This window comes from Candidatus Stoquefichus massiliensis AP9, assembly GCF_000455285.1.
In the GTDB taxonomy this organism is placed as follows: Bacteria; Bacillota_I; Bacilli_A; order Erysipelotrichales; family Coprobacillaceae; genus Stoquefichus; species Stoquefichus massiliensis.
This window is the reverse complement of record NZ_HG005289.1, coordinates 207120-252487: the sequence shown is the minus strand read 5'-3', so window position 1 is coordinate 252487 and position 45368 is coordinate 207120. Positions and strand designations below refer to the sequence as shown.

41 protein-coding genes and 1 pseudogene are annotated in these 45368 nt (G+C 27.9%); 36 read left to right on the top strand and 6 right to left on the bottom strand.

Annotated elements, in window-relative coordinates:
- Positions 1 to 82 precede the first annotated feature (82 nt).
- From rfbA to BN350_RS10790, 20 genes and pseudogenes are all read left to right on the top strand, one after another.
- Positions 83 to 961: a glucose-1-phosphate thymidylyltransferase RfbA gene (rfbA, locus tag BN350_RS10880; RefSeq protein ID WP_028043622.1), complete on the top strand. Its 879-nt coding sequence runs from the start codon at positions 83 to 85 to the stop codon at positions 959 to 961.
- Between the two features lies 1 nt (position 962).
- Positions 963 to 1535: a dTDP-4-dehydrorhamnose 3,5-epimerase gene (rfbC, locus tag BN350_RS10875; protein WP_028043621.1), complete on the top strand. Its 573-nt coding sequence runs from the start codon at positions 963 to 965 to the stop codon at positions 1533 to 1535.
- Positions 1536 to 1539: 4 nt separating this feature from the next.
- Positions 1540 to 2568, top strand: coding sequence for a dTDP-glucose 4,6-dehydratase (gene rfbB / locus BN350_RS10870; RefSeq protein WP_028043620.1), 1029 nt, complete (start codon positions 1540 to 1542; stop codon positions 2566 to 2568).
- Positions 2569 to 2635: 67 nt separating this feature from the next.
- Positions 2636 to 4423, top strand: coding sequence for a GH25 family lysozyme (locus BN350_RS20020; RefSeq protein WP_049945560.1), 1788 nt, complete (start codon positions 2636 to 2638; stop codon positions 4421 to 4423).
- Between the two features lie 16 nt (positions 4424 to 4439).
- Positions 4440 to 5282: a dTDP-4-dehydrorhamnose reductase gene (gene rfbD / locus BN350_RS10860; RefSeq protein WP_028043619.1), complete on the top strand. Its 843-nt coding sequence runs from the start codon at positions 4440 to 4442 to the stop codon at positions 5280 to 5282.
- A gap of 287 nt (positions 5283 to 5569) precedes the next feature.
- Positions 5570 to 6919 carry an exopolysaccharide biosynthesis polyprenyl glycosylphosphotransferase gene (locus BN350_RS10855; RefSeq protein ID WP_028043618.1) on the top strand — a complete coding sequence of 450 codons (1350 nt, stop codon included), beginning with the start codon at positions 5570 to 5572 and terminating at the stop codon, positions 6917 to 6919.
- Between the two features lie 41 nt (positions 6920 to 6960).
- Positions 6961 to 8124 carry a beta 1-4 rhamnosyltransferase Cps2T gene (gene cps2T / locus BN350_RS10850; RefSeq protein WP_028043617.1) on the top strand — a complete coding sequence of 388 codons (1164 nt, stop codon included), beginning with the start codon at positions 6961 to 6963 and terminating at the stop codon, positions 8122 to 8124.
- Positions 8108 to 8935, top strand: a complete 828-nt coding sequence (locus BN350_RS10845; RefSeq protein ID WP_028043616.1) for a LicD family protein — start codon at positions 8108 to 8110, stop codon at positions 8933 to 8935. Before cps2T ends, BN350_RS10845 begins: the two co-directional genes overlap by 17 nt.
- Before the next feature lie 45 nt (positions 8936 to 8980).
- On the top strand, positions 8981 to 9925 hold the full coding sequence (locus tag BN350_RS10840) for a capsular polysaccharide synthesis protein (RefSeq protein ID WP_028043615.1): 945 nt from the start codon (positions 8981 to 8983) through the stop codon (positions 9923 to 9925).
- Positions 9912 to 11156 carry a hypothetical protein gene (locus BN350_RS10835; RefSeq protein WP_028043614.1) on the top strand — a complete coding sequence of 415 codons (1245 nt, stop codon included), beginning with the start codon at positions 9912 to 9914 and terminating at the stop codon, positions 11154 to 11156. The genes BN350_RS10840 and BN350_RS10835 overlap by 14 nt, the downstream gene beginning before the upstream one ends.
- A 13-nt stretch (positions 11157 to 11169) precedes the next feature.
- Positions 11170 to 12195 carry a glycosyltransferase family 2 protein gene (locus BN350_RS19045; RefSeq protein WP_049945559.1) on the top strand — a complete coding sequence of 342 codons (1026 nt, stop codon included), beginning with the start codon at positions 11170 to 11172 and terminating at the stop codon, positions 12193 to 12195.
- Between the two features lie 11 nt (positions 12196 to 12206).
- A complete protein-coding gene (locus tag BN350_RS20015; protein ID WP_187117131.1) occupies positions 12207 to 13190 on the top strand; it encodes a glycosyltransferase family 2 protein in 984 nt (327 codons plus the stop codon).
- Positions 13183 to 13701 carry an oligosaccharide flippase family protein gene (locus BN350_RS20010; RefSeq protein WP_049945557.1) on the top strand — a complete coding sequence of 173 codons (519 nt, stop codon included), beginning with the start codon at positions 13183 to 13185 and terminating at the stop codon, positions 13699 to 13701. The genes BN350_RS20015 and BN350_RS20010 overlap by 8 nt, the downstream gene beginning before the upstream one ends.
- Positions 13685 to 14620, top strand: coding sequence for an oligosaccharide flippase family protein (locus BN350_RS20005; RefSeq protein ID WP_315968802.1), 936 nt, complete (start codon positions 13685 to 13687; stop codon positions 14618 to 14620). The genes BN350_RS20010 and BN350_RS20005 overlap by 17 nt, the downstream gene beginning before the upstream one ends.
- A gap of 1072 nt (positions 14621 to 15692) precedes the next feature.
- On the top strand, positions 15693 to 16688 hold the full coding sequence (locus tag BN350_RS10815; RefSeq protein ID WP_028043613.1) for a WaaS/CpsH family glycosyltransferase: 996 nt from the start codon (positions 15693 to 15695) through the stop codon (positions 16686 to 16688).
- A complete protein-coding gene (locus BN350_RS10810; RefSeq protein ID WP_028043612.1) occupies positions 16681 to 17685 on the top strand; it encodes a WaaS/CpsH family glycosyltransferase in 1005 nt (334 codons plus the stop codon). Before BN350_RS10815 ends, BN350_RS10810 begins: the two co-directional genes overlap by 8 nt.
- A 123-nt stretch (positions 17686 to 17808) precedes the next feature.
- A pseudogene (gene tnpA, locus BN350_RS19030) lies at positions 17809 to 18206 on the top strand (IS200/IS605 family transposase); the annotation flags it as partial.
- 297 nt (positions 18207 to 18503) lie between these two features.
- Positions 18504 to 20264, top strand: a complete 1761-nt coding sequence (locus BN350_RS10800) for an NTP transferase domain-containing protein (protein WP_028043611.1) — start codon at positions 18504 to 18506, stop codon at positions 20262 to 20264.
- Entirely contained in the window at positions 20261 to 20971 is a 711-nt protein-coding gene (locus tag BN350_RS10795; RefSeq protein WP_028043610.1) for a sugar phosphate nucleotidyltransferase, read from the top strand. The genes BN350_RS10800 and BN350_RS10795 overlap by 4 nt, the downstream gene beginning before the upstream one ends.
- Before the next feature lie 4 nt (positions 20972 to 20975).
- Positions 20976 to 22526, top strand: coding sequence for a BCCT family transporter (locus BN350_RS10790; RefSeq protein WP_028043609.1), 1551 nt, complete (start codon positions 20976 to 20978; stop codon positions 22524 to 22526).
- Between the two features lie 617 nt (positions 22527 to 23143).
- Here the strand turns inward: BN350_RS10790 and BN350_RS20290 are convergent.
- Complete coding sequence (locus tag BN350_RS20290; protein WP_231385269.1) at positions 23144 to 23320, bottom strand: hypothetical protein; 177 nt, start codon at positions 23318 to 23320, stop codon at positions 23144 to 23146.
- 142 nt (positions 23321 to 23462) lie between these two features.
- Here BN350_RS20290 and BN350_RS10775 point away from each other — a divergent pair, with 142 nt between their 5' ends.
- From BN350_RS10775 to BN350_RS10760, 4 genes are all read left to right on the top strand, one after another.
- Positions 23463 to 24290 carry a tyrosine-type recombinase/integrase gene (locus tag BN350_RS10775; RefSeq protein WP_222704652.1) on the top strand — a complete coding sequence of 276 codons (828 nt, stop codon included), beginning with the start codon at positions 23463 to 23465 and terminating at the stop codon, positions 24288 to 24290.
- 75 nt (positions 24291 to 24365) lie between these two features.
- Positions 24366 to 25850 carry an LCP family protein gene (locus BN350_RS10770; protein WP_028043607.1) on the top strand — a complete coding sequence of 495 codons (1485 nt, stop codon included), beginning with the start codon at positions 24366 to 24368 and terminating at the stop codon, positions 25848 to 25850.
- 129 nt (positions 25851 to 25979) lie between these two features.
- A complete protein-coding gene (locus tag BN350_RS10765) occupies positions 25980 to 27419 on the top strand; it encodes an LCP family glycopolymer transferase (RefSeq protein ID WP_028043606.1) in 1440 nt (479 codons plus the stop codon).
- Between the two features lie 359 nt (positions 27420 to 27778).
- Positions 27779 to 28678 carry a nucleotidyltransferase family protein gene (locus BN350_RS10760; RefSeq protein WP_028043605.1) on the top strand — a complete coding sequence of 300 codons (900 nt, stop codon included), beginning with the start codon at positions 27779 to 27781 and terminating at the stop codon, positions 28676 to 28678.
- Between the two features lie 524 nt (positions 28679 to 29202).
- On the opposite strand, the gene BN350_RS10755 is transcribed toward BN350_RS10760, so the two are convergent.
- Positions 29203 to 29460 (bottom strand): helix-turn-helix domain-containing protein, encoded by a 258-nt coding sequence (locus BN350_RS10755; protein ID WP_028043604.1) that lies wholly within the window; start codon positions 29458 to 29460, stop codon positions 29203 to 29205.
- A gap of 222 nt (positions 29461 to 29682) precedes the next feature.
- Between BN350_RS10755 and BN350_RS19025 the strand changes: the two genes are divergently transcribed.
- Complete coding sequence (locus BN350_RS19025; protein WP_044600266.1) at positions 29683 to 30444, top strand: LytR/AlgR family response regulator transcription factor; 762 nt, start codon at positions 29683 to 29685, stop codon at positions 30442 to 30444.
- Entirely contained in the window at positions 30425 to 31132 is a 708-nt protein-coding gene (locus tag BN350_RS10745) for a LytR/AlgR family response regulator transcription factor (RefSeq protein WP_028043603.1), read from the top strand. The genes BN350_RS19025 and BN350_RS10745 overlap by 20 nt, the downstream gene beginning before the upstream one ends.
- Before the next feature lie 15 nt (positions 31133 to 31147).
- Here the strand turns inward: BN350_RS10745 and BN350_RS10740 are convergent, their stop codons facing one another.
- Together BN350_RS10740 and BN350_RS10735 are read right to left on the bottom strand one after the other, a co-directional pair.
- Positions 31148 to 32455, bottom strand: coding sequence for a sensor histidine kinase (locus BN350_RS10740; RefSeq protein ID WP_028043602.1), 1308 nt, complete (start codon positions 32453 to 32455; stop codon positions 31148 to 31150).
- 1 nt (position 32456) lies between these two features.
- The gene (locus BN350_RS10735) at positions 32457 to 33167 is read right to left on the bottom strand and encodes a LytR/AlgR family response regulator transcription factor (RefSeq protein ID WP_028043601.1); all 711 of its coding nucleotides are present in this window, start codon (positions 33165 to 33167) and stop codon (positions 32457 to 32459) included.
- A gap of 180 nt (positions 33168 to 33347) precedes the next feature.
- On the opposite strand from BN350_RS10735, the gene BN350_RS10730 reads away from it, so the two are divergent.
- Positions 33348 to 33779, top strand: coding sequence for a hypothetical protein (locus BN350_RS10730; RefSeq protein ID WP_028043600.1), 432 nt, complete (start codon positions 33348 to 33350; stop codon positions 33777 to 33779).
- A 16-nt stretch (positions 33780 to 33795) separates the two neighbouring features.
- Here BN350_RS10730 and BN350_RS10725 read toward each other — a convergent pair whose 3' ends face one another.
- Positions 33796 to 35121 carry a hemolysin family protein gene (locus BN350_RS10725; RefSeq protein ID WP_028043599.1) on the bottom strand — a complete coding sequence of 442 codons (1326 nt, stop codon included), beginning with the start codon at positions 35119 to 35121 and terminating at the stop codon, positions 33796 to 33798.
- Positions 35122 to 35351: 230 nt separating this feature from the next.
- Between BN350_RS10725 and BN350_RS10720 the strand changes: the two genes are divergently transcribed.
- The 4 genes from BN350_RS10720 to proS all read left to right on the top strand — a co-directional run bounded on the left by BN350_RS10720 (position 35352) and on the right by proS (position 41551).
- Complete coding sequence (locus tag BN350_RS10720; protein ID WP_028043598.1) at positions 35352 to 35744, top strand: GNAT family N-acetyltransferase; 393 nt, start codon at positions 35352 to 35354, stop codon at positions 35742 to 35744.
- A 94-nt stretch (positions 35745 to 35838) separates the two neighbouring features.
- Entirely contained in the window at positions 35839 to 36966 is a 1128-nt protein-coding gene (locus BN350_RS10715) for an exonuclease SbcCD subunit D (protein WP_028043597.1), read from the top strand.
- Entirely contained in the window at positions 36953 to 40027 is a 3075-nt protein-coding gene (locus BN350_RS10710; RefSeq protein ID WP_028043596.1) for an AAA family ATPase, read from the top strand. The genes BN350_RS10715 and BN350_RS10710 overlap by 14 nt, the downstream gene beginning before the upstream one ends.
- 84 nt (positions 40028 to 40111) lie before the next feature.
- Complete coding sequence (gene proS, locus BN350_RS10705; RefSeq protein ID WP_028043595.1) at positions 40112 to 41551, top strand: proline--tRNA ligase; 1440 nt, start codon at positions 40112 to 40114, stop codon at positions 41549 to 41551.
- Between the two features lie 63 nt (positions 41552 to 41614).
- On the opposite strand, the gene BN350_RS10700 is transcribed toward proS, so the two are convergent.
- A complete protein-coding gene (locus tag BN350_RS10700) occupies positions 41615 to 42235 on the bottom strand; it encodes a pentapeptide repeat-containing protein (RefSeq protein ID WP_028043594.1) in 621 nt (206 codons plus the stop codon).
- 87 nt (positions 42236 to 42322) lie between these two features.
- Between BN350_RS10700 and BN350_RS10695 the strand changes: the two genes are divergently transcribed.
- The 5 genes from BN350_RS10695 to BN350_RS21355 form a co-directional block, all read left to right on the top strand.
- Positions 42323 to 43162, top strand: a complete 840-nt coding sequence (locus BN350_RS10695) for a pyridoxamine kinase (protein ID WP_028043593.1) — start codon at positions 42323 to 42325, stop codon at positions 43160 to 43162.
- Positions 43159 to 43800: a TIGR04100 family radical SAM protein gene (locus tag BN350_RS10690; RefSeq protein ID WP_028043592.1), complete on the top strand. Its 642-nt coding sequence runs from the start codon at positions 43159 to 43161 to the stop codon at positions 43798 to 43800. Before BN350_RS10695 ends, BN350_RS10690 begins: the two co-directional genes overlap by 4 nt.
- A 20-nt stretch (positions 43801 to 43820) precedes the next feature.
- Positions 43821 to 44549, top strand: a complete 729-nt coding sequence (locus tag BN350_RS10685) for a tyrosine-protein phosphatase (protein WP_315968801.1) — start codon at positions 43821 to 43823, stop codon at positions 44547 to 44549.
- Between the two features lie 51 nt (positions 44550 to 44600).
- Positions 44601 to 45032 (top strand): MG284/MPN403 family protein, encoded by a 432-nt coding sequence (locus BN350_RS10680; protein ID WP_028043590.1) that lies wholly within the window; start codon positions 44601 to 44603, stop codon positions 45030 to 45032.
- A gap of 63 nt (positions 45033 to 45095) precedes the next feature.
- Positions 45096 to 45368: undecaprenyl phosphate translocase family protein (locus tag BN350_RS21355; RefSeq protein WP_044600265.1), on the top strand; the 273-nt coding region annotated here is incomplete at its 3' end.

Here is a 45368-nt window from a genome sequence, read left to right as displayed (position 1 = left end):
CCAAAAATAACAAAACTAATTGACCATGACGTTACGTCATGGTTTATTATTTAAATATAGAAAATATTTGGAGGACATTAATATGAAGGGAATTATTTTAGCTGGTGGTAGTGGAACACGTTTATATCCTTTGACTCAAGTAACAAGTAAACAATTGTTACCAATTTATGATAAACCTATGATTTATTATCCATTGAGTATTTTAATGAATGCGGGAATCAAAGACATATTAATTATTTCTACACCTGATGATACACCGAGATTTCAAGAGTTATTGAAAGATGGACATCAATTTGGAGTGAATTTACAATATAAAGTACAGCCATCACCTGATGGATTAGCACAAGCTTTTATTTTAGGTGAAGAGTTTATTAACGGTGATAGTTGTGCAATGATACTTGGAGATAATATTTTCCATGGTCATGGTTTAACAAAGCGTTTAAGAGATGCTGCCAAAAAAGAAAAAGGAGCGACTGTATTTGGATATTATGTAGATGATCCAGAGAGATTTGGAGTTGTTGAATTTGATGAAACAGGGAGAGCTATTTCTATTGAAGAGAAACCTGAAAATCCTAAATCTAATTATGCAGTGACTGGATTGTATTTCTATGATAATAAGGTTGTAGAATATGCAAAGAGTATTAAACCTAGTGATAGAGGAGAACTTGAGATTACTGATTTAAATAGAATCTATTTAGAAAATAATGATTTAGAAGTGACTTTACTAGGTCAAGGATTTACTTGGTTAGATACAGGAACACATGAGTCTTTAGTAGATGCAACAAACTTTGTGAAAACTGTAGAGACACATTCTAATAGAAAGATTGCTTGTTTAGAAGAAATTGCTTATGATAATCAGTGGATTTCTAAAGAAGAACTATTAGAAGCTTGTGAACTATATAAGAAGAACCAATATGGTAAATATTTAAAGGATGTTTTAGAAGGGAAGTATATTGATTAATATGAAAGTAACTGAAACAAAGATACCAGGTGTATTGATTATTGATATTGATGTGAATGGAGATCATAGAGGATATTTCTGTGAAACATATTCTAAACCTAAATATGAAAAAATAGGTGTAACTGTTGATTTTGTACAAGACAATATGTCGTTTAGTGCACAAAAAGGAACATTGAGAGGTTTGCATTGGCAAAATCCCCCATATGCGCAATCTAAACTTGTCTCTTGTACAAAAGGGAAAGTGATTGATGTAGCAGTGGATATCAGAAAAGGTAGTCCTACATATGGTGATTGGGTTTCTGTAGAATTAAGTGCAGAAAATCATAGACAATTCTTTATTCCTCAAGGGTTTGCTCATGGGTTCTTAACATTGACTGATGATGTAGAATTTAGATATAAAGTTGATAATGTTTATAACAAAGAATCTGAAGGTGGTATGCGTTATGACGATCCTACTGTGAATGTAGACTGGGGAGGATTATTAAATGGAATAGAGCCTGTTCTAAGTGAAAAAGATAAAACAGGACCAACCTTAGAAGAATCAGATAATCAATTTGTATATGAAGGAGAATAGATAAATGAAGATATTAGTGACAGGTGGAGCAGGGTTTATTGGTGGTAACTTTGTTCATTATATGGTAGAGAAGTATCCAGATGATATGATTGTAAATTTAGATTTATTAACTTATGCTGGAAATTTAGAAACATGTAAACCAGTAGAAGGGAAACCAAATTATAAATTTGTAAAAGGTGATATTGCTGATAGAAAGTTTATTTTTGATTTGTTTGAAAAAGAAAAATTTGATGTTGTTGTGAATTTTGCAGCAGAATCACATGTAGATAGAAGTATTGAAGATCCTGAAAGTTTTGTCAGAACAAACGTCATGGGAACAACAACTTTGTTAGATGCATGTAATAAATATGGCATTACAAGATATCATCAAGTATCTACTGACGAAGTTTATGGTGATTTACCATTAGATAGACCAGATTTATTCTTTACAGAAGAAACACCATTACATACATCTAGTCCATATAGTTCATCTAAAGCTTCAGCAGATTTATTTGTCTTAGCTTATCATAGAACTTATGGGTTACCAGTAACAATTAGTAGATGTTCTAATAATTATGGACCATATCATTTCCCTGAAAAATTAATTCCTTTAATGATTTCAAGAGCATTAGCTGATGAATCATTACCTGTATATGGAAAAGGTGATAATGTAAGAGATTGGTTACATGTTTATGATCATTGTGTAGCTATAGACTTGATTGTCAGAAATGGTAAAGTTGGTGAAGTTTATAATGTTGGCGGACATAATGAACGTACAAACTTAGAAGTTGTACAAACTATCTTAAAGGCATTAGATAAACCAGAATCATTAATTAAATTTGTAGAAGATCGTAAAGGTCATGATAGAAGATATGCTATTGATCCTCACAAGTTAGAAACAGAATTAGGATGGAAACCAAAATATAACTTTGATACAGGTATACAACAAACAATTCAATGGTATTTAGATAATAAAGAATGGTGGCAAAACATTCTTTCGGGTGAATATCAGAATTACTTTGATAAAATGTATAAAGAAAAAGGAAGAGTATAATTTCAAAAAGTTATTTTCATAATAACTTTTTGTCTTTGAGATGTTTCTAAAAGGGGAAATGAATATAATGAAAAAATATTTAATAGCATCTGTTATCATTAGTTTTATAATCCTTCTTGTTAATCCAGTTAAAAATGTGTTGGCGGATGATATAGTTAATCAAGAACAACATGAAGGAATAGCAAATGCAGAACAACAAAAATATGATGATTGGATTAATGGAACTGATGAAAAATCTAGATTGTTTAATCAAGTAAGTATGTTTAGAACAAGTTCTTCTCCGTATTGGAAAGGAAGAAATTTTTATGATGCAAATGATAATTTATTTGGTATAAGTAATTCAAAAAAAATTATTGATATATCAAAGCATAATGGTAAAATTGATTGGCAAAAAGTAAAGAATTCTAAGGAAATTGATGGAGTTATTGTAAGATTAGGATATGGTTGGTATAGTGATCAAATTGATGAGCAAGCTAAAAATAATATTGATGCATTAAATAGATTAAACATCCCATATGGAGTATATCTTTATAGTTATGCTGCTAATGCAGATGAAGCAAAAAAAGAAGCTGATTTCTTTGCTTCACTTATAAAAAAGTTAAATGTAAAAAACACATATCCAATATATTATGATTTAGAAAATTGGTCTTATAAAGAGAATGGAGTAAAATTAACAGCTCCTAAGTCCACAAAAGTTTATGAACAAATTGTATCATCTTTTATGGATACAATGAAGAATCATGGATACACTGCTGATGTCTATAGCTATAGAAGCTATTTACAGGGAGTATTAAATAGTCCTAAAATTTTAAAGTATGTATCTTGGGTGGCTGCTTATACTAAAACATTAGGATATGTAAATCATGATTATACTAACGACTTATATGGATGGCAATATACTTCAAGTGGAAATGTGTCAGGCATTAATGGGCGTGTTGATATTAGTGCATTTAATAGTGAGGCAAGACTTTCATATACTGCACATTCTGAAAAATATGGGTGGCTAGATTCAGTAAATAAAAAAGAAGTTGCTGGAATTACTGGGGAATCCTTAAGATTAGAAGGACTAAAAATTAATATTGAAAATAAAAATATTAATGGAAGTATAAAGTACAGTACACACATTCAAGATATTGGATGGACTGCATGGAAACAGGATGGACAAATAAGCGGAACTACAGGAAAAGCATTACAGATTGAGGGCATAAAAATTAAGCTTGATGGAGATATATCAAATAAATATGATATTTATTATCGCTTACATATTCAAAATGAGGGTTGGCTAGAGTGGTCAAAAAATGGTGCTATCTCTGGTTCTGTGGGAAAGAAACTTCGTGCTGAAGCTATCCAAATTGAAATGGTGAAAAAAGGAGATGAGGCACCTGGAAAAACTATAAAGACGTCTTTTTATGGTGGATCAAAATTGAAATATTCTTCTCATGTACAAACATATGGGGACACTCCCTATGTATCTGAAGGAGCAATTAGTGGAACTGTTGGTAAAGCATTGAGGATGGAAAACATAAAAATAGATATAGAATCTTTATTGCAGAAAACAGGTATGTCAGGGAATATTTCCTATATAACACATGTACAAAATGATGGCTGGTTAAATTGGTCTAGTAATAATTCAGTGAACGGAACAAGTGGTAATGCTCTTCGGCTTGAAGCAATTAAGATAAAACTTACAGGAGAAATTTCAAATTATTATGATATATACTACAGACTCCATATTCAAAATAAAGGCTGGCTAAATTGGTCAAAAAATGGAGAGGTTTCTGGGACTATTGGTCAGTCACTAAGAGCAGAAGCAATTCAAATACAAATAGTTAATAAAGGAGCATATCCAATATAAGGTAGGTGAACATAAAATGAAAATATTGGTGACAGGTGTAAAAGGTCAATTAGGCTATGATATAGTTAATGAATGTCAAAAAAGAAATATAGAGGCAATTGGTGTGGATATTGATGAAATGGATATTACTAATGCAAAACAAGTTGATGAAGTGATTCATAACACTAATGCTGATGCAGTTATTCATTGTGCTGCATGGACCGCTGTAGATAAGGCAGAAGATGAAGTAGAGTTATGCAGAAAGGTGAATAGAGATGGAACTGAGAATATTGCAAATGTTTGTAAAGAGTTAGATATACCAATGATGTATTTTTCTACTGATTATGTTTTTAATGGATTAGGAGAAGAACCATGGAATGAATACGATTATAGAGAACCATTAAATGTTTATGGTCAAACAAAATATGAAGGTGAACTCATTGTTGAAAAGTTACCTAAACATTTTATTATTCGTATTTCATGGGTATTTGGATTGAATGGTAATAACTTTATTAAAACAATGTTACGATTAGGAAAAGAAAGAGGAGCAGTTTCAGTGGTTGATGATCAGATTGGATCACCAACTTATACATATGATTTAGCAAAGTTATGTGTAGATATGATACAAACACAAGAATATGGAACATACCATGCAACAAATGAAGGAATATGTTCATGGTATGAATTTGCATGTGAAATCTTTAAGCAAGCAGATATAGATGTCAAAGTGACACCGGTTGATTCAAATGCTTTTCCTGCTAAAGCAAAAAGACCATCTAATAGTCGTATGAATAAAGGTGAATTAGATAGACATGGATTTAACAGATTACCTACATGGCAAGATGCTTTAAATCGATACTTGAAGATAATTGAAGAATAGTGTAAAATTAAAGTGTACGCAAAAGTACACTTTAACAAACATCAGATGTTTATGTTATATAAGCATCTTTTTTTATTGAATAATCTATTTAATTTAACAATTTTTACCATACAAAAAAGTGTACTTTAAGGGATAAATGAATTGTCATATTTAATTTAAAATTGAAGGTTGTTGAATGACTCATAAACTGTTATAATATGACTAATGATGTAGAAATATGTTTTGACATTTAATCAATTATATGATTAAATGATATGAGTTCGATTTGGGAATGGGAGGCTTAATATATGAAAGAGAATTTTTATGCAGTTCTATTATTCATTATAGAGACATTCTTTTTCTATTTATTTAGCAGTGTTTTTCATTTAAATGATGGGATATTATGGCAAATAGGCGCCATTTGGTTTATTGTTATATTTATTTTTAAACATTACAAAATTGAGTCTACATTGGTATGGGATGAAATTAGGAGTGATGCAAAAGCATTTATATATTTTTGTGCATTGTCTCTTGTATTTATATACCCAAATTGGAATTATTTTCCAATAATCATATGTGTAGGCTTTTTTCAGTTCTTTGTTTCTGTATTTGTCAATAGATTATTAAGAATTATGTTAAGGAAGTGGTTAGCAAGAAAAACACTTGTTATTGGAACGGGCAATCATGCATATAGAATAGGAACTATTTCACATAATAATCGCTTTGCCTTGACAGATGTCACTGGATTTGTGAAAATGTATGATGAAGTATATGCTGATGAATTAAGAAAAAATGAAAAGTTTAATATTTATGAGTCTAGTGAGTTAGAAGAAATATTGATTCAAGAAAAGATTGATCAAGTAATTATCGCGATTCCAAATGCAACTAAAGACCAGATTGACAATGTTTCAAAACGAATATTTGGCAAAGTTAACATAGTAAAGATTTTGCCAGAACTTAATTTTACAATGACATTTAATTCTAAAGTTAATGATTATGATGGTGAATTACTTATATCTACATCTCGAGGTAAATTAGGATTTATAGAGAGAATTATTAAGAGAATCATTGATATTTGTGCGGGAATTGTTGGATGTGTTCTTTTGATTCCATTAACTTTATTTGTTTCTCATAAAAACAAGAAAAATGGAGATACAGAGCCTATTTTCTTTAAACAAGAAAGAATTGGTAAAGATGGAAAACCTATATACATTTATAAATATAGGTCTATGATTCCAAATGCTGAAAAAGTTTTAGAAGAATTAATGGAGAAAGATCCTGAAATCAAGAGAGAATATTTGGAAAATAAGAAATTAATAAATGATCCACGTATTACAGAAGTAGGACATTTTCTCAGAAAAAGTTCATTAGATGAATTTCCTCAATTCATAAATGTTATTAAAGGTGAAATGAGTTTGGTAGGACCACGGCCTTATTTACCTAGAGAAAAAATAGATATGGATATTTATTATGAATCTGTAATTGCTTGTAAACCGGGTATCACAGGAATGTGGCAAGCAAATGGAAGAAATGATATTGGTTTTAAAGATAGATGCCAATTAGACGATTATTATTATCGAAATTGGTCTTTGGGTTTGGATTTAGTTATTATTTATAAAACAGTAAAAAGTGTAATTTATGGAAAAGGCGCTTTATAACTTTTTCGTAAAGTATATTCATTAAGGAAAGGAATAGATATATGAAAAATGTATTTATTATAGGATCAAAAGGTATTCCAGCTAACTATGGAGGCTTTGAAACTTTTGTAGATGAACTAGTTTCAAGACAAAAAGATGAGAACATAAAATATCATGTTTCTTGTCTATCCAATGATACTAAAGAATTTCAGTATAAAACTGCTCATTGCTTTAATGTTAATGTTCCCAATATAGGACCAGCTAAGGCAGTTTATTATGATATTTCTGCATTAAAATATTGTGTAGATTATATTAAAAAAAATAATTTAGAATACGCTATTGTATATATTCTTGCATGTCGAATTGGTCCATTTGTAGGTAAATATGTTAAGCAATTACATGCTTTGAATTGCAAAGTTTTTGTCAATCCTGATGGTCACGAATGGAAAAGAGCAAAATGGAACTATTTAATCAGAAAATATTGGAAATTATCAGAAAAACTCATGGTTAAACATGCTGATTTATTAATCTGTGATTCTGAGAACATAGAAGTATATATCCAGGAAAATTATAAACAATATCAACCAAAGACAACTTTTATTGCTTATGGAGCTGATACGACAAAGTCGACTTTACAAGACGATGATGAAAAGCTTCTTAAATGGTATAAAGATGAAGATGTTAAACCAAAAGAATATTATCTAGTAGTTGGTAGATTTGTACCAGAAAATAACTATGAAACAATGATTAAAGAGTTTATGAAATCTGATACAAAGAAAGACTTTGTATTAATTACAAATGTTGAAGAAAACAAATTCTATGAAGAATTGAAGAAACAAACACATTTTGATAAGGATTTAAGAATTAAATTTGTAGGAACAGTCTATAATCAACAGTTGTTAAAGAAAATTAGAGAGAATGCCTATGGATATCTTCATGGACATGAGGTTGGAGGGACCAATCCATCATTACTGGAAGCTCTAGCAACAACAGACTTAAATTTATTATTAGATGTTGGATTTAATGAAGAAGTTGGAGAAGATGGTGCTGTCTATTGGAATAAAGAGGATATGAATCTGGCAAGACTTATCAATAATTTAGAATTAATTAAAGAAAAAGACTTAGCTGAATTATCCAATAATGCAAAGAAAAGGATTAATGAGCATTATAGCTGGGATTTGATTGTAGGAAAGTATGAGGAAATAATAAATGAAAGAAATATCTAATAGCTATGTTCAAAGTGGGGCCTTAGAAGTTATGAAATTTGTACATGAAATTTGTGAAATAGAAGATATTAAGTATTTTTTAATGTATGGAACTTTAATTGGGGCAATTAGACATAATGGTTTTATCCCTTGGGATGATGACTTAGATATTGCAATGGATAGAGAAAATTATGAAAAATTTTTATCATGTTTTCCTAAATATTCAAAAAAATTTTCGTTTTTAGAAATTTTTGAGCCTCGATATAATGATAAGTATCCTTATATGATTGCTAGGGTAAGCGATAATAGATACAAAATTGAAACTGATAATGAAGTAGATTGTGGAATGGGTGTATTTATTGATATATATCCAATGGATGGTTTAGGAAATGATTATAAGGATGTAATTCGTCATGCAAGAAAAATTGATCATTACTCATCACTTATGTTTCGCTCTACTAGAATAAAACCGATGATAAATAAAAGATACAAATTGTTTAGAAATATTATTGAGGTTATTTTATATTTAGTTTCTAAAATTTTTGGAAAACAATATTTTAGAAATAAATTATTGTATCTTTCACAAAAATATAAATATGCTGAATCAAAATATATTGGCTGTGGGGTGTGGTTATCTGGATTTAAAAAGGATATTTATTTGAAAAGTGATTTTGATGAATCAATACTACACAAATTTGAAAAATATAATTTTTACATACCTAAAGAGTATGACCGAATATTAACATCGATGTATGGCAATTATATGAAGTTACCACCAAAAGAAGAAAGAATTGGTCATCATTTCTATAAAACTTACTTGAAAGAAGATTAAGTATTTAACTTAGAATATATTATAATTTTGAAAAGAGGTGTTTTTTTGAAAAAATTCATTATTTTATTTAAGAAAGTTGATGGCATTAATATATTGAAACAGTATGCCAAGGCTCATGTATTAATATTTGCTATTTTTCAAACTATATTGAACGGTTTTTCAGCAAAATCACTAGAAATTGTGAGACTTTCTGTTAATAACAAGATTCAAAAAAAACTAAGAAAAAGAAATTTAGATTTTATTAAAAAATACAAATCAGAACATTGTATGGATAATCTAGAAAGAATAAAAACAAATAAAATATGGGTATGTTGGTTGCAAGGCCTGGAAAATGCACCTATTTTAGTACAAAAATGTTATGATTCATTGCAAAAAAATTTATTAAACAAAGAAATTATATTGATTACAGAAAATAATTATAGAGATTATATTAACTTTCCTGACTTCATTCAGAGAAAGGTAGATGACAACATAATAACAAAAACTCATTTCTCTGATCTTCTTAGATTAGAATTATTAGCTAAATATGGCGGTACTTGGATTGATGCAACAGTTTTTTGTTCTGGAAGCAATTATCCTTCCTATATCTTTGATTCGGATTTGTTTGTTTATCAAAATCTAAAACCAGGGTTAGATGGACATTCTACTCGCATATCAAGTTGGTTTATGACATCATGTACTAATCATCCAATTATACTATTAACAAGAGAACTGATATATGAATATTGGAGATATAACAATATTTTAATAGATTATTTTCTTATCCATGATTTTTTTGAATTAGCTATAGAGACTTATCCTCAAGAATGGCAAAGAGTCATACCTTTTCCGAATTCTATACCTCATATTTTATTATTAAGATTGTTTGATGATTATGATGAAAATATATGGAATGCCACAAAACAATTAACAGATTTTCACAAATTAAGTTATAAATTTTCTGTAGAGCAGTTTTATAAGAAAGGAACATATTTCAATGAAATACTGTGACAATATATTAAATAAACTAACATCATTAATTAAAAATTTAAATCTTGATAAAAAAGTGGTAGTTTCAAATCTTTTATTTTTAATACTTTTTTTTATTAAATGTTTATCTGATTATCAATATTTAAATTATATTGATGAAATATTAACTGTATTTTTTGTACTATATCTTTTGAAAAATACACTATTTCTCATTAAAAATTATAAAATGCTATTAATATTATGGATGTTATTTTTATCTTTTGGTCTTATATCAAATCTTATATATAACTATCAATTGTTTTTTCCTGCATTAATTGATGCTGGTTTAATAGTTAGTAAATTTATAATTGCTTATTTAGCAGCTTCTGTTTATACGAGAAAAACTAATTTTGACTTTATTCAAGTTATTACACCAATCTCAAAATTATTAGTTATAATTTTTACATTGCTAATTATCCATGACATATTTTTTCATCCAATTTATCCAAAAAATGAATATAGATATTTTATGGAGAGTTTACAGTTGATGTTTGGACATCCTACGTACCTTGCGGTGGCAATGGTAACTTTAATAGCAATTCTCTCGTATTCAAACTATAATCATAAAAATATTTTTTATTTGATTTGTTGCAGTTTTATAATATTTACAACATTTAGGTCTAAGGCAATTGCTTTCATATTTGTATATTGGATGTTTTATATTTTTCTTTTTATAATGAAAAAAGAAATTAATTTCATTCCAATTGGAATTGGTGGAATAATATCAATGTTATTTCTTACAAAAGATACAATTATAAATTATTTTTTTAGTCCAACTAGATATTCACCAAGATCAATTTTATTAAATGATAGTTTCGATTTAATGATTAAACATTTTCCTCTTGGTACAGGATTTGGGACCTTTGGTACAACTATTGCAGAACAGTTTTATTCACCTCTATATGTTAAATTAAACTATGATAATAATTTCGGAATGAGTGCTTTAGAATCATATTTTCTAAATGATAGTTTTTGGCCTGCTATTTTTGCTCAAACTGGGATATTTGGAACTGCTATATTTTGTTTGGTTATAATTTATTTTATAAATTGTATATTAAAAAAATATAAGAAAAGCAAGGTTATTTCATTGGCAATGGGAAGTATTATATTATATTTATTAATCACCTCAATTGCTGAATCTAGTTTTTTTAATCCTACAAGCTTACTATTATTTATTTTATTTGGACAAATGGATAATTTGACCAATATCTAGAAAGGGGAAAAGTATGGATGAGATCTTAGTTACAATTATAGTTCCAGTGTATAATGCCGAGAAGTTTCTTGATAGATGCATATTAAGTATAATAAAGCAAACTTATAGAAATATAGAAATTTTATTAATTGATGATGGTTCTACAGATATGAGTTCATTAATATGTGATAAATGGGCTACTAAAGATACAAGGATTAAAGTTATACACAAAAAAAATCAAGGACTTGGCTATGCTAGAAACACCGGCATCGAAAATGCATCTGGGGAGTATCTATGTTTTTGTGACGCAGATGATCGAGTCGATATTAATACTATAAAATGCTGTTTAGAAGCAATTTGTGAAACATCAGCAGACATAGTTAATTTTGGGATTAATTATATAGGTCCTAATAACAAGATTACCAAAATCACTAAACCACTTCAGTATAAAATTTTTGAAAAAAATGAAATTGAAAAAATATTTTTACCAAGACTGATGAATGTAGATCCTATTGATGGTAAAGACTATGGATATTGTATGAGTATGTGTGCTTCAATGTTTAGTATTAATCTTATCAAACGAGCTAATTGGAGATTAGTATCAGAGCGTGAAATTATTTCAGAAGACTTTTATTCATTAATATATTTATATAAACATGTAGAAAAAGTGGTAACTATTCCTCAGGCTTTTTATTACTATTATTATAACAACAATTCTTTAACTCATGTATTCCGTGAAGATCGATTAGAAAAAAATACTTTTTTTTATCAGTGTACTCAAAAAGCACTAGCTGAATTAAATTATAATAGTGATGTAATGAATAGTTTTAATAATTTATATTTGGGAAACTGTATAGCAGCATTAAAACAAATTGTTGCATCTCATTACAAATTTAATAAAAAGTTTGATATCTTAAAAAAAGAGATAAAAAATGAAACGTTACTTAAGGCAATCAAAATATGTAAATTATCTTCACCATTTCAAAGAAAGGTTTTATATTATTTTATTGAAAAGAAAATGACTTTAGTATGCTACGTTTTATTGAAAATAAAATCTTAAAGGAGAAAAAAATGAACAATCCATTAGTCTCAGTTATTGTACCAATATACAATGTAGAAATGTATCTTGATAGATGCATTAATAGCATAGTAAATCAATCATATCAAAACATAGAAATTATCCTAGTAGATGATGGATCACCAGATAATTGCTCATCCATGTGTGAGTTTTGGAAAGAAAAAGATGATAGAGTAGTTGTTTTACATAAAACTAATGGTGGGTTGTCTAGCGCCAGAAATGCAGGAATCTATGTAAGCCATGGAGAATTTCTTTGCTTTGTAGATAGCGATGATTTTATTGATAAAACTATGATTGAAACAATGATTAATGCTATTTATAAGTTTGATTCAGATTTGGCTTGCTGTGGACGTTACGTCCTTTATGATAATGGAAAAATAGAAGAAGAATTCACCCTACCAAAGGAAAAAACTATTTCATCTACTAAAGCAATGCAAGAGATGTTAAGAGGAACATATATAGGGGAACCAGCTTGGGATAAATTATATAAAAGGAGTTTGTTTGATGAAATAAAATTCCCGGAAGGTGAAATTAATGAGGATATTGTAATATTACCTTTAATATTTAAAAAATGTAGTAGAATTGTGCATGTATCTAAACCTTTATATTATTATTGTAAAAACGGTGAAAGTATTACTAGGTCAGGATATTCCCCAAAAAAGCATATTATAATTGAGCATCTTAATCAAATAGAAAATATAATTGAAAAATATTATCCTAACTTAAAAAAAGAGTATAAGTGTTTTAAAGCAAAATATTCACTTTATATGCTCTATTTGATTTTAGAAGATAAAGAGACAAAGAAAAAGTATATTGATGATTATATATGTTATTATAACAATTTAAAAAGTAATTTTATATTATTTGTTCTATCTCCATATTTGAATTATACTGAAAAAATTAAAGGTTTTTTGATTTTAACAAATGTATATTTAACTTTGAAATCCTTTTTGCAAAGGAGAATTTTGAATGAATAAATCTTTAACAAAAAATGCGTTACTAGTTTCTATAAAAACTATTTTTTCTTTAATTATGCCTTTAATAACATTTCCTTATATTACGAGAACTTTACAAGTAAATGCAATAGGACAATATAATTTTGCATTATCTATAGTTAGTTATTTTGTGATTTTTGCCGAATTAGGTATAACTACATATGCAATTCGCGAAGGTGCTAAAATACGTGAGGATAAAGAAAGGTTTACAAACTTTGCGAATGAAATTATTTCAATTAATATAATTTCTACTTTAATAGCTTACATATCCTTATTTATTATAGTAATTTCTTTTGAAAAATTTTCAAACTATTATTTATTAATTATGATTTTGAGTATACAAATACTTTTAGCAACATTTAGTAAGTCCTGGATTTATAATATATATGAGGAATTTGGTATAATTACTATTGCTCAAATTATATCACAATTAATATATGTATGTTGTTTATTGACGTTTATCAAAACCCCTAAGGATATATATATATATTAGTTTTTTTAGTGTATTATCTACAGGGATAGCAAATATATTTTATGGAGTATATGCTAATAAATATTTAAAGTTTAAATTCCATTTTAAAATAATTGTTTTAAAAAAGCATATTAAACCAATTCTATTAATTTTTAGTTCAACCATTGCATCAACAATTTATGTCAATTCTGATATATCAATTCTAGGTTGGATTATTGGTGATTATAGTGTAGGTATATACAGCACATCTGTTAAGATATATACAATTGTGAAACAGGTAATGTTGGCAGTTATATCAGTAACAATTCCTAGATTAACAGCATATACAGAAACTGCAAAGTTTAAATCATTATTTAATCAAGTATTCAATATGCTTTTTACAATTTTGTTTCCTGCTGCCATTGGATTATACTGTATAAGTGAAAATATTGTACTAATCATTGCTGGTGAAGCATATTTAGAAGCTGTCTTACCTTTGCAAATACTGTCAATAGCTCTGATATTTGCTCTATTGGCTTGTATATTTGGGACAGGAGTACTTATTCCATATAGAAGAGAGGATATATTTCTATATGCAACTATTATAAGTGCGATTTTAAATATTTTATTAAATCTTTTATTGATTCCTTTATATAAACAAAACGCAGCTGCTCTAACCACTCTGATTGCAGAAATAGTTGTTTTTTTGATATGTTTCATTAAATCAAAAGAATATTTAAAAAGTTTAAATTATTCAATTATTAAACCAGTTTTTTTTGGAGGTTTAGGTATATATTTGCTATGTAATATTATAAAACTTTTTAAATTCGGTTTTATCTTAGAAACTTTCTTATGCATATTATTATCGGCTATAGTATATATATTTATTGAACTTATTTTAAAAAATGAAATAATTTTTGATATTTATAAAAAAGGAATACATATTTTAAAAAGAAACTAACTTTTTTGATACCATCTGATTTTGTTAAAAGAACAAAATGAATGATACAATCAATAAAAGATGACTTATAAATAAGTCGAAATTATAGTCTTTTAAAAACTTTAACGTAAATGATTAACAGTCTTGTTAAATTTCTGTTATTTGGATTTGAAAAATCTCTACATGTGAAAATTTTAAAGAATTTGTTTTGATATAATCTTTGATTGATTTAATCTTGGTTTTTTAAAGCAGTCATAATTTTATGGATTAAAATTTTCACTCGTTTTGACCAAATGATAGGATGAAATAAGAAATATTCTGTCTATGATCATTATCGTTTTATTGTGACTATATTTTTTCTGTATTCTATTATATTTAACTTTAAAATATGTCTTACTACTATACAATAACAGGTACATCAATCAAGGGTAGGTTTGATATATTGTCCAAATTTTAATATATGAATTGATTTCTTTTTATCAATATCTCCATTATTTTGAGAGACACTCTAACTCAGCTGTTGAGGGATATATTCTTTGATGTCAATGAAAAATTCACTTTGTTTAATTATTTCCAATTCAAAACCATAAATATTCTTATTAAAATTATTAAGATACTTCATAGCACATTTTAATTCGAGACGTTTGCAGTTTTAATATGTGAATATTGAATAACCATTATAACCATGTTCTTATCCCAAATTTAAGAAGTAATTTTCCAATATTTTCTTTGTAATCATGTTAGAACTCATAACTTGTTCTAGGACAGTACGGCTACTTTTTCCTAAAGAATCTGAGGATACAGAGTCAAGAATGCCATTGACTGTCATCCAGCAATATGACCAAATGATTATATATCAATGATAAGTGTTTGAGCTCTAACCTCCCCCTCAATTATTTGTGACAGCAATTTATAGATATACAGATTAGTCTTAAATCAAAAAGATAAAAGACTATCTACTCACCTTTACATGCTTTGTAGTATACTAGTTCTCTTATATTGTAGTATTGGGATAAAAGGAAGCATAGCGTAAGTAGGACATCTTTCAAAAAATATTTGTGCCACACAACAAGGTGTGGAGAATGGAGTAAAAATGAAATATATAATGATAAATGATGAACATGAGTTATATAGAGCAATGATGAATGATTTATTTATACAAAATATCTATGATGTTGTAGAATTACAAAGGATGAAGATACCTTCTTTTTTAAAAAAAATATATAATTTACATTATGATGATAGAATTAATAAGCGTATTCCATTACCATTTAAACAAATCTGGTATCCATTTTATGAACTTCATAAATATGATTTTGACCCAAACGAGAATTATTGTGTAATATTTATGAATGGATCTTTAAGGAAACATTTTGAAAAAGATTATTTATTACAAATAAAAAAGAAGCATGCTAATGTCAAATTTGCTTTGCTTATATTTGATTCTTCAAAATATCCAGGCGCAAGACGTTCCTATGATTTATTAGCTTTGTTTGATTATAAATTTTCTTTTGATAAAAATGACTGCGAGAGATATAAACTAGAATATTTTTATAATTGTTTATCTTTTCCTAAAAACATAAGTGAAGATACCAATAAAAAAAGTGATGCTTTTTTTATTGGTAGCGGTTGTGGGCGCATTAATAAACTTCAAGAAGTTTTTAAGAAAATATCAAATATTTTACCTAATTGTTCTTTTTTTATTACTGAAGTTCCACTCTCAAAACAAGAAAAAATTAGAGGAGTTACATATAATGAAAGATTATCTTTTCAAGAAGATTTGATAAGATCATATAATACAAATTGTATTATTGAAATATTGCGTGATGGACAAACAGGTATTACTTTAAGAACATGTGAAGCAATTATGTTTAATAAAAAATTATTAACTAATAATAGTTTTTTATCAGAAATGCCATTTTATGATAGTAGATATATGCAAATTTTTGAAAAAACTGAGGATATTAATATTGATTTTCTTTTAAAAAAAGAAAATGTACAGTATAAAAATAATAATGTTTTTTCACCAATTAGAATATTAGAAAGAATTGAACAATTGGAAAAACAGAAAGGAGTATCTAATGACTGATTATTTTATTTTTGTACAAAACAATATTAGAGAGGCAAATATACTTGAAGAAAGAATGTTTAAAGATATTTTAAGTGACAAAAAACAATTGACAATCGTAAAAGAAAACTCTATAGGATTAGTTTCCAATATATTAGGACGTAGAAAGGTACAATCGTTCACACAAGGGAAATTAAACTTCCTGTTTATAGAAAAGTATAATCTTTATAAAGAAATTTACAAAATAAATAATAAATATAAAAAAATTTATGTTATATTTTTAAATACAACATTTACAACATCAAGATATCCATTAAGGTTTTTAGAAAGGTTGAAGCAACAGTTTAATAATTTAAGATATATTATTTTTTATATTGATTCTGCTTCTAGAGAAGTATCAAAATATGCGAATTATTTACTTAATAACAAAATATTTGATTTAACTTACACTTTTGATTCTGATGATGCAGCGAAGAATAATCTTATATTTTGGCAAACTCCATATTCTAAACTTTTGGATAAAAAATTTGATATTAATAAAGATTTATACTTTGCAGGTGTTGAATCGGATAGAGGTGCAATATTAAAAAAGTTAATTGAGATATCAAAAAAATTTAATGTCAATGTAACTATGGACGTTATAGTTGATCCAAACAACACCATCTTGAAAGATATAGATTATAATGTAATTTTACATTCTAAAGAAGATATTATGGAATATGATGAAATTATTTCTAAAACATTGGAAGCAAATTGCATTTTAGATATTGTTAGATCTAAACAAGTAGGTTTAACTTTAAGAGCTTATGAAGCTATAGTATATAATAAAAAATTATTAACAAATAATCCATCGATTCTTAAATTATCATTTTATAACGAAAAATACATACAATATTTTAAAGACGTAAATGACATTGATTGGAATTGGGTAAGAGAAAAAAGTATAGTAAACTACAATTATCAAAATGAATTTTCACCTATCAATTTATTAAATGATATTAGAAAAAGATTAGATTAAAAAAATAGACTACTATTTATAATAAGTTAAAAGTATCCAATGAATACTTTTAACTCTTGGGCATTTCCCCACTGCTTGTGGCGTAGCGCCTAAAGTTATTATATAACTTTGGGGTGATTACGAATGCCAGATAGTATGTTTATACACAATTCACATAATGTTTCAAATCTTGTTTACCATTTTGTATGCCCAACGAAATATCGTCGCGTGGTGATAACACAATATGTAGACAAGAGTTTAAAGCAAATATGCGAGGGAATAGAAACAAGATATGATTGGATTACATTTCTAGAAATTGGAGCAGACCAAGATCATGTTCATTTTCTTATTCAGTCATTACCTGAGTATAGTCCAACAAAATTATAATAACAATAAAAAGTACAACGGCAAAACGCATATTTGCTGAACATCCTGAAGTTAAGAAGGTATTATGGGGTGGAAGTTTTTGGAGCGGCGGATTTTTTGTTTCGAGTTGTGGAAAGAATACAAGTGAGAAAACAATCAAAGAATATGTCAAGAATTAAGGTAAACAAGATTCTTATGAACAAATACTCTTAAGATTGTAATCACAATGTTTTCAAATACCCCGTCACAAATGTCTGGGAGACATTTGTGGGTTCTACCTGGGGGAGTTTATTTGATAAATTAGATGAGCAAATATTTAACTAAAACGGTATGTAATGAAATTAATAAGATATGTATTGTGTACTGTTTCATATATAAATAAATTATAAACATACTTCATCTTAAAATCGAGGTCATATGTTGACCTTTATTTGGTGATGTGTTGTTCATTAATATGGAGGTGTATTATCATAATGAACATAATTGCTTTAAATATAATAAAAAAGCTATATCAATATCCGCATTATACTCAAAGAGAAATGTCTAGCGATTTAAATTGTTCTTTAGGAACAATTAATAAAAATATTAAAATTTTAAAAGAGAAAAAGTATTTATCATATAATAATGAAATTACTAATATCTCAATAAAAATGATTAATAAAAATAGGCCAACTAATGCAATTATACTTGCGGCAGGGATTGGACTAAGAATGACACCAATTAATAAAGATATGCCAAAAGGATTTGTTGAAATATATGGAAAAACAATTACAGAAAATATTATTGAAAAGCTCCACAATGTTGGTATTACGGAAATTCATATAGTAGTAGGATATATGAAAGAACAGTATGAACACCTTATTGACAAATATGGTATACATCTTATAGTCAATAATAGATATTTGGAAACAAATAATATCTATTCTTTATATTTGGCAAGAGAATATTTACATAATTCATACATTGTACCTAGTGACATATGGTTCCAAGAAAACCCATTTCATAATATTGAATTAAACTCTTGGTATTTGTTTGATGCTAATCAAAAAGTTATTACAAAATATATGTCACTTAGAAATCAAAAAGTAATTATAAAAAACAAAAAGGATATTAGTAACAAACCATTAAGTATCGCTTATTTAAATTATGAAGATTCAATTGTAATAAAAAATCAATTTGACAAATTAAATGATTCTTATTTTCTTAGAAAACATTATTATTGGGAAGATATTATTATTGGCAACTCAAATGTAGATATTTATAATAAAACTATTAAAGGTAAATCTAAAGAAATCAATACTTTTAAGGATTTAAGAGATTTAGATCCAAATTCTAATAGTCTTTATTCTGATATTATTCAAATTATACTAAATAGTTTAAATATTAATATTTTAGATATTAAAAATATTACATTATCAAAAAAAGGAATGACAAATAGATCATTTATGTTTGAAACTAATGATCAAAAATATATTATGAGAATTCCTGGTGAAGGTACCAATAAATTAATTAATCGTTATGAGGAAGGAGAAGTCTACAAAAAAATTAATCATTTACACATTTGTGATGAAGTCATTTACTTTGATAAAAATAATGGATATAAATTAACTAAATATATTAATAATTCAAAAGTATGTAATCCAGTAAATTTAGAAGACTTAAAAAATTGTATGAAATTTTTAAAGAATTTTCATTCTTTGAATATAAAAGTGGATCATTGTTTTAATTTGTATAAAAAAATTGATTTTTATGAAAAATTAAGAAATGGTAATTCTCTATATCCAGATTATGAAGAGACTAAACAAAATGTATTTAAGTTAAAAACGATTATTGATAATTCTCCTAAAGTGTGGACATTAACGCATATCGATGCTGTTCCAGATAATTTTCTTATCTATCAAGATAAAAATGAGAAAAAAATAAAATTGATTGATTGGGAATATGCAGCAATGCAAGATGCACATGTTGATATTGCTATGTTTTGTATATATGCTATGTACGATAAAAAACAAATTGATCAATTGATTGATATATATTTTGAAAATCAATGTCTCGATAGTATACGTTTGAAAATTTATTGTTATATTGCTACATGTGGATTATTATGGAGTAATTGGTGTGAGTATAAATATCATTTGGGAGTAGAATTCGGAGAATATTCTTTGATACAGTATCGATATGCAAAAGAATATTATTACTATGCAATGAAATTTATTGAAAGGAGTAATATATGAATATAGTAAAACGAGCAATTATCTTGGCAGCAGGTAAAGGAACACGATTGCAACCAGTTAGTCTGACTACGCCTAAACCATTAATAAATGTTAATGGGAAAAGAATGATAGAAACTATAATTGATGCACTATATGAAAACGATATATATGAAATATATATCGTGGTAGGTTATTTAAAAAGTGAATTTAAAGTCCTATTGGATAAGTATGATAACATTACATTTATTGAAAATCCTTATTTTGATACTTGTAATAATATCTCATCGTTATATGTTGCAAGAAATTATCTCGAAGATGCAATTATTTTAGATGGGGATCAGATTATATACAATCCTAATATATTAAAAAAAGAATTTATTAGATCAGGATATAATTGTATTTGGTGCGAGGGAGAAACAGATGAGTGGCTTCTTGAACTAGAAAACAATATAATTAAAAGATGTTCACGTATTGGTGGTAAACATGGATGGCAGTTGTATAGTATTTCTAGATGGTCTAAAAATGATGCAAAAAAATTGAAGAATCATCTTGAAATAGAATTTGAAATTCACAAAAATCATAAAATTTATTGGGATGATATAGTGTTATTTTGTTATTTTAATGAATATCAGCTAGGTATCATGCAAATGGAAGAAAATGATATCATAGAAATAGATGATTTTGAACAACTCATTAATTTAGATCCAAGTTATATAGGAGGAAAATAGCATTATGGTAAATCATAAAAAAATGGATAAAAAACAGATAGACTGGATGATAACTCTATTTCCATTATCACTAATTATTATTCTCTGCATTTTGTTCTTCTATATGCCTAATAAATCAAATAGGGTATTAAGTCAAATACGATTTTTTTTAGGAGATACATTAGGTGTATATTATTTGATAATAGGTTTAGGTATATTTATCTTATCTATATTTATTACTTTTTCTAAATTCGGAGATATACGCCTAGGGAAACCAGACGAAAAACCAAAGTATTCTTTTTTTGCGTGGGGAGCAATGATGTTTACTGCTGGATTAGCCGCTGATATTTTATTCTATTCATTTTCGGAATGGATATTATATGCAACGGATCCCCATATTGCTGAACTAGGAAGTATCCAAGACTGGTCTAGTGTCTTTCCACTATTTCATTGGAGCCTTATCCCATGGGGATTTTATTTAGTATTAGCAGTTGCATTTGGATTTATGTTACATGTAAGAAAAAGAAATAGGCAGAAGTTTTCAGAAGCATGCCGACCGTTACTAGGAAATCATACTAATGGATTTATAGGACGATTTATTGATTTGTTGGCAGTTTTTGCATTAATTGCAGGAACAGCAACAACATTTACATTAGCAACACCATTGATGTCAAGTATCATCAATGAATTATTTAATATAAATATAGATAGAACCGTTGTAACAATTACTATTTTAATTGTTACATGTATTATTTATACATATGCACTTCTTCATGGAATAAAAGGTATTAGTTTTCTTGCTAAAGTTTGCATATATTTGTTTTTCACTCTTTTAGCATTTGTATTATTCTTTAGTGGAGAAACAAAATATATTATAGAGACGGGTTTTTCTTCATTAGGAAGAATGATACAAAATTTTATTGAATTAGCAACATTTACTGATCCGCAAAGATCAACATCATTTCCTCAAAATTGGACAATATTCTATTGGGCATATTGGATGGTTTGGTGCGTGGCTGCGCCTTTCTTTATTGGAAGCATTTCGAAAGGAAGAACTATCAAACAAGTTATTTTAGGAGGATATGTCTTCGGGGTCGGCTCAACATTAATTAGCTTTATTATCCTAGGAAATTATTCTTTAGGTGTACAAATGTCAGGGAGATGTGATTTAATTGCCTTGTATCAATCAACAGGAGATTTATACCAAGTTATTATTACAATTATTCGGACATTACCAGCCTCAAATTTTATATTAATACTACTTTTAATTACAATGATTGCGTTTTATGCCACATCTTTTGATTCTATTGCTTTAATTGCATCATGTTACAGTTATCATAGATTGGGGGAAGGTGAAAAGCCACATAAAATTATTGAACTTATGTGGTGTATATTACTTATTCTTTTACCGATTGCTCTTCTGTTTTCTGATAGCTCAATGACTAATTTGCAGTCTGTAAGTATTATTGCGGCATTTCCAATTGCTATTGTTATAATACTCATTTCTATTAGTTTTATCAAAGATTTAAAAAAATATAATATAGAGTTGAATGAAGCAAATTGTGAAAAAGACTAATTTGTTTTTAAAATTCAAACAATATGATTTCTTATAATATTTGCGAATTAACATTAATATATTTATAATTTAGTAATAGTTTTTGTATTATTAGATTTAGTTGAATATCACTAAAAAAATTTTCTTTTTATATATTGTATTAAGAAAACGTAGTAATAAATTTTTGATAGTAAAGGCATCAATTAATTGATGTTGATTGTAATATCTCTTCACTAAAGATTAAATAATTATCTAGTTAAATAATTAGGAATATGTTGTAAATATGTGTTAAAATAGAATTAGAGATAGTTAATGTCGTCAATTTAAGATAAGAAAATAAAGATTAGCTGTAATACTTTACTTGAAATATAGCTAATCTTTTTATTCGGATAAAAAAGCACGTAAGACACTTTTATGATTGAGAAAAGAGCGATTCGTATATTTATTATATATTTTTTGATTAATAGACTTGAAATTTGGATTAATTTTTATTAGAATCATATTGTTCAATGGAACAGATAGAAATCAAACTTTGGTCGGGGAGATTTCTATCTTTTTTTGTCTTTCTAAAGAATAGTAGATATATAAGTCTATTATAGAATAACATCATGAAATAGAAAAGGAGCAAAATAAAAATATCATAAAAAAGAAAAGGCTGAAAAATAACACGGATACATTTTTTCGTCTTTTAACATACTTCTTGAATCTTCTTTATCAAAAGTCACCCAAAATCTGTCATATTTTTCCCACGTTGGTTTTAGTAAATATAAATGTGTCAAATGTCCACCACTAGAACCTACTAGACATATTTTCATGAATATCATTCCTTTCCATAATGAATATACTTTACGAATGTATTACTATAGAAATGAGGTGAAAAATTATGGAAAAGATGAGTATTATGGAGTTATCAAAGATATGGTTAAAATATAAGGAAAAGAAAATAAAAAAACATCATTGCTTCAATATAAAAGGATTATTGAGAAGTACATAGATGTTTATTTAGGATTTTATTATGTATCAGAAATTACAGTAATGAACATTATTGATTTTATTGATAAGATAGATAAGGGGATATCTAATAAGACGTTACAGGATATACTTGTTGTTTTGAAAAGTATATTGTATTACGGGAATATTATTGGATATAGGTGTATACCTTTAAAAGCTATTCCTTCAGTTAAGGTATTAAAGCATAAAGTTATTACTATTGAAGAAAAAGAATTATATTGTCTTGAAAACTATATCATTCAACATTTAAATTATCGCAATATTGGAATTATGATTTGTTTATATACTGGTTTGAGATTAGGTGAGATTTGTGCTTTACAATGGACGGATATTGATTTAATTGAACAAAGGATTCTTATCAATAAATCAATTCAAAGAATAAGCGAAAATGGAAAAAGTTATACAGAGATAGGAATTCCTAAAACACAAAACTCTATAAGAGAAATACCAATAAATAATGTTTTATACCATATTTTAAAAAGTGTAAGAAATCCTAAAGGATATGTCATTACCGGAACAGAACATTACTTAGACCCACGTACATATCAATATTATTTTAAAAAGATCTTACATGAAATTAAAATTAAAGATTACCATTTTCATGTATTAAGACATACTTTTGCGACGAGATGTGTTCAATCAAATGTAGATATTAAAAGTTTAAGTGAAATATTAGGGCATTCATCAGTTAATACAACTCTCAATATATATGTCCATTCTTCTTTTTATATTAAGAAAACTCAATTAAACAAATTAAAATCACCACAAATATAATAGAGAATCTATAAATTCTTGAAAAGTACACATGAATATGCTAATATGTTCTCGTTTAAAGAAAAGAGGGATAAAATGGCTAAAAAAGCTAAAAATACAAATAATCTTATACAAAAAGTAACATCATGGCAAGTTGTTATTGCAATACAAGCTATTGCTTCAATCGCATTAATTGCATTATTATTTAGATTAAATGCATTACCTATGAAATATTTATTAATTCTTATTGCACTTGTTGTGTTATTGTGTGTTGGAACATTTTTCTTAATGAAACCTTCCTCAAAGAAAGGTCAGGGAAATGTTAGAAATATTGTTGGAAAAGTAGTGAGTTTAATATTAAGTGTATTACTATTAGTTGGATCACTTTATATTGCAAAAGGAAATTCAGTACTTGATTTGATTTCTGGAGCAAATACTCAAACAACAAGAATGTCACTTCTTGTATTAAATGATAGTCAATATAAAGAAATTTCTGATTTAAAAAATCAAACTATAGAAGTTAATAATGCTGTTGATGAAGAAAATATGAGTAAAGCTTTAGATGAGTTAAAGAAAGCAGAATCTTCTATTAAAACAAATGATGTTAAAGATTTTGAAAAGATGGCTGATGATTTATACAGTGGAAAAACTCCAGCTATTCTTGTCAATCAAGCTTATTATATTAATTTAGAAGCTAATCATGAAAATTTTGCAAATGAAACAAGAGAAATCTGGCATTATGATATTACTGAGACAGTTAAAGATATTTCTAAAAATGTGGATGTAACTGAAAAATTATTTACTATTTATATTAGTGGTATTGATACAACTGGGCCAGTATCTACTGTATCAAGATCAGATGTCAATATGTTAGTTACAGTAAATCCAAAGACAAAACAAATTTTAATGACAAGTATCCCTAGAGATTATTATGTGACTTTAGCAAATAAAGATAAAAAAGATAAATTGACACATGCAGGACTTGCAGGCGTTGAAAACTCTGTTAAAACGCTTGAAAATTTCTTAGGAATTGATATTAATTATTATGCAAGAGTCAACTTTACATCACTTATTAAAATGGTAGACGCTTTAGATGGTATTACTGTTAATTCACCAGTTGCTTTTACTACTATGCATGGGCAATATAAGATTGTTAAAGGTGATAATCAAATGGATGGTAATAAAGCATTAGGATTTGTAAGAGAACGTTATGGTTTAGCAAATGGTGATAATGATCGTGTTAAAAACCAGCAACGTGTTTTAACAGCAATGTTAAAGAAAGCCATGTCACCAGCTATTATTACGAATTACAATGGAATTTTAAATTCTATTGCAGGGTCATTTGAAACAAACATGGCTTCAGGTGAAATTACTGATTTAATCCAAATGCAATTAAATGATATGTCATCATGGGATATTCATCAAATTCAATTAAGTGGTCATGGTCAGTCTATGACAGGTGGAGCATATATGCCTAATAACAAATTATATTATATGATTCCAGATGATAAGAGTGTAAGTTCTTGTACATCATTAATTAAAAAAATGATGAATGGAGAAAAGATTACTGTATCTGAATAGAAAAAGAGAGAAGTGTCTTAATAATAGATGCTTCTTTTTATGTAGAAGAAAATTATTTATAAAAGATACAACTTATACACATTTTTGTGATATTATAAGTACATCTTAGTAAAGGGGAGATGGATTTAAATGAAAAATTTTATAAAAAAATTAACAACAATGCCTGTCATTTTAGGTTTACAGATTGTTGCAACGATTATATTTATATTTTTTATCTTTAAATTAGGAGCACTTCCAATGATGTATGCTTGCATACTTGTTGGCATTATATGTTTATTAGATGTTGGAATGTTCTTTCTTATGCGAAATGATCAAAACAATTCAATAAAAACAATTGTTGGAAAAGTGTGTAGTTTGATTATAAGTTTATTATTAGTTGTTGGATCATTTTATATTGCTAAAGGAGATTCTACGTTAGAAAGCATTTCTGGAGCAAATAAGGATACATATACATATTCCGTTATCACAAAGAAAGATAGTCAGATAAAAGATGTGAAAGATTTAACTGATAAGAAGATTGCTATGAATGTGGAGGAAGATCTTCAATATTTTACAAAAGCATTATCTGCTTTAAAAGAAGAAAATCAATCGTTTGAATCTTTAGAAGTGAATGATTTTCACCAGTTAGCAAAAGATTTATATGATAACAAATGTGATTCTATATTTGTCAATGAAGCATATCGTACAATGTTAGAAACAGATTATGAAAGTTTTAATGAAGATACAAAGGTTGTATGGTCTTATTCTATTGATAAAAAATTGGAGGATTTTTCAAAAGATGTTGATGTAACATCAAAACCATTTGTTATATATATAAGTGGTATTGATACTTTTGGTAAAGTATCAACAATATCTAGAAGTGATGTCAATATGATTGTGACTGTTAATCCTAAGACAAAACAGATCTTAATGACAAGTATTCCTAGAGACTATTATGTAACTTTAGCTAATAAAGGTAAAAAGGATAAATTAACACATTCTGGATTAGCGGGTATTGAAAATACTGTTAAAACAGTAGAATCTTTTATGAATATTGATATTAATTATTATGCACGTGTTAATTTTACATCGCTGATTCAAATGGTAGATGCTTTAGGTGGTATTGAAGTAGAATCAGTAGAAGATTTCTCAATAGGACAATATCATTATGTCAAAGGTAAAAATCAGTTAAACGGAGATCAGGCACTTTATTTTGCGAGAGCACGTTATACAGTTACAGGTGGCGATAATGGGCGTGTAGCTAATCAACAGAGAGTCTTAACAGGAATGTTAAAGAAAATGATGTCTCCAGCTATTTTAACGAATTATAATGGTGTTTTAAATTCTATTGAAGGATGTTTTGAAACAAATATGCAATCCAATGAGATTACAAGTCTTATTCAAATGCAATTGAATGATATGGCATCTTGGACATTTGCAACAAAACAATTAAGTGGAACTGGAGCAATGTTAACAGGAGGTGCATATATTCCAGGTAGAAAACTCTATTATATGTTACCTAATGAATCAAGTGTCAAGGAAAATAAGGAAGCTATTCAAAATGTATTAAATGGCGAACCAATTCAATAAGAATATTTAATTAAACGAATTGTTAAATTTTAAGAATTATGTAGTAGTAAACTCTAAAAGTTTGCTACTATTTTTTGTTAATACTTTATTATATTCAATAGATTTAATTTGTAAAACTTTTTGGTAAAGTGGTTTAAGGGAAAATTGATATTATGTTTGTTATAGGAAAGTTCTTATGATAAGTATATAGCTATATTTGGCAAGTCATAACAATATATCAGTTATTCATATTTTGAATCATATATCTAATAATAGAATTTATAACTGTTTTAAATAGAAGTAATAATTAATTTTCATATGATTGTAGAAATTATATATATTTGATATAATATTCACATATTATGAAGGAGTTGAAAAAATTGAAAGATGTAACTTTGGTTGTCATGGCAGCTGGAATTGGAAGTCGATTTGGTGGAGGAATTAAACAATTAGAACCTGTAGGACCTAATGGTGAGATTATCATGGATTATAGCATCTATGATGCAATAGAAGCTGGTTTTAATAAGGTTGTCTTTGTTATTAGAAAAGATTTAGAAAAAGATTTTGATGAGATTATTGGACAACGTATGAAAAAGAAGATTCATGTTGAATATGCTTATCAGGAATTAACAGATATTCCAAGCCAATATCAAGAAAGATTTAAAGAACGTACAAAGCCATGGGGAACTGGTCAAGCAATTCTAGCTTGTAAAGACTTGATCAATGAACCATTCTTAGTTATTAATGCTGATGATTACTATGGTAAAGAAGCTTATCAAGAAGCTTATCAGTACTTAATTCAAGAACATCATAGTGATGTTTTACCAATTTGTATGGTTGGTTTTGTATTGAAGAATACTTTAAGTGATAATGGTGGAGTAACAAGAGGTATATGTCAAGTTGATCCAAATAACAAGCTTGTTGATATTGTTGAAACACATAACATTGAAAAGATAGACGGGAAAGCAGTGACTGAAGGAAGAGAAATTGATTTAGAATCTGCAGTATCTATGAATATGTGGGGACTTTATCCAGAATTCTTTAATATACTAGAAACTGGATTTGATGAGTTTTTAAATGCTCTAGACAGCTCAAATTTAAAGGCTGAGTATCTTTTACCAACAATTATAGGTGATTTACTTCATGAAGGAAAAGTATCCGTAGAAGTGCTTAAATCGCAAGATGAGTGGTTTGGTGTGACTTATAAAGAAGATAAAGACTTTGTCAAAGAAAATATTCAATTATTAGTAGAAAAAGGGGTTTATCCTAATCAATTATAATGAAATTGAAAAATGAATGAAAATAATTTTCATTCATAAAAAAATATGATAAACTTATATCGGTTTGTAATACTTAACAACTTTGGAAGAGGTCTGTAGGGTCTCTTCCATTTGTTTTAGCCGAAAAGGCTGAAGTAAGTTTATATAAAACTCCAGCCCTTTCTTATCCTGCGACAAGTGTTAAATCGATTTAATTTGTCATATATATTTATAGTCATAAGAAGCCAGGTTCATTTAGGCTAAGTCACAACTTATAAATATATCTTACATATAACAACATAGGTTGCTGATGAGAAAAATCCCTTTCTATTTATTTTGTTTTATAAGTTCATTTTCTTTATTTAAGAGTGTATTAATTGGTATATGCGTTGTATCTTTAAAGACAAGACAATTATAATATGTAAAGTCATTCTTTTAAAGATAAAAACACAAAATTACTATTTTTGTAATGAATTAATGACAGATTCGTCAAAAAAATATGTAATAAAAAGTTGTAACTTGTATTGTTACAACTTTTTGTGACTTTATTTGTCTTTTGTTTTTTCTAATAGGGCTTTAATATCACCTAAAAATGCACCTTTTTCATCAACGTTTTCACAAATGTAATCTAAAGAAGCGTTATAAAAACGTGAAAAACGAATTAATTTACCTAAAGAAGGAGTTCTTTGATTAGATTCATATTGTGAAACAATGGGCTTAGACATTTTTAATGTTTCAGCAACTTGCTTTTGTGATAGACCAGCTTCAACTCTTAAAGTTCTTAATCTTTCTCCAATACTCATGATTTCACCACCTTGCTGTTATTATACACTATTAAAATTCGCAATAGGTAATTTTCTTGCGTTTTGCAAATGAAATTTGAAAATTAAATATCAGAATTATTGACAAAATATACCAAAAATTCTAAAAATACCCTAAAATGGGAGAAAAGTGTAATGACGGAGGAACAATTATTCGCTAAAATAAGTAATGCGTTAGTTCATAAAAGAAGGGGAGGTTTTATAATGAACATAGCGGTTTGTGATGATCAAAGAGATTATCTCAATTTAATCAAAAAGAAAATTATTGAATGTTTTAATGAAAGAGAAATAGATTTAAAAGTCTATACATATGCAAGTACTGATGAATTTATTGATAGCGTTAAAGAACATTCATATCAGTTTGCCTTTATTGAAATGAAGGTAGAAAATGGGAAGGGAATCAAAGTCGCAGAAAGATTAAAAGAAGTGAATCCAGCATGCCAAGTTGTATTTATTAGTGATCAGTACAGAATGATTTATGAAGCATTTCAAGTTAAAGCGAGAGAATATCTTCTTAAACCAATAAGTACAGAACAGTTTAGAGATGTCTTTGCTTATTTAATGGATTGGTATCTTGAACAAAATATTAAATTTGTTGTACCAATACGTGATATAGGCAGAAAACGCATATTCTCAGTTGATGAAATTAAATACTTTGAAACATATTATAATGATTTAGAAATTGTAACTATAAAAGATGAACATTATATGACACATGTTAAAAACAGATACAAACTAAGACCAGCACTTAAGTCAAGATGGTTTATGCAAGTCAATCAAAGTGTTCTTGTGAATATGAAGTGTATAGATTTTTTAACAGATAGAAATGTCATTTTAAAATCTAGAGAAGTTTTTCCAACAAGTCGTAAAACACTTATTAAAAACCATTTACTTTATGATGAGTTTTTAAGATATATTGAAAAAAAGAAAGCAGGAGGAGAACATAATGAAAATAGCAATTTGTGATGATGAAGAATATTATATTCATGATATAGTCTCACGTATACAGCAATTAGAAGAACAATATTCTGATTTATCTTTTCATATAGATACTTTTCAAAATGGCAAAGATTTACTACATACATTTCAAACAAAAGATTATGATCTTGTATACCTTGATATAGAATTAACTGATATTAATGGTATGAATACAGCAAAGCATATTCATGATATTAAACCAAGTTGTATGATTATCTTTGTAACAAGTCATATGAGCTACTTTAATCAGTCATATATTGTAAACGCATTTCAATATATGAAAAAACCACTTAAAGAAAAGCTATTTAACAATGAATTTAAAAGAGCAGTCAAAAACTATCAGTTTTATCAAAAAACAATGATATTTCCTACAACAGTAGGAAACATTGTTATGAATATACATGATATCATTTTCTTGGAATCTGCTTATAAAAGATATAAACTTTACACAACAAAAGGTGTGTATTATGGTTCACTTAAACCAATACTCAAATATAGAGAACAATTACAAGAATATCATTTCTTTCAAATTCAAAGAAGTTTTACTATCAATTTAGCACATATAAAAACATTAGATCAAAATTTCGTTTTTATGTCCAACGATGAAATGTTAAAAATTTCAAGAAAGAAATATAAAGAATTTAAAAAAGTATTTTATAAATTTCTCAATAAATAATAAAACGAAGACCTATCATAAAGATGGGTCTTCATTTAATTTCATATCTAAAATGATTTTCAAAGTTACAAAACAATGACTAACTTCAAATTTTGCGTTACCATCATATTGTTTTGCTATATGATTAATTTGTTTAACTCCATAACCATGATTCAAAGGATCAGTCAACTTACTTGTTTTATGAAAGACAGGTTGACTACCAGGAATAATTGAATTCACAATATGTAAAACTAAATATTCCTTACAATTCTTAATTTCAAGTTTAACTTCTTTATAACCATCTACCTTTTCAGCTGCTTCAATAGCATTATCTAATGCTAAACCTAGTAAAATAGCAATTGTATTAACATCTATATTACCAATATTAACACTAACAATTTCTTCGTTATATGTAATTCCTTTTGTATTCATTACTTTTATCTTATCATCAATAATAGAATCTATACTTGTATGACCAACATGTATGATTGAAGAAGTTTTATCCATATTTCCTAACAAATGACATACATGTTTCATTGCATCATCAAATTCATTAGAATTAAGATAACCATAAATAATATTCAAATCATTATGCATATTATGTCTCATTCTTCTCACTTCATCAGCAGAATCATTATACTTTTTCAAATATTCTTTCTCTTTAGTAATATTCTGAGTCGTAATAATAAGATCTCTTTCTATTTTCTCATGCTTAACTTGATATCTGTCAAAGAATATCAATGATGCAATACTAATGAAAATAACAAAGACAAATGTTCTACCTACATCTGGGAAGTAAAACAGTGATTGATTGTTAAATAGAATTGTGATAGCAAAATATGTAAATAGTATAATCGTAATTATTTTAAATTTGGAGAATCGTTGAATAAAAGAAATTTTAAAATTTGATATCATACCTAAAAACATTGTATATCTTTCAAGTAAATTCACTAATAAGTTATAAGATATTAAATGATGATATGTAGTAAATTTGATTGGAATATTTAAAATCCATGAAAATAATAGTGTTATTGTAATATTTATAACAATTCTAAGCATGATGAAGTAAAATGTATTCTTAACATTACTGAAATTAATTTTTATATATTTGAATATCATACAACAAACGGCAACGATAAATAAAATAATTTTAATAACATAATTCATAGTAATACAATTTGAAATAAATAATAATGTTAAAGGTATTAAATAATGAATTATAGTTTTATTACAAAAATTTGTATTCTGTTGTTTAAAAAGTAGTACATTTAGATATAATTCAATTAAATACAAATCAATTAATGATAAAATAATTCCAATTATTAAATTAATTAACATATTCATTTCACATCTCCTTATCTATATAATCAAAATATTTTTCTTTAAACTCTTTTCTCTTTCTTTTGGTAATAGTTAACTCATCATCATTAATCATTCTTAGACTATCAGATTTAAAGGTATCTACATATTTAAAATTAATAATAATACTTCTATTTAATTGAAAGAAATTATACTCTAGTAACTTCTTCTTAGTACTCATGACAGCTTTACTATTACCATAATAAGTACCATTAGTTGTATATAATTTATATGTACTGTAACATGTTTCTAAATAAATTATATTCCTTGTTTTAATAAGTTTTGATCCTAATGTTGTATTAAAAGTAATGCTTCTATTAAGCTTCTTATAGTGATTAACTAATTTCACTAACTGTTGATTAAAAATCTTATCATCGATAGGTTTAATAAAAAATTGAGATGCGCCAATCCAATATGATTCAGGTATATAATCTTTATAAGCACTCACAAATACAATTAGGCATTCAGAATTTATTCTTTTAATTTCTTTTGCAATATCCATACCATTATAATCTTTTAGTTCGATGTCTAAAAATATTAAATCATATCGAATTAATGCATAGTTATCTAATAGTTCTTGTGCATCCGTATAACCATCAAATTTATTAGGAACTATGTCTTCGATTCCAAACTGATTTATCCTTTCTAAAATATTGTTGACGTAAAATTCTTCATCGTCACAAACCGCGATTTTCATAATATCTTCCTCCCTTTTATCGCATACAGTACTTCAAAATTATACTGCATTTCTATTGTATAACATATAATATTCGATTTGTGTGCATTTTTTACCTTTATACATGCATTTTTTTACGATTTCGACAATATTTTTTTCATTTTTGATAGATTATTGTTGGAAAGGGGGGGGTGGATAGTAGTGAAAACAAAGAAGAAAATGGTCGCATTAGGAATGAGTTTATTAGTTTTATGTGGAGTCATTTCAACTGTATCAGCATCTGTCTATGTTTCTGGTACACAATATCAAACTGTAACACATAAAGATATTCCTGCATGGGCTGGTGAACATTATGATACATATTATGGAAGTAAGAAAGCAACTACAGGAGATTTTGCAACTTTTAAGAAAACACATGGTGATGCGGCTTTAGGCAACTTTGCAGAACTTGTTAGTAGTAGCAAGGCATCAAAATCAAGATTTGTGGGGATACCATTAAATTCAGCACAATTAGCCACTGAGTATGGATGCTCAAAAGGCAGTATATATTATTCGGGGGTTACATCACACGATTTTGAACCAAGCAATTCATGTGATGTTACAATGAAATTTAGCGCAGATAACTTAAAATAAAGAAAAACAAGTCTCTTTAAATTTGAGACTTGTTTTCATTCTTTGTAACAATGACTTCCTTAATACGTCTGTTTTGTATTTTCGTGATTTGAAATGTAAGTTGATCAGTATGAATTGTTTTGGTTGTACCATCTTTGGGTATTGAACGTAAATGGCTATATATGTAGCCACCAACTGTATCATAATCTTCATCAGTAGGTAAGTCTATCTGAATAGTTTCAACTAAGTCATCTATGTTAACATTACCAGTGACTTTCCATTGATGATCATTTATTTTTTGGATAGATGGTTGTTCATATGCATCATGTTCATCATAAATATTTCCAACAATTTCTTCTACAAGATCTTCTAAAGTAATAATACCACTCATAGCTCCGAATTCATCAATTGCTATTGCAAAATGAATATTCTTTTTTTGCATATCATCAAATAGATCATCAGCAGTCATTGAATCAGGAATAAAATAAGCAGGAGTAAGAAGATCTTTCAATGATTTCTCTTTTGTTTGTAGGTTTAATAAATAATCTCTTACGTGAAGAATACCAATAATATTTTCATCATCTTCTTCATAGACAGGAAATCTAGATAAACCTGTTTTTTTAATAATATTGATAATTTCTTCATCACTTGTATCGCTTGCAATTGAAGTAACATCTACAGAATGAGTCATAATTTCACGTATGCATGTATCATCAAAGTCAAAAATGTTTTGTAGCCATTCACTTTCATCTTCGTCTAAAACACCTCTTTTTTCACCAAGTTCAATCATCATTAGTATTTCTTCTTCCGTGATAGAATCTTCTTCTGCTTCAGTTTTTAAGTGTAATAATTTAAGTATTCCATTTGTTGAAAAAGATAAAAACTTAACAATTGGTTTGACTATTTTAGCAACTGCTAAAACAACACCACATGAAAATTTAGAAACTTCATAAGGTTTCTGCATAGCAATACGTTTTGGAACAAGTTCACCAAAAACAAGTGTAAAGTAAGATAAAATCAATGTAATAATGATAACTGAAATAGTATCTAAAATACTTAAAGACAAAGTGGTAAATCCTAAATCATTATATACCCAGTTGACAAGATATTCAGAAAAATTATCCGCTGCAAAGGCACTTCCTAAAAATCCTGCTAAGGTTATACCAATTTGGATAGTTGATAAAAATCCTGAAGGTTCTTGTGTTAATTTTAATAGTCTTTTTGCAGTTTTTTCACCTTTTTCTGCTTTCTTTTCTAATTGTGTTGTGTTTAAAGATAATACTGCGATTTCAGTTGCAGCAAAAAATGCATTAACTAAAATCAATATAACTTGTAATAATAATTGCGAGGGTATAGAGTCCATATCATCACTCTCCTTTTTTATTGGACCTATATTGTGATACAAAAAAAGACCAGTATCACTTTGTTGTAATAAAAGTCTCGTTATTTCATATATAAACCGGCTTAATAGCGTGGTGACGATTATATAACATCTAAAAGATGCTAACTACTCCCTTTTATGAGACTATTTTATCATATTTTGAAAAACTGTCAATATGTGATAGAATATTGATGGAAAAGGAATGATAGTCTATGAGGTTAGAGTTATTAGAATATGTTCATGAGAATTTACCTGAAGGTTTTACTCCATATTATATCTACAGTATAATTGTCAATGAAGAAGAAGTAGGAAGAATCACAGTACGTGTTGGAAGTGATCTTGAACATTACTATGATGGCCATATTGGTTATACTGTTTTTGAAGAATATCAAGGGCATAATTATGCTTATCAGGGATGTTTGTTATTGAAGACTATGATTGAATTTGATCATTTGATTATGACTTGTGATCCTCACAACAAGGCTTCACAGAAAGTTATCCAAAAATTAGGATGTCAGTATATAGAAACAAAGGTGATACCTCAGTATCTTCGAAAGTTTTTTAATCAGGATGAAAAGGAAAAAATGATATATATGTGGAGATGAAAATGTATTTTACATTTTCATTTTTACTGTAAAGAAAGATTGTTTCGTAGAGATATTTTAGATATAATCTGATTAATAGGAAAGAGGAGATTATATGAAATTTGTACATATTGCTGATTTACATCTTGGAAAAGTTCTTCATCAATATTCTTTATTACATATTCAAAGAGAATTGTTATTTGAATTATTAGATTTTATGAATCAGGAAAATATTAAATTTTTAGTTATTGCTGGTGATGTTTATGATCGTTTTATACCTAGTCAGGAAGCAGTGAATTTATTAGATGACTTTTTAAGTGCAGCATTACTAGATTATCATATTGAAGTATTGATGATAAGTGGTAATCATGATAGTAGTGATCGTATGCATTTTGCGAGTTCTATCTTATCTAAAAGAGGATTGCATATAGAAACATATTTGAAAGAGAAGATGGAGTATGTTGAAAAAAATCAGGTAAGATTTTATTTGCTGCCATTTATTAAACCATCTCAGGTTAAAAATTTATATCAGATTGATGATATTCATAATTATCAGGAAGCTTTAGAATTATATCTATCTCATCAGGAAGTTGATAAAAATTATAAGAATATTTTAATAACACATCAATTTGTAGGTCATTCTAGTATAACAAGTGAATCAGAAATGCCATTAAGTGTAGGTGGTAGTGAAATTATTGATGCTTCTTTATTTAATAATTTTGATTATGTTGCATTAGGACATTTGCATGCTCCACAAAAAGTATCAAGAGATACGATTCGTTATAGCGGTTCTTTAATGTGTTATTCTTTTGATGAGGTGAAACAAGATAAGTCTATCGTTGTCGTAGATACTGATGATATGTCTGTTCAATTATATCATTTGCATCCATCACAGACACTAAAAAAATATACAGGTACATTTGCACAATTTATGGATCCGCAGTTTATAACTTACAAAGAAGATTATCTTGCTTTTGAATTAGAAGATCAAAAACTTATTCCTCATGCGATTGATCAATTAAGGGTCTTATATCCTCATCTTTTACAGATTACATATTCATATCTTTTTAATCAGCAATCTCATCAATCATTACAAAATATTCAATCTATAGAGAAAATGGATACACAAGCACTTTTTAAACAATTTTATTATGATATGAAAACAATAGAATTAGATAATCAACAAATGAAAATTGTAAATTCATTACTAGAAAAGGCAGGTGAAGAACATGAAGATTATTAGTCTAGCAATGAATGCATTTATGACTTATAAAGAGAAGACAACAATCCAATTTGATGATTTTATAGATCATGGCCTTTACTTGATTAGTGGACCAACAGGTGCTGGTAAAACAACAATCTTTGATGCTATGACATTTGCATTATATGGTGTTGCAAGTGGTAGTACACGTAGTCAAGCATATTTTCGTAGTGATTTTGCTGATGTTAAAGATGAAACATATGTAGAAATGATATTTGAATTACATCAAAAACTTTATAAAATCAAACGTTCTCCAACATATACACGTCCAGGATATAAAAGTGCAAAAATGGCCAATGCTTATTTAACATATGATGGTATAACAATTGAAGGTGTTAAGGAAGTTAATTCAAAAATCAATCATTTATTGGGTGTTGATGTTCATCAATTTAAACAAATAGTGATGATAGCTCAAGGTGAGTTTACAAAACTTATTTATGCAAGCAGTGAAGAACGTGAGCATGTTTTACGTCATATTTTTCACAGTGAACCATTAGTCAAGTTTGAAAATCTTCTTAAAGAAGAGACAAAAAGAAATAAAGAACAGTATCTATTATCCAGTCAACAACTTTTATCAAGATTTCAGCTTCTTACTTTATCATCAGAGTTTATGAAGATGCATAACGAAAACTTTCATCCCTCATTTTTAGAAGAAGCAACTTTAGAAAATCAGGATATTTATGAAAAAATATGTTTTCTTAAGCAACAATATGAAGAATCAAAACAAGTATACGATATTTTTTCTAAAAACTATTATATAAAAGAAAAACAAAATCAAGATTTATTAGAATATCAACAAATCAAAAAAGAACATGATGAATTATTAATACAACAAACATCTATTCAAAAACTTTATAGAGATATTGCTAAAATGAAAATTATTGAACAAAATCAATCATTAATTATTCAACATAATCAAATACAAGATGATTATCAAAAAACACAAGAACAAATATCTCTTATTACAACAAAATTGAATCACTCAACACAACTTTTCTTAACTAAAGAAAAAGAATACCAAACACTCCCACAACTTAAGATAGATAAAGATAAGCTTCTTGTTGAAATAGAAAATAACAAACAGGCTATAGAAAAACAAAAAGAATATTTACAAATCCAAAAAAAGCATACTTCTCTTGTCCAGAACATTCGAAAATTAGATTATGAGTATCAGCAATTTAAAAAAACTCATGAAAAATTATCGAAACGAATGGAAAGAGATCAAGAAAATGTCAATCAATTATCCCAACTTCAACTTGATTTACAACAAAAAGAACAAAAAGTCAAAGAAGTGAACAATAAAAGAATTGCTATTCATGAGTTAAGTCAATTTTATGATGATCTTACAGTTTTACAAGATCGTCATTATGATCTTTCAAATCAATATAAACAAAGTGATCAAATGTATCAAAAAGTACTTCAACATTATCAGCATGAGGACGAATCATTTAAACGTCAACAAGCAGGTATATTGGCTTCTTCACTGCAAGACAATGAACCATGTCCAGTCTGTGGGTCTTTACATCATCCAAATTTGGCAAAATTATCAACACATGTCTTATCTTCTAGTGAACTAGAAGAACTGAGTTTAGAAGTTGAACAAAAAAGACAGCATAAGGAAGAAATTTATCAAGAAGTTTTAGCCCAAAATCAGAAAATTAATACTTTGAGAACAAAAATAGATATCTTAAAACAACAGCTTTCAATCAAAGAAGAATTATCAAAAGAAGTATTTATTCATTTATTATCGGATGTTATATCAGTTATTCGTGATCAGGAAAAAACATATCAGAAAAAATATGATGAAGTGGTTTATTTAAAGCGTATAAAAAAATCTCTAGAGCAAGATACAATTTTATTTAATCAGCAAATTGAGGATATGAAAACAATGTCTGATAAGATTCACATAATGGAAAAACAAGTCGCTATCTATGAATCACAATTAGAAGAATACCAAAATCACTATCATTTTCAATATCAATCAGATTATCAGCAACAACTTTCTCAAAACACATTACATTTCAATCAATTAGAACAAAAAATTGATCAAATTGAAAAAACATATCACCAGTGTCAAAAAGATGTTTCTATTTTAGCACATCAAAAAGAAGAACTAGATAGACAAATGAAAATATTAATAGATAGAAAAAATGATACTGAAAAGCAGTTAAGTATATTCATAGAAAAAAACTTTGATTCCTCAAAAGAATATCAGACTTATCTAAATCAGCTTGAACAATTAGATAACAAAGAAAAAACTTATCAAGACTATATTATAAGAGAAAGAACTTTATTATCACAATTAGAAAAACTCAAGACACAAACAAAAGATTATAGACTCACTGATTTAAGTCAAGAGGTCAAAAAACTACATGAACTAGAAAGAAATAGAGATAACTGTTTTAAGACATACAATGAACAGCTTCATATCTATCAGCAAAACCAGGATATTTTAAACACATTAGAAAAAGAATATACTGAAAATCAGACAATTTTTGAAAACTATATTATGTATCAGGATTTATCAGATATAACGTCTGGGAAAAATGCACAACGTATGTCTTTTGAAAGATATGTTTTATCAGTTTATTTTGAACACATTTTAGAATATGCAAATATAGAACTCTTAAAAATGAGTCAGGGACGTTTTGCCTTGTATCGTAAACAATCTATTAAAGGGACAAAACAGCAAGGATTGGATTTGAGTGTATTGGATTATGAAACAGGAATGCTTAGAGATATCCAAACATTGTCTGGGGGTGAATCTTTTAAAGCGGCTTTATCATTAGCTTTAGGATTGTCTTCAATGATTCAGACTTATGCTGGAGGTATTGAGTTGAATACTCTATTTATTGATGAAGGTTTCGGAACACTGGATAATGAATCGATTGATCAGGCTTTATCTGTTTTATTGGATCTTCAAAATGATAATAAGGTTATTGGTATTATCTCACATGTTGATGAATTAAAAGAACGTATTCATACACAAATTGTTGTTGATAAAGGTGTTAGTGGAAGTTATTTACATATTGAAAAAGAATAATGAGAATATCACAATCCAAGATTGCAATTTGTTATAAATCTTGTATAATAGTAAAGGAAATATTGAAGAAAAGGGGTATAAACAATGGCGAATCAAAAAGTCAAAAATGATGCAATTACATCAAGAGATGAAGACTTTGCAAAGTGGTATACAGATGTATGTCGTAAAGCTGAATTAATGGATTATTCAAGTGTCAAAGGATTTATCATTTATCGACCATATGGATATGCTTTATGGGAAATGATTCAAGCATATATGGATAAAAAATTCAAAGAAACAGGACATGAGAATGTTTATATGCCGATGTTGATCCCAGAACCATTATTGCAAAAAGAAGCAGATCATGTGGAAGGATTTGCACCTGAATGTGCAGTTGTTACAAAAGGTGGGTTAGATGAACTAGAAGAACATTTGGTTATTCGTCCAACATCTGAAACATTATTTTGTGAACATTATGCTAAAATTGTCAACTCTTATAGAGATTTACCAAAATTATATAATCAATGGTGCAGTGTTGTTCGTTGGGAAAAAACAACAAGACCATTTTTAAGAGGTTCTGAGTTCCTATGGCAGGAAGGTCATACGATTCATGCAACAAAAGAAGAAGCAAAAGAAGAAACAATGAGAATGTTGCATATTTATGAGGAAACTGCTAGCAATTTATTAGCTATTCCAATGCTTACTGGTCGTAAAACAGAAAGAGAAAAATTTGCTGGAGCAGAAGAAACATACACAATTGAAGCTCTTATGCATGATGGAAAAGCTTTACAGTCAGGAACATCTCATTATTTTGGAGATGGATTCGCTAAAGCGTTTGGAATTCAATTCTTAGATAAAGATAACAAACAAAAATATGTTTATCAAACATCTTGGGGTGTTTCTACAAGACTTCTAGGAGCAATTATCATGGTTCATGGCGATGACAATGGTTTGGTTTTACCACCAAGAGTTGCACCAACACAAGTGATGATTATTCCAATTCAACAACAAAAAGAAGGTATTTTAGATAAAGCCTATGAATTAGAAAAAAAATTGAAAGATTATGGTTTAAGAGTCAAAGTTGATGCCAGTGATAAATCACCTGGATGGAAATTCTCTGAAGCAGAAATGCGTGGAATTCCTTTACGTTTAGAAATAGGACCACGTGATTTAGCAAATGGGCAATGTGTTGTTGCTAAGCGTGTCAATGGAGAAAAAATTACTCTGACTATAGATGATAACTTACCTCAATCATTAGCGAATTTACTTGATGATATTCATGAAGAAATGTATCAAAAAGCATTGGCATTTAGAAATGAACATATCACAGATGCGACAACTTTTGAAGAATTTAAAGAAATTCTTAATACAAAAGGTGGATATGTCAAATTACCATGGTGTGGTGATGAGGCCTGTGAAGTAAAAATCAAAGAAGAAACAGCTGCAACATCTCGCTGTATTGATACTAAAGCACATGCTGATGGTATTTGTCCAATATGTGGGAAGAAAGCCAAACATATTGTTTATTTTGCAAAAGCTTATTAATATGCGTCATATGACGCATATTTTTTGTACAAAAAAAAGAATTTCTTGAGAAATTCATTATCATTATTCTTTGATTTGTACTCTTAATAAATGGATCAAGGATGCTGCCTGATAACTATCAATAATAGCACCACGAATATCTTCGGGAGTCGTTATGATATTGTTAAGATCACAAGTTGATAAATCAATTTGACTAAGTGAAGCATGTTGAAGTTCACATTGATTAAAAGAACATTCTATAAATGATGATTTTTTAAGATTTGTTTCAATAATACTTGCTTGTGTAAAATCACATAATTGATAAACTGTTTCTTTGTTTTTCATAAATGCGAAATTAGCAAATTTACATAAACAGTCTTTCATATTCACTTGATCAAATACTGATTCAGAAAAATCAGTTCCCATTAACTTGCAGTTCATAAATTGAACACGACGAAACAAACAACTATAAAACTTCATATTTGATAAATCACAATTTTGAAAAACAACATCTAAAAAATAAGAATCTTCTTCCTGACACTCTTCAAATGTAACGCCCTCAAATAAGCAGTTCTTTATTTCATGATGAGATTGTTTAGAATCAAAGATGAAATCATTATTAAAATGTTTTGATTGAATTGTTTCCTGATTGATTTCATTTTTTAATAATGTTTCTTTCATATAAGTTAAGTTTGGCTTTTGCATATTTTTTCACCTCGCTTTTAATCATAACACAAATTCATTCTCTTTTAATTACTTTTATGTTAAAATATACAAAAATGAGGTGACATAATGAAAAGACAAAAACGGATTGCATTAATTAACGATATGACAGGATTTGGACGTTGTGCAATAGCTGCAATGGCACCTATTATTTCTGCTATGAAAATACAGGCTGTTACGATTCCAACAGCCATTCTTTCAACACATACTCAATTTCCAGTTTTTTATTTTGATGATTATACGGATAGAATGAAGGATTATATTCAGACTTATAAAGATTTAGATTTGGAATTTGATGCTATTGCGACTGGGTTTCTAGGCTCTAAACAACAAGTGGATATTGTCATTGATTTTATTCAAAGATTCAAAAAAGATCATGTGTTTGTGCTAGTTGATCCAGTAATGGGGGATCATGGAAAGTTATATGCAACATACACACCAGAAATGTGTTTAAAGATGAAAGAGTTAGTCAAGTATGCTGATTTAATGACACCTAATTTAACTGAACTTGTGACATTAGTTGATTTGCCTTATCCTCAAACAACACCAACTTTTGATGAATTATCTCATATGTGTGAGAAATTGTCAGTGCAAGGACCTCAACATATTGTTGTGACAGGTATTCCTTTTAATGAGAAACAAATTCTTAATTTCATCTATAATCGAGGAGAAGATTATCAGATTGTTATGGTGGATCGAATTGGTGAAGATCGTTGTGGAACTGGGGATGTTATTGCTGCTGTTATGGCTGGCAGTTATTTAAATGGATATAGTTTTTATGAAAGTGTGAAGAAGGCGACAAAGTTTGCTTCAAAATGTATTGCTTATTGTGAAAAAATGCAAGTTCCTAATTACTATGGACTTTGCTTTGAAGAATATTTGTATGAACTAGGAGTGGATGAAAAGTGATATTATATACATTACATGAAAAGAGTTATATTGATATAGGGCAACTTGATTCGTTAGAAGATGTTCATGTTTATGTCAATCTGACCAATCGTTGTCCTTGTGCTTGTACATTTTGTTTACGTCAAACAAAAGAAATGCTCGAATCTAATACATTATGGTTAGACAAGGAACCAACAGTTGATGAAGTGATTAAGGAGTTTCAAAAATATGATTTAGATGATTTTGCTGAAGTTGTGTTTTGTGGTTTTGGTGAACCACTACAAAGAGTTGATGATGTCATTCAAATTGCTGGCATTTTAAAATTATATCGTCAAGATCTTCCTATTCGCGTGAATACGAATGGATTGGCAAATTTGATTCATCAGCGTGATGTAGCACCTGATATGAAGGGACGTATTGATACAATATCAATTAGTTTAAATGCTCCAGATGCTAAAGAATATCTTGCTTTAACAAGAAGTCGGTTTGGTATAGAATCCTTTGATGCCATGCTTGCATTTGCAAGAGCGTGTTTATCATATGTTCCACATGTTGTTTTGACTGTTGTTGATATTATTGGTGAAGAGAAAATCAAGAAATGCCAAAGTATTTGTGATGAATTAGGGGTGACATTAAGAGTACGCCCATTTGAAGAGTAGGAGGTAATAGAGTGTTATACATGACAAGAGAAGAACGTCTCATTCAATTAGAGAAAATGGTGAATACAAGAGATTTAGGTGGCTATGAAACACAAAGTGGAACTTATAGTAAAGCTCATAAATATGTGCGTGCTTCATCACCTGCTAATGCTTCTCAAAAAGATTTAAAGACATTAAAAGATTATGGTGTAAAAGTTGTGATTGATTTAAGAAGTGATTTTGAAAAAGATCATCAGGAAAATCCGTTTCAAAATGATTCTGATGTTATCTTTTATGAAGTGAATCTATTTGATTCATCTACAGCATCAGTTGTTCCAGATGAAGTGAAACAATATAAAGATCTTGGTGGTGTTTATATTTATATGTTAGAAGGAATGAAAGATAAGTTTAAAGAAATCTTTGATATTTTCTTAAAGCATCCTTATGATTGCATTTTGTTTCATTGTTCAGCAGGAAAAGACAGAACGGGGATGACAGCTGCTTTATTATTAGATTTAATTGGTTGCCATGAATATGATATTGTAAAAGATTATAGTGAATCTTATGAAAATAATATTGAGATGAATGAGAATTTAACAGCAATGATGAAAGATGAAGAAGCTAAACAATATTTAAAATCATCTCCACGTTATATGATGGAAGTACTTGATTATTTAAGAGAACATTATGGCAGTGCAAAGGAGTATTTATTAGAAATTGGGCTCAAAAATGACGAAATTGAGCAAATTATTGAAAATTTTACAATTTAAAAAAGAAAAATGCCTTTTATTTGCGTATATAGAAGTAGGAGGTATTTTTTTATGGATGAAAAATTAACATTAAAAGAAAAAGATCGTATTGCAAAAAAGATTTATAAAAGTTATCAGAGGGCACAATTAGATATTTTGTATTTAACCCAGCACTATAACTATTACCCACAAGTAGATATGTTTAGAGTGAAAGATTCATCAACTGTTTATCAAAAAGCAGATTCTAAATTTATTCATCAATTAGAAAGAAAACAGGAATTAGAAAGTTTTGTTGGTATTGTTAACCAGATACATACCCATCTTTCAAGAGATGCATATTCGTTTATTGAAAATGAGTATTTAAATTTTTATGATCCATCATGGTGGACACCCTATTTTTCACGCGCAAGTTATTATCGTATGAAACATAAAGCATTAGATGAATTTTTAGAGTGTATGAGGGCTTTCTGGAGTGAAAAAGAATTATTAAGGTTAATGAAATGATTGTTGCCAAGGATAGCCAAATTATGTATAATACCAATATCTTGACAAAAAGGAGAAAAATTCATGATAAAGAATTTGATTGGTGGTATTGCAGTTGGCATTGCGAATGTTATTCCTGGTGTCAGCGGTGGAACAATGATGGTTATTCTTGGAATTTTCAATCATACGATGGAAGCTATTTCTGGTGTCTTTCAAAAAGAAAATGATCATCGTAAAGAAGATATATTATTTTTATTTCAGGTTTTATTTGGAGCCGCTATTGGGTTGATTGGATTTGCAAAGGTATTAGAATTTCTATTTGATCATTATCCAACTCAGACAATGTATTGGTTTATT

Coding starts and splice junctions, on each gene's coding strand:
- BN350_RS20290 (WP_231385269.1), bottom strand. CDS start 23,320: ATGAAAATATGTCTAGTAGGTTCTAGTGGTGGACATTTGACACATTTA.
- BN350_RS19045 (WP_049945559.1), top strand. CDS start 11,170: ATGGATGAGATCTTAGTTACAATTATAGTTCCAGTGTATAATGCCGAG.
- BN350_RS10740 (WP_028043602.1), bottom strand. CDS start 32,455: ATGAATATGTTAATTAATTTAATAATTGGAATTATTTTATCATTAATT.
- BN350_RS10735 (WP_028043601.1), bottom strand. CDS start 33,167: ATGAAAATCGCGGTTTGTGACGATGAAGAATTTTACGTCAACAATATT.
- BN350_RS20010 (WP_049945557.1), top strand. CDS start 13,183: ATGAATAAATCTTTAACAAAAAATGCGTTACTAGTTTCTATAAAAACT.
- BN350_RS10790 (WP_028043609.1), top strand. CDS start 20,976: ATGGTAAATCATAAAAAAATGGATAAAAAACAGATAGACTGGATGATA.
- rfbD (WP_028043619.1), top strand. CDS start 4,440: ATGAAAATATTGGTGACAGGTGTAAAAGGTCAATTAGGCTATGATATA.
- BN350_RS20015 (WP_187117131.1), top strand. CDS start 12,207: ATGAACAATCCATTAGTCTCAGTTATTGTACCAATATACAATGTAGAA.
- BN350_RS10855 (WP_028043618.1), top strand. CDS start 5,570: ATGAAAGAGAATTTTTATGCAGTTCTATTATTCATTATAGAGACATTC.
- BN350_RS10720 (WP_028043598.1), top strand. CDS start 35,352: ATGAGGTTAGAGTTATTAGAATATGTTCATGAGAATTTACCTGAAGGT.
- cps2T (WP_028043617.1), top strand. CDS start 6,961: ATGAAAAATGTATTTATTATAGGATCAAAAGGTATTCCAGCTAACTAT.
- proS (WP_028043595.1), top strand. CDS start 40,112: ATGGCGAATCAAAAAGTCAAAAATGATGCAATTACATCAAGAGATGAA.
- rfbA (WP_028043622.1), top strand. CDS start 83: ATGAAGGGAATTATTTTAGCTGGTGGTAGTGGAACACGTTTATATCCT.
- BN350_RS10710 (WP_028043596.1), top strand. CDS start 36,953: ATGAAGATTATTAGTCTAGCAATGAATGCATTTATGACTTATAAAGAG.
- BN350_RS10700 (WP_028043594.1), bottom strand. CDS start 42,235: ATGCAAAAGCCAAACTTAACTTATATGAAAGAAACATTATTAAAAAAT.
- BN350_RS19025 (WP_044600266.1), top strand. CDS start 29,683: ATGAACATAGCGGTTTGTGATGATCAAAGAGATTATCTCAATTTAATC.
- BN350_RS10725 (WP_028043599.1), bottom strand. CDS start 35,121: ATGGACTCTATACCCTCGCAATTATTATTACAAGTTATATTGATTTTA.
- BN350_RS10695 (WP_028043593.1), top strand. CDS start 42,323: ATGAAAAGACAAAAACGGATTGCATTAATTAACGATATGACAGGATTT.
- BN350_RS10745 (WP_028043603.1), top strand. CDS start 30,425: ATGAAAATAGCAATTTGTGATGATGAAGAATATTATATTCATGATATA.
- BN350_RS10770 (WP_028043607.1), top strand. CDS start 24,366: ATGGCTAAAAAAGCTAAAAATACAAATAATCTTATACAAAAAGTAACA.
- BN350_RS10810 (WP_028043612.1), top strand. CDS start 16,681: ATGACTGATTATTTTATTTTTGTACAAAACAATATTAGAGAGGCAAAT.
- BN350_RS10795 (WP_028043610.1), top strand. CDS start 20,261: ATGAATATAGTAAAACGAGCAATTATCTTGGCAGCAGGTAAAGGAACA.
- BN350_RS10765 (WP_028043606.1), top strand. CDS start 25,980: ATGAAAAATTTTATAAAAAAATTAACAACAATGCCTGTCATTTTAGGT.
- BN350_RS10715 (WP_028043597.1), top strand. CDS start 35,839: ATGAAATTTGTACATATTGCTGATTTACATCTTGGAAAAGTTCTTCAT.
- BN350_RS10815 (WP_028043613.1), top strand. CDS start 15,693: ATGAAATATATAATGATAAATGATGAACATGAGTTATATAGAGCAATG.
- BN350_RS10800 (WP_028043611.1), top strand. CDS start 18,504: ATGAACATAATTGCTTTAAATATAATAAAAAAGCTATATCAATATCCG.
- rfbB (WP_028043620.1), top strand. CDS start 1,540: ATGAAGATATTAGTGACAGGTGGAGCAGGGTTTATTGGTGGTAACTTT.
- rfbC (WP_028043621.1), top strand. CDS start 963: ATGAAAGTAACTGAAACAAAGATACCAGGTGTATTGATTATTGATATT.
- BN350_RS10835 (WP_028043614.1), top strand. CDS start 9,912: ATGAAATACTGTGACAATATATTAAATAAACTAACATCATTAATTAAA.
- BN350_RS10845 (WP_028043616.1), top strand. CDS start 8,108: ATGAAAGAAATATCTAATAGCTATGTTCAAAGTGGGGCCTTAGAAGTT.
- BN350_RS10755 (WP_028043604.1), bottom strand. CDS start 29,460: ATGAGTATTGGAGAAAGATTAAGAACTTTAAGAGTTGAAGCTGGTCTA.
- BN350_RS20020 (WP_049945560.1), top strand. CDS start 2,636: ATGAAAAAATATTTAATAGCATCTGTTATCATTAGTTTTATAATCCTT.
- BN350_RS10680 (WP_028043590.1), top strand. CDS start 44,601: ATGGATGAAAAATTAACATTAAAAGAAAAAGATCGTATTGCAAAAAAG.
- BN350_RS10685 (WP_315968801.1), top strand. CDS start 43,821: ATGACAAGAGAAGAACGTCTCATTCAATTAGAGAAAATGGTGAATACA.